Source organism: Hydrogenophaga sp. (genome assembly GCF_011390835.1).
GTDB lineage: Bacteria > Pseudomonadota > Gammaproteobacteria > Burkholderiales > Burkholderiaceae_C > Hydrogenophaga.
The window spans coordinates 1-52788 of record NZ_JAABRQ010000026.1; the positions used below are offsets into that span (position 1 = coordinate 1).

Here is a 52788-nt window from a genome sequence, read left to right on the forward strand (position 1 = left end):
ATGGCGCTGCGCAGCACGTTGCGCCCAATGCGGCCAAAGCCGTTGATGCCGATCTTGATGGTCATGGTCTCTTCTCCTTCAGGTCGATAAAAATGGGGGTTGCAGATTCACTTGCCGAGCACAGCGCGCACCGTATCGGCCACGTTCTCGGGCGTGAATCCAAAGTGTTCGAACAAGACCGGCGCGGGCGCCGACTCGCCATACGTGTCGAGGCCGACCACCGCGGCCACGCCGTATTTCCACCAGCCGTCGGTGGAGCCCATTTCCACCGCAATGCGCGGCAGGCCAGCGGGCAACACGCTCGCCTTGTAGGCAGCGGTCTGGTGGTCAAACGTGGTGGTGCTGGGCATGGACACCACGCGAACCGCGATCTTGAATTCTTTGGCCAGCAACTCCTGGGCCTTGAGCGCGAGCTGCACTTCGGAGCCGGTGGCGACGATCACCGCCTGCGCCTTCTTCTTCAGGCCCACCTCGGCGGGTTCGGCCAGCACATAAGCGCCTTTGCTGATGTCTTCCAGACCCGCCTTGGGTGCGTAGGGCAGGTTTTGCCGGCTCAGCAGCAGCGCCGTGGGCTTGGCGGCGTTTTGCAGCGCGACCGCCCAGGCCACGGCGGTCTCGGCCGTGTCGCATGGACGCCAGACGTCCAGATTCGGGATCAGGCGCAGGCTGGCGGCGTGCTCCACCGACTGGTGGGTGGGGCCGTCTTCGCCCAGGCCGATGGAGTCGTGGGTGAACACGTGGATCACGCGCCGCTTCATCAGCGCGGCCATGCGGATGGCGTTGCGACTGTAGTCGGAGAAGGTCAGGAATGTGCCACCGTAGGGGATGAAACCGCCATGCAGCGCGATGCCGTTCATGATCGCAGCCATGCCGAATTCGCGCACGCCGTAGTTGATGTGGCGCCCGCCCTGACCGGCGTCGTTCTTCACCACGTTGCCCGCGAGATCGATGCGCAGCGCGGGTGTGCTCTTGGTGTTGGTTAGGTTGGAGCCGGTGAGGTCGGCGCTGCCGCCGAGCATCTCGGGCAAGGCGGCGGTGAAGGCTTCCAGCGCGATCTGGCTGGCCTTGCGGCTGGCCACGGTCTCGGCCTTGGTGTGGGCCGCTACCGCGGCGTCCGCCGCGACCTGAGCGAAACCCTTGGGCAGCTCGCCCTGCATGCGGCGGACGAACTCTTTGGCTTCGGCGGGGAAGGCGGACTTGTACGCGGCGAACTGGGCATTCCACTCAGCTTCCATCGCCTTGCCTGCGGCTTTCGCGTCCCACGCGGCGTACACGTCTCTGGGAATCACAAAAGGCGGGTGGCTCCAGCCCAAGGCTTCGCGCGTGAGCTTGATTTCTTCCGCACCGAGCGGCTCACCATGGGCCTTGGCGGTATTGGCCCGGTTTGGACTGCCTTTGCCGATGGCCGTCTTGCAGCAGATCAGGGTGGGCTTGTCGGCGCTGTTCTTCGCCGCGGCGATCGCGTGGTCAACGGCGTTGGCATCGTTGCCATCGACGGCACGGATCACGTTCCAGCCGCAGGCCTCGAAGCGCTTGGGCGTGTCGTCGATGAACCAGGGTGCGACCTGGCCGTCAATTGAAATGCCGTTGTCGTCATACAGAGCGATCAGCTTGTTGAGTTTCCAGGCGCCGGCCAGACCCACCGCCTCGTGGCTGATGCCTTCCATCAGGCAACCATCGCCCAGGAAGACATAGGTGTGGTGGTCCACGATGGAGTGGCCATTGCGGTTGAATTCGCTGGCTAGCAGCTTCTCGGCGAGCGCCATCCCCACGGCGTTCGTGATGCCCTGGCCCAAGGGGCCGGTGGTGGTTTCCACGCCGGGCGTGTGACCGACCTCGGGGTGGCCGGCGGTCTTGCTGCCGAGCTGGCGGAAGTGCTTCAGCTCCTCGATCGGCAGCTTGTAGCCCGTGAGGTGCAACACAGCGTAGATCAACATCGAGGCGTGACCGTTGGACAGCACGAATCGGTCGCGGTTGGCCCAGGCTGGGTTTACCGGGTTGTGGCGCAGGTGGCGGCCCCAAAGCGCCACTGCCATGTCGGCCATGCCCATCGGCGCACCCGGGTGGCCCGAATTTGCGGCCTGTACCGCATCCATCGCCAGCGCGCGAATGGCGTTGGCCTGGGTCTGGAGCGAAACAGGGGGCTTTGTCGCGGTGCGGGCGTCGTCGGGCATGGCAGTGGGGGGGTGAGGGTAATGAAGAGAAGAAGGCGCGAACGCACCAAACCCCCGATTTTACGGGGCCGTCGTTCACGCCCTGGCGGGCGCTGAGTCAATAATGCGGCGTGCGCTTGTCCACCCCCGATCATCCCGTCGCCGCCATGCTGCTGGCCGCAGGCCGTGGCATGCGCATGCGCCCCCTCACCGACACCTGCCCCAAACCGCTGCTGCCGGTGCAAGGCAAGCCGCTAATGCAGTGGACGATGGAGGCGCTTGCGCGGGGCGGGTTCAAACGCCTGGTGATCAACACCGCCTGGCTGGGTGACCAGATCGAGGCCCACTTTGCCGGCTGGTCCCAGCATCACCCGGGCGCCGAGTTGCGCTTCTCGCACGAAGATCAGGACTTTGGTTATGCGCTGGAGACTGCAGGAGGCGTCTCGCGCGCGCTTCCCCTGCTGGGCGAGGTGTTCTGGGTGCTGGCGGGCGATGTCTACACGCCCGACTTCATATTCAGCCAGGCCAGCGTGGAGCGCTTTGTGACCAGTGGCCGGCTGGCCCACATCTGGCTGGTGCCCAATCCGCCGCACAACCCGCGCGGCGACTTTGCTCTAAGCGCCGACGGGCTCGCGCTCAGCGAGGGACCCGAACGCCACACCTACAGCACCATCGGTCTGTACCGGCGTGCGCTGTTCGAGCCACCCTGGTGCGATACCTTGGTGGGCAACCCGCAGGGCACGGCCGCGCCTCTGGCGCCGCTGCTGCGCGCCGCGATGGCCGCTGGCGAGGTGAGCGCCGAGCTGTTCACCGGGCACTGGACCGATGTCGGTACACCGGAGCGGCTGAAGGAATTGAACGTACTCCCCGCGCCGCCTGCCGCGTCACACCCCTGAAGGGGGACGCAGACCCGTCGCGCAATAGGTGCGCGCCAAAACATAGAGAATGGTGCCCATGGACGCACACACCTCATTCGCCCTTTACGCCGAGCGCCGTGCGCGCCTGGCCGCTCAGCTGGGCCCTGGTGGCATCGCCATTGTGCCCACCGCCCCTGAGCGCACCCGCAACCGCGACAGCGAATACCTGTTTCGCTTCGACAGCTATTTCTACTACCTCACCGGCTTCACCGAGCCCAATGCCTGGCTGGTGATCACCGCCGAGGGAGAGAGCACGCTGTTCTGCAACCCCAAGGACCTGGAACGCGAGATCTGGGACGGCTACCGGCTCGGCCCGGGAGCAGCGCCCGGCGCGCTGGGCGTGCAGCAGGCCCACCCGACGCCAGCGCTGGACGTCGAGCTGCCCAAGTTGCTGGAGAACCGGCGCACGGTGTGGTTTCCGTTCGCCATCCACGCCGGGCTGGAAGGCCGTGTTGATGGCTGGCTGCAAAAAGTGCGCACGCGCGTCCGATACGGCGCGCTCTGCCCTGATGCCCAGCGCGACCTGTGCGGCCTGCTAGATGAGATGCGACTGCTGAAAGACGCGCACGAGATCGCCATCATGAAGCGCGCCGGGCAGATCAGTGCCCAGGCCCACATCCGCGCCATGCAGCGCAGCGCCGCCATGATCCGCGCCGGCGAAGACGTGCGCGAGTACCACCTGGACGCTGAGCTGTTGCACGAGTTCCGCCAGCACGGCTCACAGTACCCGGCCTACGGCAGCATCGTCGCCGCCGGCGCCAACGCCTGTGTCTTGCACTACCGTGCCGACAACGCACCGGTGCGCGACGGCGATCTGGTGCTGATCGACGCCGGTTGTGAGCTCGACGGCTACGCCTCGGACATCACGCGCACCTTCCCGGCCAACGGCAAGTTCACCGGGCCACAGCGCGACCTTTACAACCTAGTGTTGGCCAGCCAGGAGGCCGCCGTGGCCGCCACCCGGCCGGGTGCGCGTTTTGTCGATCCGCACGACGCCACGGTTCGCGTGCTGGCGCAGGGCATGCTCGACCTGGGCCTGCTCAACAAGAACGATGTCGGCCATCTGGACGACGTGATCGCGCAGCGCCACTACTTCCGCCACTACATGCACCGAACCGGCCACTGGCTGGGGCTTGACGTGCACGATTGCGGCAGCTACGTGGAGCCGGGTGAGGTGGGTACGACGAGCGAGCGAAAGGATCCGCTTTCAGGTGAGATCATCAAGGACCGGCCCAGCCGCATACTGCGCCCCGGCATGGTGTTGACCATCGAGCCCGGGCTGTATGTGAGCCCCGCTGCCGATGTGCCCAAGCACTTCTGGAACATGGGCATCCGCATCGAGGACGACGCGGTGGTCACCGAGACGGGCTGCGAGCTGATGAGCCGTGGCGTCCCGGTGGTCGCCGATGAGATCGAGGCCTTGATGCGCGCCTGAGCAAGCGGCTATGCGGGTCGTCAGCGTCAACGTGGGTCAATTGCGGCCGCTTCGTGTGGGTCAGCGGGACTTGCTAAGCGGCATCGGCAAGACCCCGGCGCATGGGCCGGTGGCGGTGCAAGCGCTGGGCCTGGCGGGGGATGAACAGGCAGACCTGAGCGTGCACGGCGGCCTCGCCAAGGCGGTGTACGCCTACCCCGTTGAGCACCTGCTGTTCTGGACCGAGCAGCGCCGCGCGCACGATGTGAGCCTGTTTGACGAACCGCTGCCGCCCGGCTTTCTGGGCGAGAACCTGAGTATCGAAGGCCTGCTGGAAGACCGGGTGTGGATCGGCGATGAGCTTCACTTTCCCAACTGCGTGTTGCGCGTGACCGCACCGCGCGAACCTTGCGGGAAATTCAACGCGGTGATGGGCCTGAACACCGCGGGCAGACTCATGATGCAGCAGGGTTGCCCGGGCTTTTACCTAGCCGTGGCCCAGGGCGGCACGATCGAAGCGGGACAGGCGTTTTCGGTGGTGGCCGGCTCCCAGGGCCTGAGCGTGCGCGATGCGTTCAGCGCCCGGCGTCTCAAGCACCTGCGCTGATGGCGGGTCGACTTGGGGTACAAACCAGCATGCCCTCCACCGCCACACCGCTTCGGGTCCTGTGCCTGACCATGAACCCGTCGGTGGATCTGGCCACACGCACCCTGCAAGTCGTTCCCACGCACAAGCTTCGTTGCGACGCCACGCAGCATGACGCAGGTGGCGGCGGCGTCAATGTGGCGCGCGTGCTCACTCGCCTGGGTGGCACCTGCCAGGCCCTCTGTCCCGCCGGTGGCCCCAGCGGCGAATGGCTCAAGCAACGGATGGCAGACGAAGGCCTGTTGACCACTTACCTGCCGCTTGAGGGTGAGACGCGTGTCAGCTTCACGGTACATGAAGCGGCTACGGGGTCCGAGTTTCGGTTTGTCATGCCCGGCCCTGCATTGAGCGATGCGGAGTGGAGAGGCTGCCTGCAGCATCTTTCGGACCTGGACGATTTTCCTGACCTGCTCGTCGCCAGCGGTAGCCTGCCGCCGGGCGTGCCGGTCGACTTTTATGCCCAGGTGGCCCAACTGTGCCAGGCACGCGGTGGACGGCTCGTACTCGACGGCTCCGGCCCCGCGCTGGCCGCTGCGCTGGCCGAGGGGGTGTACTTGGTCAAGCCCAATCTGCGCGAGCTCGTCGAGCTGGCGGGCCAGCCGCTGGAATCAACTGAGCAATGGCAGGCTGCTGCCCGTGGGCTGGTGGAGACCGGTTCGGCCGAAGTGGTGGCGCTCACGCTGGGCCACCTGGGCGCGGTGCTGGTCACCCGCGAAGGTGTGTGGACCGCAAATGCCTTGCCGGTTAAGGTGGTCAGCGCTGTGGGCGCGGGCGACAGTTTTGTGGGCGGGCTGGTGTGGGCATTGCAGCAGGGCCAGACCATGCTAGACGCATTTGCCTGGGGCATGTCCGCCGGGACGGGGGCACTGCTCAGCGCCAGCACCGGACTTTGCTGCGCCGAGGATGCGGTGCAGTTGCGCGGTCAGGTACACCTCCACCGGCTGACGATCTAGACCCTCGCGGCGCGCTGCCCGGGGGTGACGCCACCCAATGATTGTGAGGGGGCGCTCAGGATCGGAGCCTGTTTGGTGTGGGGTGAAACTCGGTATACGCGCGGCCCGTTCGGCTGCCTCCGCCATCTGCCTGGAGCAAGTTGTATTCCTCGTTGCTCTCAGGGTCGATGGTTGGTGTCACGGCGCGCCTTTCATACAAACTCGATGCAGTTTATGAGAACGATTCGCATTTGATTGGATGTCATGTCGAGCGAAGGGTCTGAAGCCCATGGAGGCTGGGCGGATCGCAATGGCGCCCAGGTTGCCTGCCGCCGCCAAGCCTGCCCGACCATGGGTTCGGCGACGGTCAGTGTCCAAACCGTCCCGAGATGGCGCATTCCCCCGCAAAATGTCAGGACCGTTGCGCCTACAGCACGCGTCGCGCACTGCACACAGATCAGGACCTCACATTTAGAATGTGCGACTAACTTTCACAATGCAGAAAATGCACCCGGCAGGAGACATGGCCATGAGCCCCGAACAGCAGGACCAGGACAACAAACGCGCCGAGCTTCGACAGGCCGCCCTCGAATACCACGAGTGGCCAACGCCAGGCAAGATCGCCATCGCAGCCACCAAGCAGCTGACCAACCAGCGCGACTTGGCGCTGGCCTATTCGCCCGGGGTGGCAGCGCCTTGCGAAGAAATCGTCAAGGACCCGAACAACGCCTACAGGTACACCAGCCGCGGCAATCTGGTGGCCGTCATCACCAACGGCACCGCGGTGCTGGGCCTGGGCGACATCGGTCCGCTAGCGGCGAAGCCGGTAATGGAAGGCAAGGGCGTGCTGTTCAAGAAGTTCGCCGGCGTAGACGTGTTCGACATCGAGATCAACGAAAAAGACCCGGCCAAGCTGGTCGATATCATCGCGTCGCTGGAGCCTACGTTTGGCGCCGTGAACTTAGAAGACATCAAGGCACCTGACTGCTTCTACGTCGAGCGCGAGTTGCGCAAGCGCATGAAGATCCCGGTGTTCCACGACGACCAGCACGGCACCGCCATCACGGTGGCCGCCGCCATGGTCAACGGCCTGAAAGTGGCTGGCAAAGACATCGCGCGAGTGAAACTGGTGACATCGGGCGCGGGCGCGGCAGCCCTGGCCTGCCTGAACCTGCTGCTCAAGGTGGGCTTGAAGCGCGAGAACGTGTTCGTGACCGATCTCGCCGGCGTGGTCTATGAAGGTCGCGTCGAGCTGATGGACGAAGACAAGATTTACTACGCGCAGAAAACCGAGGCGCGCACCCTGAAAGAAGTGATCGCCGGTGCTGACGTATTCCTGGGCCTGTCGGCTGGCGGCGTGCTCAAGCCCGAGATGGTGGCCAGCATGGCCGAACGCCCGGTGATTTTTGCGCTGGCGAACCCCAATCCCGAAATCGCACCGGAAGACGCGCACGCCGTGCGCAACGACATCATCATGGCCACCGGGCGTAGCGACTACCCCAACCAGGTCAACAACGTCCTGTGTTTCCCCTACATCTTCCGCGGCGCGCTTGATGCGGGCGCCTCCACCATCACAGACGAGATGGAAATCGCCGCGGTGTACGCTATCGCCGAGCTGGCACAGGCCGAGCAGAGCGAGGTGGTGGCCGCCGCCTACGCAGGCGAGAAGCTGGCCTTTGGGCCCGAGTACCTGATTCCCAAGCCGTTCGACCCGCGCCTGATGATGAAGATCGCGCCGGCCGTGGCCCAGGCCGCCGCCGACAGCGGCGTGGCCCTGCGACCGATTGCCGACATGGCGGCCTACCGCGAGCGCCTGCAGAGCTTTGTGCTGGCCTCGGGCACGATCATGAAACCGATCTACGCCGCAGCCAAGACCGCAGCTAAGAAGCGCGTGGCCTACGCCGAGGGCGAAGAAGAGCGCGTGCTGCGCGCCTGCCAGATCGTGGTCGATGAAGGTCTGGCACGACCCACCCTGATCGGCCGCCCGGCCATCATCGCGCAGCGCATCGAGAAGTTCGGCCTGCGCCTGCAGGAAGAGCTGGACTACGACGTGGTCAACGTCGAACAGGACCACCGCTACCGTGACTTCTGGCAGACCTACCATCGCATGACAGAGCGCAAGGGCGTGACGGCACAGCTGGCCAAGATCGAGATGCGCCGCCGCCTGACCCTGATCGGCACCATGCTCATCCACAAAGACATGGTCGACGGCATGATTTGTGGCACCTGGGGCAGCACTCATTCGCACCTCGAATACATCGACCAGGTGATCGGCAAGCGCGAAGGCGGCAGCCCGAGCACTGAGCAGGACGTGCGCGTTTATGCCTGCATGAACGGGCTGATGCTGCCGGGTCGCCAAGTGTTCCTGGTCGACACCCACATCAACCACGACCCGACCGCCGAAGAGCTTTGCGAGATCACGGTGATGGCGGCGGAAGAAATGCTGCGCTTCGGCCTGCGACCCAAGGCCGCGCTGTTGTCGCATTCCAACTTCGGCTCCAGCAACCAGCCCTCGGCCGTGAAGATGCGGCGCACGCTGGAGTTGCTGCGCCAGCAAGCCCCGTGGTTGGAGGTGGACGGCGAGATGCACGGCGACGTGGCCCTGGACGCCGACGCGCGCACCGCCTTGATGCCCCATTCCACGCTACAAGGCAACGCCAACCTGCTGGTGTTGCCCAACATCGACGCTGCCAACATCGCCTACAACCTGCTCAAAACAGCGGCTGGCGGCAACATCGCGATCGGCCCGGTGTTGCTCGGCGCCGCCAAACCCGTGCAGATCCTCACGGCCAGCGCCACCGTGCGCCGCATCGTGAACATGACGGCCTTGACCGTGGCCGAGGCAAACGCCAGCCGCTGATATTTCCACAAAAAGCAAGTACTAACTTTTTTTCACAAGTTCGTTCGCTGAACCTGCTCATTTATTCAGCAAATGCTTGCTTTTTTGCAACGGTTCGGGCACACTCATTCCTTGGAATTTCAGGGTTAACCCGCCCATCCAGAGGTGTACCGGAATCCGCTCCGGCGGCCAGTAAGGGCGGGTTGATTCGTATCAGGAACAGGGATTTTCATGGGTCTGCAACAGATCCGGGGTGGCAAAGGGAGCAGGTTGAAAGTCGGCGCATGGGTGCTGGCAACGGCTTTGGCGATGGGTCTGGGCACCACGTTGGTGCAAAACCGGACTCCTGCCAGTCCCGACGGCTTTTCCGGATCGAGCGCCAACTCGGTAGCGCTAGCCGCGCTCCCGCCGCAAGGTCGTGATGTGATGGCGCAGATCCGCGAAGGTGGCCCCTTCCGCTACGAGAAGGATGGCACGGTGTTCGGCAATCGCGAACGCCTGTTGCCTGGTCAGACACGGGGCTACTACCGCGAATACACGGTGCCAACGCCAGGCCTGAGTCATCGGGGCGCTCGAAGGATCGTGTGTGGCGGGCAGCAACCGCGGGAACCTGAGATGTGTTTTTACACCGAGGACCACTACAGCAGCTTTCGGCTGATCGTGCAGTGAGCCTGGGTGGTGAGTTTGAATTTTTAACCTTGACTGTAGAAAGAGACGCGGAGATGGACACGCCACTTCGTAACGTACGCCCTAACATCGTTCAGTCGATTCGCGCCTATGGCGTGAAGGAACTGCAGGCTGCTGCCGAGCATCTCGGCCACCACTTCCTTTACGCCAATCTGGCCAAGGCCCAAAGCAAACAGGACGTGCTGGAGCTGATTGCGGCCCAGTACACGCTGCCTTCGCACTTCGGCAAGAACTTCGACGCGCTGTACGACTGCATGACCGACATGGTGCACAAGTCGGGTCCACAGACTGGCTTCATCGTCGTGCTGGAGCACATCCCGGCACACGCCAAGTTCGACAAGGAAGCGCGCGAGCAACTGCTAGACATCTTCCGCGACGCAGCCGACTACTGGAGCGATCGGCGCATCCCGTTCCGCTGCTTCTACTCGTTCTCGGTGGCGCGCACACCCAAAGGCGAAGAGCCGATCGAGGTCGAAAGCGAGCCCATGCCCACCGACAAGCTGCTTGACGTAAGTCCAATGGCGCTGCGCATGAGCAGCCCGTTCAACGCTGGGTACTGGCTGGCGGCAGCCTGACTCCCCCCGCGCCGCGCCTGCGGCCTGGCAAAGCCAGTTCCGCGGCATTCTTGAACAACATCCCCTCAGGCGAAAAGCCGCTGCAAACACAGCGGCTTTTTGCCCATGCGGGCTGATCAAGGCTGAATGGACTGTGCGAGTGACACGTACTCGCTCACCGGCACCTCTTCCGCTCGGCGCTGCAAATCAAACTCGCTGGCGAAGCCGCGCGTCTCCAGCCACTTGCCCAGCGTGTTGCGCAAGATTTTTCGACGCTGGCTGAAGGCCACCTGGACCAGTTCGCCGTACAGCTTCAAATCGATGTCAGGTGGCTCGGCCAGCGGCACCATGCGCACCACAGCGCTGTCCACCCGCGGCGGCGGATCGAAGCTTTCTGGCGGTACGAACAGCACGTTGTCCATCGAGTAGCGCCACTGCAGCATGACGCTCAGGCGGCTGTAATCGCTGGTGGCGGGTTTTGCCACCATGCGATCGATCACCTCCTTCTGCAGCATGAAAAGCTGGTCGCGCACCACCGCCACGTGATCGAGCAGGTGAAACAGGATGGGCGTGGAGATGTTGTAGGGCAGGTTACCCACCACCCTGAGCCCTGCCGCGGGTGCACCACCCCTCCCAACCTGCTGGGCCAAAGCACTGAAATCCACCTTCAGCACATCGGACTCAACCACCCGAAGCAGTGGGTGCTCGCGCAACCGAGCCGCCAGGTCGCGGTCCAGCTCGACCACCGTTAGGGAACCCAGGCGCTCGACCAGCGGTTGAGTGAGTGCGGCCAAGCCCGGGCCGATCTCGACCATGTCGTCACCCGGCTGGGGTGCGATCGCAGCCACGATGGCATCGATGACCCTGCCATCGGTCAGGAAGTGTTGGCCGAAGCGCTTGCGCGCCACGTGTTTCATGCGCTACCTCGATCGCCGCGGAGCATCAGACAGACGGCGCTTCGCGGTACTCGACGAAAGCGCGGCCGCGCACTTCCTGCAGCCAGGTCGACAAAGCCTCGTCGCTCTTCTTCTCGCGCAACAGGCCACGCACGATCTCGCGCTGCTCGCGCTGGCTTAGCTGCTGGTCTCGGCGCTCGGTGACTTGGATCAGGTGCACGCCAAAGCGCGACACCAACGGCTGCGAGATTTCGCCTGGCTTGAGGCTGTTCATCACCTCTTCAAACTCGGGCACGAACTGCCCCGGGCTGGCCCAGCCCAAATCGCCGCCCTCGCGCGCCGAGCCGTCCTGGCTGTGTTCCCGGGCCAGGTTGGGAAAGCTCGCCGCGCCCGACACGATTTGCTGACGGTACTGGCCCAGCCGCTCGGCAGCGACCTGTGCCGTGAGTGACGGCGACACACGCAACAGGATGTGGCGCGCTCGGGTCTGAGTGACGATCACATCGGGCAGACCCGCCTGGCGCTTTTCCAGCAACTTGAGCACATGAAAGCCCGCTGGGCTACGCACCGGCCCAGCGATTTCGCCAGGACGCAGTGCGCGGGTGGCCTCGACAAACAGGCCCGGCAATCGATCCGCGGGACGCAGCCCAAATTCACCACCATTGACCTTCTCGGGCGCGTCTGAGAACTCCCTGGCCAGGGCCGCAAAATCGCCGCCTGCGCGGGCGCGGTCCGCCACCTGTTGGGCGCGCGCCTGCAGCTCGGTCACGCGGGCCGTGTCGGCACCTTCGGGCACCAGCACCAGCACATGGGCCATGTTGAGCTGCAAATCGCTGATGGCGGTGCTGCTGCGCTGCTCACGGATGTAGTCGTCGATGTCGCTCTCGGTCACCTGCACCCGGGCCTGGACTTCGCGCTCGCGCACCCGCTGCAACAAAATCTGGTTGCTCAACTCATTGCGCAGCCGGTTGCTGTCCATGCCCTCGGCCGCCAGGCGCCGCCGGAAATCTTCCAGGGAGAGCTGGTTTTGCGTGGCGATAGCCTGCTCGGCCTGCAACAGCGTGGCCTCGTCGACCCGGATGCCGAGTTCCTTGGCCTGCTGGATCTGGGCCCGCTCGCTCACCAGTTGCTCCAGCACCTGGCGCGCCAGCTCGTCGCGCGGCGGCAGCGCCGCGCCCTGCTGGGTCAGCTGCTGCTCGACGCGCACCAAGCGCTGGCGCACCTCGTTGTTGGTCACTGGCTCGGAATTGACCAGCGCCACGATGTAGTCCACCGTGCGCGGCCCGGGCGTGGCCGGTTGCGCGCGCAGCAGGTTGAGCTGGCCGGATGGGCGCAGCGACTGGGCATGCAGCGCACCGCTGCACAGCAAGCCAGCCGCCAGCACGCTGGTGGCCAGACGCAGGCCGCGCAATCGAAAGGGAAAATGGTCAGTCATATTGTTGGAACCGGCTCGGCGGATTGATCTGTTCACGCAGGTACTGGTAGCGGGGCACGTTGTCTTTGAGCGACTGCAAAGGGTTGGAGCCGATGCGGGAGAAGCCACTGAATTCGAGCTGGAACAGCACGCGTTGGTTCGCGCTGGCGGTGCCCACCGCCAAGCGCTCCAGCACCACACGCCCGATCCAGCAACCGGCATCGTACTCAAAGCCCGCCACCAGGTCGACGACCTTGCCGTCGGGCACGCTGTAATTGACGCGACCCACGCTGTACCACTGACCCGCGCCCAGCCCACGGCCAGGCACACCGGCGCGCGGTGCGGGCCTGCCCATCAGATCGCCCAGTGGCCATTGCCAGCCCACATCCACCTGCTCGCTCACCCCGCGCTGCAGGCGGTAGGCGGCGCTGAGCACGCGGAAGTTGCTCGGCGTGTAGCGTGCGCCCAGGGTGGTGCGCACCGATTCGCGGTCTTTGGGGTTGAACTGCACGTTGGCGTCCACCTGCCAGCGCGGATCCCATTGCACGCGCGCACCGAGCAACACGTCGCTCAGCCGCTCCCGCACCGGGTCGCCTCCCGGCAAGCCAACGGCGTTAGGCAGCACCACCTCCTGGTCGCTCAGCCGGAAGCGCTGGGCCAGGCCCAAACGCACCACCTCGGCGCCGGTGCGCGGGTCAAGCAGGCGCGAGGTGGCGCCCAGCGTGAGGGCGCGGGTGTCCGAGATGCGATCCTGGCCACCAAACGCGTTCTCGGTGTAGATCGACGCAAAGTTGAAATCGTTGGCCGCTGAATCGTAGTTGGGCAGGCGTGACTGGTCGCGAAACGGGGTGGAGGTAAAGAAGGCACGCGGCTCCAGCGTCTGGGTGAAACCGCGTCCAAAGTAGCTGGCCTCGCGCTCGAATACCATGCCACTGTCCACGCTGAAGGTGGGCACGACACGCGACGCACTGAGCGCCCCATTTACCAGCGGCGTGTCGAAACGGTATTGCGTGGTGTGCAGCTGGAAGCGAGGCTTCACATAGCCGCCTGGCCTCTCCCAGCGGCGGCTGATCTCGGCCACGGCCAGGGCGCGCGCGCCATTGGGCTGACCGGTGAGGTCGGCGTCAGCGCGAAAGCGGGTGTACTCCACCAGCACCGTGGTATCCCACCCGCGCACCCCGGCAATCGAGAAATCGTTCTGCACATAGCGCGCGGCCAGGGAAGGCAGGCGGTCGTAGGGCGGCGTGATGGGCGCGTCCACGTCTTGCAGCGTCTGCCACCGGTACGCGCCGGCGCTGAACGACCAGGGTCCGTGCCCCCAGCTCAGCACGCCTTCGCTGGCCAGCAGGCGACTGGTGAGGGAGGTACTGGTGCGCGGGAAGTCGCGCCAGTAGTTATCGTCGCTCACCCGGTTGAGGTTCAGGCGGGCGCTCACCGCGCCATCAAGTCCCAGCCAGCGCAGCCCGGGAGCGCCAGCAAAGCGCTGGTTGTGCTGGGCGGAATAGCCCCACCGGTTGTCGCCGCGCAACTGGTCCGAGGGCATGTAGGCCGCGCGCAACTGGCCGTTCCAGCTCGGCTGCAGGTAGCGCAGCTCACCCGCCAGATCGACGCCGCGCTTGCTCATGAGCGTGGGGTAGAGGGTAGCGTCCAGGTTGGGTGCGAGGTTGAGGTAGTACGGCAGCGTGACTTCGAGGCCGCTGACGTTGTCCAGGTTGATGGAGGGCGGCAGCACGCCGCTCTTGCGCGCATCGGACAGTGGAAAACTCAGGTACGGCGCGCCCAGGATGGGCAAGCCTTTGAACTCCAGCACACCACCGACCGCGGTACCCTGCTGCGCCGCGTTGTCGAGATCGATGCGCGAAGCGCGGATCAGCCAGTCGGGCATCCATTTCGCGCCAGGCGTGCGCGGGCAGGTGGAGTAGCGGGCGTCGTAAGCGGTGAGTTTGTCTTCGCCCAGCAGGTCAACCCGACTCGCGTCGCCATGGCCTTCGCTCTGCAGCAGCGAGAAGGCCGGCTGCTCGAAGCGGCCCTGGTTAGTCTGGACGTTGAGCTGCAGCGACGGGCCTTCGAAGCGGTTGCCGTTGCGGTTGATCAGCACATTGCCCGTCGCGCTGGCTTCGCTGGTGCGTTGGTCGAATTCCAGCCGGTCGGCGCGGATCACCGTGTCGTGGCGCCGCAGCTCAGCGCCGCCCTCGATGGTCACCACTCCATCGGTCTGCCCAGTGATCCGTTCACCAAACACAAAGGTCGGCATCCGGTTGCGCGCATCGAGTGGCAATGTCTCCCGCAACACGCCGCTGGGTTTGAGGACCACGGCAGCATCAGGCGCTGCCTCACCGGGCACCACCTGGGCGGCCACTGGCGTCGGCGTGAACACGATCGACCAGCTCCATCCGGCCAGCAGCAGGTGCACCGCCACCACCACCGGCGCACGCTCGAAGCGAGGCCGCGGCTGGCGCCGGGATGCCGACGGGAGAAAGGAACGCATCAAGGCAGGCAGTGGGGGAGGGCGTGGCAGGAGAACAGCGCAACAGCGGTCAACCCACAACGGGTTGATGCCATCTACGGCCATTATCCTATGGGGACCGCCGCGTGCCGGCCCTCTGTCCCTCGAACGCCATGACCCTGCCCCCCCAAGCCGTGACCTGGGACGACCCGACCCGCCAGACCGCGTTTGAACACTGGCTGCAGAGTCTGAGCGTTGCCCAGGGTTTGCTGCCCGCCACGCTGCGTCCGGCATCGGCCGATGCCAGTTTCCGGCGCTACCTGCGCGTGGGCACCACCGATGGCGGCAGCCGCATCATCATGGACGCTCCCCCCGCGCGCGAGAACTGCCAGCCGTTTGTGCACGTGGCCGGGCTGTTGCAAGACGCCGGCCTCCTGGTGCCCACCATCCTGGCCTGGGATGAGCCGCAGGGCTTCATGCTGCTCAGCGACCTGGGCCACCAGACCATGATGGAGCAGATCGACCCGCAGCGCCCCGCGGCCAACCACGCTCGGTACCTGCAGGCAGTCGACACGCTGCTGGCCTGGCAGTTCGCCTCCAAGCCCGGCGTGCTGCCGCCCTACGACGAGCCGCTGCTGCGCCGCGAGCTGCAGCTGTTTCCCGACTGGTACCTGGCGCAACACAAGGGCGTGACCCTGCAAGGCCAGAATGCCGACACGCTGAGCAAGGCCTTCGACACCATCGTGCGCCACAACCTTGCCGGCCCCACCGTCTACGTGCATCGGGACTTCATGCCGCGGAATCTGATGATCCCTGCCGCTCCTGGCGCCACACCAGCGCAGCAGCTCGGTGTGCTCGACTTTCAAGACGCGGTGCATGGACCGATCAGCTACGACATCGCCAGCCTGATGCGCGACGCCTTTCTGAGCTGGGAAGAAGACTTCGTCATCGACATCACCGTTCGCTATTGGGAGAAGGCGCGCAAAGTCGGGCTGATGGACTTTGAAGACTGGCACAGCGACTTCGGCGCCTTTTACCGCGCAGTGGAGTGGATGGGCCTGCAACGGCATCTGAAGGTCGCCGGTATCTTCGCGCGCCTCACGCTGCGAGACGGCAAACCAAAATACCTGGCCGACACCCCGCGCTTCATCCACTACATCCGCAACACCGCGCACCGTTATCGCGAGCTCGGCCCTTTTCTGCAGCTCATCGACCAGATCGAAGGCTTCGAGGCCGCGTCCGGTTTTGCGTTCGGACGCGTCTGACTCGAGCCGCCTCATGCCCCGCTTCTACTGCCCTGTCTCGCTCGCCATCGGTACCGAGATGGAGCTGCCAGCCACCGCTGCGCGCCACGTGCAAGTGTTGCGGTTGCAGCCCGGCGCACAAATTACCTTGTTCAATGGCGAGGGCGGCGAACACACCGCTACCATCTTGCGCATGGGCCGTTCCGATGTGGCGGTGCGCATCGACACACACCACGCGATCGAACGCGAGCCCACTCGCGCGGTGCACCTAGCGGTTGGCATGCCGGCCAACGACCGAATGGACTGGCTGGTTGAGAAGGCCACCGAGCTCGGCGTTGCCAGCATCCAGCCGCTGCACACAGCCCACAGCGTGTTGCGCCTGAGCGGCGAGCGCGCCACCAAAAAACAGGCGCACTGGCAATCGGTGGCCATTGCTGCGTGTGAACAGTGTGGCGGCAATCGGGTGCCGCTGGTGCACCCGGTGCAAGACCTGGGTCACTGGCTAAAGGCATCGACGACAGCGACAGGCGCGACGCTTGCCTTGCGCTGCGTGCTGTCGCTCGCTGATGAATCACAGCCGCTGACGCAGGCGCTGGCAAGCTCCACCGATCAGACCCTCTGGTTGCTCAGCGGGCCCGAGGGCGGTCTGTCCGCTATCGAAGACGCACAGGCGCGTGCCGCAGGCTGGCAACCCACTTCTCTGGGGCCGAGGGTACTGAGAGCTGAAACCGCCGCGCTGGCAGCGTTGGTCAGCTCGCAAGCTTTTTGAATTTCGGGTCGCGGACCACATCCGAGATCAGCTTTTGCACCGCCGGCCCAAACGCTTGAGCCACTTCCTGGCAGGCTTTGTCGGCGACGAAACTGCCAGAGAAACCGAAGACGGAACTGGTGGTGAAGCTCTCGTTGCGACCGTTCGAGATGGTCAGCTTGAAAATCCACCTGCCGTCGGTGATGCCAGAACTGAAATCGATCTCCTCCAGCTTACCCACCAGAACCAACTTGGCGTTGGGGTCGTAAACGCCGGCCAATTTGAGTTCATCAATGAATGCCTTCTCGATATAGGTTTCAAAGCTGGGGCTCACGGTGACAGGACCGGCGGCTCGACAGGTGATGGATGCCACCCCTGGCTTGGTCGCCTCAAAACGGCCCACGGCAACCGGTGGAATGCTGATAGAACGGATGGATTCCACGTTGGCCACCGAGGCCCCGTAGGGTGAAGCGTTGTAAGCGCAACCCGTCAGCAATGCAGCTCCCAAGATAACAGCGAAGGACATGAGCTTCATGATCGAATTCCCTTGATTGATTGAAGAGGCACAACTGGCTTCCCAACGCGCCGCAACGCAATGTAGTTGAAAAAGCGGCGCGGTACATGCTGTCCAGGCTTTGGTGCTTCAGGGGGAAATGCTAGCCACGGGCGACATGAGGGTCGCAGCGGCAAGAGGTATTGCCTGCGCTCAGTTCATGAGCCGGTCACGCAGACGCGGCTGTTGCTGAACCGCTTGGGTATCCTGCGCCCAGGTTGCCGGCGACACGACGCCCAATGCCGCCATCAGCCAGGAGACGGCCCAAAGCGCGCGCTGCATGCAATACCGACTTGATAGGGAGAACGCGCTTGGTAGCAATGTGGGCCGCGCGGTTTCACTGGCTCACGTTATTTGTGCGCAATGGGCTTGTCGGTGAACAGAAAGTCTTTCAGCTCGTGGGAAAACTTGGGGTCCTGGCGGCGGATCCATTCCAGCACCATGGCGGCGTGTTCTTTTTCTTCATCCCGGTTGTGCTCTAGGATCGCCTTGAGCTCCGGGTCCTGGCAGGCGTCGGCGCGCTGGTTGTACCAGTCCACGGCCTCAAGCTCTTCCATCAGTGAGACGATGGCGCGGTGCATGTCACGCGTTTGGGGGCTCAGTTCTTCAATGGGTTCGTGGTAACCGACGCTGGACATAGATGCTCCTGATTGGTGGGAAAAGCGAGGCCCTTACTGTAGGCCACTCGGCCAGTCAGTCAATGGGCGCTGATCACGCCAGCGCCAACCCTCGGCACATGCCAACAGGCCACGGAGAGCGCCTCGCGAGGTATAAACAGCCACTTATATGAACAAAAACCTCTGGCTGCTGGCGGCGTTGCAAGGCCTGTTTCTCACCAACAACGTGGTCTTCATCGCCATCAATGGGCTGGTGGGGTTGTCGCTCGCGCCGCTGGGCTGGATGGCCACGCTGCCGGTGATGGGCTATGTGGTGGGCGGGGCGTTGTCCACGCCCCTGGTGGCACGCACCCAGAGCGCCTGGGGTCGCAAGGTCTCGTTCCAGATCGGGCTGCTGGTGGCGCTTCTCTCGGCCTTGTTGTGCGCCTGGGCGGCGTTCGACAAAAATTTCTGGCTGCTGGTGGCCGCCACCGTGTTCGCCGGCTACTACAGCGCCAATGGTCAGCTCTACCGCTTCGCCGCTGCCGAGTTGAGTGCGGTCGACTACCGCGAAAAGGCGGTGTCGCTGGTGCTGGCGGGTGGCCTGGCTGGCGCGGTGCTCGGCCCCAATCTGGCCAGCCGCACGCGCACCTGGTTCGAGGTGCCGTTCGCGGGCGCCTACCTCGCGCTGGCGGTGGTGGCGCTGGTGGCCATGGCAGTGATGACCTTCATCCGCTTCCCGCCGCTGCCACCCAAGGTGGACAAGGCCGACGCGGGCCGGCCGCTGTCGGTGATCATGCGCCAGCCGATTTTCATCGTCGCGACCGCCGCCGCGGCGCTGAGCTACGGTGTGATGAACCTGCTGATGGCGGCCACACCACTGGCCATGCAGGTCTGCGGCTTCCCGTTTGACGATGCGGCGCTGGTGCTGGAGTGGCATGTCATCGGCATGTTCGCCCCTGGCTTTTTCACCGGCCACCTGATCAAGCGTTTTGGGGTCCTGACCATCATGGGTGTGGGCGTGGTGCTCAACATCGTCTGCATCACGATCGCGCTCTCGGGTGTGGATCTTCACCAGTTCCTGATCGCGCTGTTCCTCCTCGGCGTGGGCTGGAATTTCCTGTTCACCGGCAGCACGACACTGTCGCTTCAAGCCTACAGACCTGAGGAAAAAGACCGCGCACAGGGCGCTATCAATTTTTTCGTTTTCGCCACCATGGCGGTCACTTCGTTCGCCTCTGGCGCACTGGTCACCACCCAGGGCTGGCAGTGGTTGAACATCGGTTCCTTGTTCCCCGTGGCCCTCACTGGGCTGGCCCTGCTCTGGCTTGCCTGGGCTCGTCGTACCGCCCACAATGAACGCTGACCCGGGGCAGGTGTCCTGATGTCAGTGGGCGACTCGCCGTTTCTCGGTGCGCGCCCCAACCAACTTCGAAAGGACAACACCCATGGGACTTCTGGACTCTTTGATCGGCGCCGCCACCAGCGGCCAACAGCCTGCCAACGCCACAGGTGCTGCCGGCGGCCTGGACCCTCAGATGCTGATGGGCATCGTTGGCGCCCTGATGAACAACGCCGGCGGCCTCTCGGGGCTGATGGCCAAGCTGCAGCAAGGCGGTCTGGCTGATGCAGCGCAATCCTGGGTCAGCTCCGGCGCCAACCAGCCGGTGTCGCCCGACGCCCTGGGTGGTGCGCTCGGCCCAGACCTCATGGGCATGATCGCCAAACAAATGGGTGGCAGCCAGCAGCAAGCGGCCGGCACCATGGCGGACCTGCTGCCCGGCCTGATCGACCAACTCACGCCGCAAGGTCAGCTGCCCGCCGATAACGGCATGGGTGGCCTAGGTGCTTTGCTCGGCGGCGGTGCCAGTGGCAACGCCGGTGACCTCATGGGCATGCTCGGTGGCCTGCTGAGGAAGTAAACACCCTCAGGGCGTGCAGCGCCCGGCGTGACAACGGCCTCCTGAGAGGCCGTTGTCGTTTCAGGAGTGGCGCTCAGGCCGGCTTGGGCGCGACCTGGTCCAGCCAGCGGCGCAGGGTGGCATACACCTCGGACGGGTCTTCTTCGTTGAAGATCTCGTGGTACAGGCCATCAAAACACTGGGTAGTGACCACTGCGCGCGGCGCGGCCTTGGCGAAGGCCTCGCTGCCTTCGGGCTTCACCAGTTTGTCTTCACCGGCGTACATCAGCAAGGTGGGCACCTTCCAGCCTGGCGCAGCGGCGAGCACCGCGGGTCCGTTGTCGTCAATGAAGCTCGCCAGACGCGCCGAGATGCGGTCGTGCACCAGCCGATCTTTCTCGTAAGCCTGCACCACCGCCGCGTCGTGCGAGATCTTGCTGGCGTCCAGACCGTTGGACAACGCCAGGTTGGGCGAAAACCGGTGCAGCATGTCGATCAGCTTGCGCTGCACCACCCCAATGCCGGCGCGCAGGGCGGGGGAGGACAGCACCAGTCCGTCCACCGGGGCCATCTGGCGCTGCACAAAACTGGAGGCGACGAGGCCGCCCATGCTGTGACCGAGCAGGATCAGCGGGCAGGACCATGGCTGGGCCACATGGCGGCGCGTGTCATCCACCACCTCGGCCAAGTCGTCGAGCAGCGCGTCTTCGTGCGGGATCGTGCCGCGCGCGCCGCCCGATTCACCGTGACCGCGCTGGTCGTAGGCGCGCGCGTAAAAGCCCCACTCGTTGAGACGCTGGGCCAGCGGGTCATAGCGCCACGCGTGCTCACCCAGCCCGTGCACGATGAGCACCACGCCACGGGGACGCCAGCGCAGCGGCAGTGGCCAGTCGTACAACGCGAGATTGAGGCCGTCGGCAAGGGTGAAAGGCGCCTGGGTGGTATCGGACATCGTGCGACCCGGGCTCAGGGCATGCGTGCGATGACCTGCGCCACCGAGGCGGTCAGGCGGCGCGCGTAGTCCAGATGCAGGAACTCATTGGGGCCATGCGCGTTGCTCTTGGGGCCGAGCACGCCGCAAACCATCATCTGGGCCTTCGGGAAACCCTGGCCGAGCATGTTCATGAGCGGGATGGTGCCGCCCTGGCCTATGGTGCCGCAGCCGGCGCCGAAATGCGCCTGCGAAGCGTCCTGCAAGGCCTGCTCGAACCACGGCGTGGTGCTCGGTGCGTTCCAGCCGGTGGCGCCGCCCCCGCCTTCAAAGGTCACTTTGGCCTGGTAAGGCGCGTTGTCTTCCAACAGGGTCTTGAGCTCCTGCACCGCAGCGGCGGCGTCCACCAGTGGCGGCAGGCGCAGGCTGAGCTTGAACGCGGTGTAAGGCCGCAGCACGTTGCCCGCGTTGCGCAGCTCGGGAAACCCGTCGACTCCGGTCACCGACAGCGTGGGCCGCCAGGTGCGGTTGAGCAGGGCCTCCACCGGGTCGGTGGTGGTGGGCAGGGCAAACGCGGTGGAGCCACCGCAGTCGTAATGCGCCCAGGGAAAACGTTTGTAGATTTCTTCGCCAAGGATGGCCGCCGTCGCCTGAGCCTGGGTCACGCGCTCGGACGGCACTTCGCAGTGGAAACTGGCTGGCAGCAGGCGGCCGGTGGCGCTGTCTTCCAGCCGATCGAGCACATGACGCAGGATGCGGAAACTCGACGGCACCAGGCCCGAGGCGTCGCCCGAGTGGATGCCTTCGGTCAGCACTTCCACTTTCAGCACGCCACTGACCATGCCACGCAGGCTGGTGGTGAGCCAGAGCTGGTCGTAGTTGCCAGCGCCGCTGTCCAGACAGATCACCAGCCCCACATCACCCAGGCGCTCGCGCAGCGCATCCACATAGGGCAGCAGGTCGCCTGATCCACTTTCCTCGCAGGTCTCGACCAGGCCCACGATGCGGGGATGGGCCACGCCTTGCGCCTGGATGGCCCGGATGGCGGCGATGCTGGCGTAGACCGCGTAGCCATCATCGGCACCGCCTCGCCCGTAGAGCTTGCCGTCGTCGATCTTGGGGGTCCAGGGGCCGAGGTCGCTGCGCCAACCCGTGAATTCGGGTTGCTTGTCGAGATGTCCGTACATCAGCACGGTCTGGCCGGAAGCGGGTGCCGGGGTGCCGTCTCGGCCTGCGCTGGCGGGCACTTCAAAAAACAGCACCGGCGTGCGGGCGTTGCCATGCGCATCTTTGAGGCGGATCACCTCCAGCGTCAGGCCCGGCACCTGCTGGGCCTTCACCCAGTCGGCGGCACTTTGCACCACCCGATCGAGCAGGCCGTGGCCGGACCAGTCGGGATCAAACGCAGGCGACTTGGCGGGCACCTCGATGTAACGCAGCAGCTCGGGCACGATGCGCTCAGTCCAGGCGTGATCCACGTCTGCTTGCAAGGCGTTGGGATCGAGCGGGAGAGCGGCTGAAGGCAGGCGGGCGTTCATGGTACGAAGTGGCGGCGCACACCTGTGCACGCCTGTTCAGCGCAGTATAGGGACGCCGGGGGCACCGTGAGCGCGTGACAACACGCGCACCGCAGCTGTCTGTGCATCTTTCCACGCCCATCCCGTGCGCGTACCCTGAGCCGCGGTTGCCCATACCCTCAAGGCGGGGGTGCAGACGCGACAGCGGGGCATCGATGCCCCGCTGTTCTGCTGGCTTTGCGGCGCCAGCCGCTGAACCCCCCGGCGAACCGGGCCAGCTCAGGCCACGTCGCTCAAACGCCCTTGGCTTCCCGGCGCAAGTCGACCGCGTTGGTTTCTGCAACCGATCGGTCGCTGGCGCGCAAGCGGAACAGGTTGAGCGCGTCCTTCACGCTGGTGACCTGACCCGTGAGTGAGTGCGCGGTGGCCGCCAGTTCTTCCACCATGGCGGCGTTCTGCTGGGTGATGCCGTCCATGTCGGCCACCGCGCTGTTGACCTGAGACAACCCCACCTGCTGCTCATGTGCCGCGCTGCTGACCTCTCCCAGCAACGCACTGACCTGGCCCACCGAGTCCAGCACCTGCTGCATGCGCTCCTGTGCCCGCTCAGTTTGCGCGCCGCCACTGGCCACGCGATCGGCCGACTCGGCGATCAACTGCCGGATCTCCTTGGCCGCTCCGGTGGTGCGCTGCGCCAGCGCCCGCACCTCCGAGGCCACCACCGCAAAGCCTCTTCCCTGTTCTCCGGCACGGGCCGCTTCCACCGCCGCGTTAAGCGCGAGGATGTTGGTCTGGAAGGCCACACCCTCGATCACGTGAATGATCTCGCCGATGCGTTTGGACGACTCGGCGATACCGCCCATGGCTTGCACCACCCCCTGAACCGCTTCATGGCTGTGCTTGGCCACACCGGAAGCCTGGTCAGCCAAACGAACGCCTTGCTGGGCCGAGTCGGCGGTCTGCTTCACGGTGCCATTGATCTGCTCCATTGAGGCCGCCGTCTGCTCCAGGTTGCTGGCCTGTGCCTCGGTGCGGTTCGACAGATCCTGGTTGCCGTTGGCAATCTCGGTCACGGCCACGCGCAGCTGCTCCGTTTCGGCACGGATATCGCCGATCACGGTGCGCAGGTTGACCGAGAGCTGGCGCATGACGTGCTGCAATTCACCCGTCATACCTTCAGCACCAGTGCGAACATCGTGGGTAAGGTCGCCAGCGGCCATCAACATGGCATCTTCCAGCACTGGCGCGATCAGCTTGTCGGCATGGCGGCGAATCATCCATTGGCCAGCCAGCCCCAGCACCAGCGCAGCGCCCATCCACACCGTCTCAGGCACCAGCGTGGCCAGCTCGGCCACCAGACCGATCGCCAGGGCCAGGCCGAGACTACCCCAGCCCGTGCGGGCCCAGAAGTGCTTGAGCCCACCAACGACCCTGCCGGAAAGGCTGCGGTTCACCACCTGCCCGTGGCGCAGGCCCAGCGTGGCCCGGCCAGACTCGGCCTGCTCACGCATGCGGGCATACACCGGTTCTATCCGAGCGATGCCCTCACGATCGGGCGCCATCCGCACGGAAAGGAAACCCACGGCCTTGCCTTCGCGCTCGATGGGCGTCGCGTTCGCCATCACCCAGTAGTGATCGCCATTCTTGCGCCGGTTCTTCACCAGGCCTGACCAGGGTTTGCCAGTCGCCAGCGTGTCCCACATGTCGCGGAACGCCTCGGCTGGCATGTCAGGGTGGCGCACCAGGTTGTGCGGCTGCCCCATAAGCTCTTCGCGGGTGAACCCGCTCACTGCGATAAACGATGGGTTGCAGTAGACAATGCGGCCCTTGAGATCGGTCACAGACACCAGCGTCTGCTCGGGCGGAAAGGGAAACTCGCGCTGAGAGACGGGTTGATTGTTGCGCATCGCAAACCTTTAGGTTGAGCTGTGTATCGATGGGGGGCGGGCTGAAATGCGCTGTGTCAGAAGCTTTCCCAGTCGCCGTCGTCACCGCCCGCAGCAGCGGTGGTGGTGGACTTGGCTGCTGGCGATCGAAGGGGTTCGGGCGCCTTCTTGGGCGGCGCAGGACGCGGCAGGGCTGGCGCCTTCTGGGTTGCGGCGACCGCGGTCGAGCGGGCGGGCGTTATGGCTGACGCGATGGCCCTGGCCGGCAGCGCACGCTGCGCTGGTGTGGCCGATGCGGGGGCTGGCAAGGCCGCTGCCATCGCGCCATCGAGGCGGAACACCTGCACCACCTGGGCCAGTCGCGTGGCCTGATCCTTCAGGCTCTCGGCCGCCGCCGCACTCTCCTCCACCAGCGCAGCGTTTTGCTGCGTCATCTGGTCGAGCTGGTTCACCGCCGTGTTCACCTGGCTGATGCCATCGCTCTGCTCCCCCGAGGCCGCCGTGATCTCGCCAATGATGTCGGAGACGCGCTGCACCGAGCCCACGATCTCGTTCATCGTCTGGCCCGCCTCAGCCACCAGGCGCGAGCCGTTCTCCACCCGGTCCACGCTGTTGCCGATCAGGGTCTTGATCTCTTTGGCCGCCTCGGCGCTGCGCTGGGCCAGGTTTCTCACCTCCCCAGCGACCACCGCAAAGCCCCGGCCCTGCTCACCAGCACGGGCGGCTTCCACCGCTGCGTTCAGGGCCAGGATGTTGGTCTGGAAGGCGATGCCGTCAATCACGCTGATGATGTCGCTGATCTTCTTGCTGCTTTGGTTGATCTCGTCCATGGTCGTGACCACCTGGCCCACCACCTGACCGCCTCGCACGGCAATCTCCGAAGCAGAGGAGGCGAGCTGGTTGGCCTGGCGTGCCGAGTCCGCGCTCTGGCGCACGGTGGCGGTGAGCTGCTCCATGCTCGCAGCAGTCTCCTCCAGGTTGCTCGCGGCCTGCTCGGTGCGCGAACTCAGGTCCTGGTTGCCCGAGGCAATCTCAGCCGAGGCGGTGTTGATGCCGTCCGTCGCGCTGCGCACCTGGGTCACTGTGCTCACCAGCGAGGACTTCATCTCGGCCAGCGCACGAATCAGATCACCGATCTCGTCCTTCCGGTGGGTGGTCACCACCACGCTGAGGTTGCCACCGGCCACCTCATGGGCAATGCGGGAAGCGTCGGTCAGCGCATCGGCCACCTTGCGCATCATCCGCCAGACCAGGCTCACCACCACCACCGCAACCGTCAAAGAAATCAATGCGAGCAGCCAGTGCATTTGTCTGGCCTTGGATTCGGCCTCAAGCGAGAGCCGATCGGCCTGCTCAGTGGACTTTTCGGTGGCGCTGCGCAGCGCGAGCGCCAGGCCTTTGAAGGCCTCGTCAGCACCTTGCATCGCTGCAACGCCCGTGTTGGGATCCACCGACGCGAGATCGAGCGCCGAGTCGGTTTTCTTAGCGAAATCGGCCAGGTTCTGTTGCGCCTGCTTAACCTCGGTGCGCAAGGTGACATCCACCTCCGGATTTGCGGCAAGGCTGGTCAGTGCGCTCTGAATCTTTTCGGTTCGCTCACCAAATTGCTTGCGCATTTCGGTGAGCTGGCCGTCGTCTACCGACCCGATGATGGTCATCAACCTGTAGACCTCAATGTTGAGATCGCCGACCTGCTCGCGGGCACCGGTCAGAGTGCGCTGCCGCTCAGCGTCTGCCTCGGCACGCACCACCATTTGTTCTCGGGCCTGGGTCAACAGCAAGGCATCGAGCTGACCAGCAGCCAGGGCCAGGGTGGCGATGAGAACGGGTGCGAGAATGAGCTTGTGGCTCAGTTTCATGGTGATTCCTTGCGAGCAGGGCTGGAGCGTCCAGCGCTGGTTGATTACTTGTAGATGCCGCCGCAGACTACGGCGTCATCCAGTTTTTCGCAGTACATGGATTTAGGTTCGATCTTCTTGGTCACCGGGTTGGTGAACTTGTAGTCCTGCCAGAACGTGCCCTTGGCTTTAGCCAGCTCGACGCGCTCTTTCACGAAGGGCTTTCCGTCGATGTCCTTGAGCTCAATCAGGTTCTTGCCAACCATTTTTTGGTTGGCACCGTGAGCGCGCACCGTGCCGTCCAGGCCGTAGACAACCAGGTACAGATCGTCTTTGCGGAACTGGCCTTCCTTGTTGCTGATTTCGGCATGACCCTTCTCGCCACCATTGGCTTTGATAAAGGACACGCCCTTCTTGACCATGTCGGTGGCGTCGTCTGCAGTGGCCGCAGCCATGGCATGGGCGCTGACAACAGAGACGAGGGAAGCCAGCAGCAGACGGCTGAGGAAATGAGATTTCATGACAGACTCCTTGGAGTTGGGTGGGGGTACAAGAGCCTCGACCACTCCCTGCAAGCGCAGGTTGGATGCAGGGAATGTCGGGCGGAGAACACGGACGGAGATGTCCGATTACTGAAGCGGGGTGCCGGAATCCATGAGGCCCATGTCTTCGCTGCTCATGAGGGCTTCGATGTCCATCAGGATGAGCATGCGTTCGCCCACGCTGGCGATGCCGGTGATGAAGCTGGCGTCCACCGAGCCGTTCATCTCGGGTGCGGGCTTGATCAGGCCCTGGCTAAGCGCGAGCACGTCAGACACTGAGTCCACCACCGCACCGACCACGCGGTCGTGCACGTTGAGCACGATCACCACCGTGAAGCCGTTGTATTCGACCGTGGCGCAGTTGAGCTTGATGCGCAGGTCCACCACTGGCACGATCACACCGCGCAGGTTGACCACGCCCTTGATAAAGCTGGGTGCGTTGGCGATGCGGGTGGGCTCTTCGTAGGAACGGATTTCCTGCACGCGCAGGATGTCGATGCCGTATTCTTCTGCGCCCAGACGAAAAGTGAGGAACTCGGCGTTGGCGCCTTGCGCAGCGGCTGCGCTGCGCGCACTGTCTTGGCGGGCCTGCTGCTGACCCGGGTTGAACGTGTTCATGGGGTGAAGTCCTTGCAAAATGTCGGGGGTGCAAGGACTATCGACCGGGATGGGCCCACCTGAAGGCATAAAAAGGTCACCAAATACCCGTCATTCCTGGCAAGCGCTGGTGCTGGCATGCCAAGGTATTCATTCGGCGCTGGCCGACGCAGCAGCTGTGAACTTCTGCGCGCTGGCGCCGGGCGCAACAGCCGCTGCGCCTGAGTGGCTCAAATTCGATCCGGATGGAACAGGGCAGGCGCGCGGCCATGCCACTTGAGTCAGCCGCTCAGGGCTGCCACCAAGTGGTTGCCGTCGGAAAAGGCGCTGGACGCTGAATGCAGCTTCGCCGCCTTCACGCTGGAGGCATCCCCAGCAAGGGTGGCGCGCAGCGTCCCTAGTTGCTGAACTTGAACACCGCGGTGCTGGCGCGCAGATTGGGCCAGGCACGGATGAGCCGGCCTTCGTGCAGTCCAAAACTGTCTTCGATGTGCAAGCCACAGCTGCGCGCCAGCACCTTGAAGTCGGCGTGTGTCCCCACGCGGATGTTGGGCGTGTCGTACCACTGGTAAGGCAGGCGCTTGGTGACCGGCATGCGGCCCAGCATCACATCGAGTCGGTTGGGCCAGTGCGCGAAGTTGGGAAAAGCGACCACGCCAGTGCGGCCCACACGCGCGGTTTCGCGCAACATAGTCTCGGCGTTCCGCAGGTGTTGAAGCGTGTCGATCTGCAGCACGACGTCGAACGATTCGTCTTCGAACACCGCCAACCCGTCTTCCAGGTTGAGTTGCAACACACTCACGCCCCGCTTCAGGCAAGCCAGCACCTTGGCGTCGTCGATCTCGACCCCGTATCCTGTGCAGCCGCGGGCGGACTGCAGGTGGGCCATGAGCGCACCGTCACCGCACCCGAGATCGAGCACGCGTGAGCCCGGCGGCACCAGCCGCGCGATCGATTCCAGCGCCTGCGATTCAGCCATGAGTGACCTCCAGACTGAGCGACGCGGCCACCGTGTGCTCGAAATAGGCGCGCACCGCCTGGTGGTAGCGCGGGTCGTCGAGCAAGAAGGCGTCGTGCCCGTGCGGTGCATCGATCTCGGCGTAGCTGACCTGGCGCCGGTTTTCCAGCAGGGCCTTGACAATCTCGCGGCTGCGCGCGGGGGAAAAGCGCCAGTCGGTGGTGAAGCTGAGGAGCAAGAACTTGGCAGTGGCGCGCGCCAGGGCAGCGCTCAGGCTGCCGCCGTGCTCTCGTGCGGGGTCGAAGTAGTCGAGCGCGCGAGTGATCAGCAGGTAGGTGTTGGCGTCGAAGTACTCGCTGAACTTGTCACCCTGGTAACGCAGGTAGCTCTCGATCTGGAATTCGACATCCTGGGTGGTGTAACGGTACCCCTCACGCGGCGCCGCTGCGGGGATAGCGGCTCGATCGGGATCGGCGAGTTTGGCTGGGGAAGACCCGGCAGCGGTGCCGGCCTCAGCTTGGCTGGCTGCGGACATCAGGTCGGCTGGCCTGAGCTGGCGCCCAAACTTCTCGTTCATCACGTCGTCGCTCAGGTAGGTGATGTGACCGATCATGCGGGCGATGCGCAGGCCGCGGCGGGGCAGGGTGCCTTCGCGCAGGTAGTGCCCACCGTGAAAATCAGGGTCGGTCACGATGGCGCGTCTCGCCACTTCGTTGAAAGCGATGTTTTCAGCCGTGAGGTTGGGTGCGCTGGCCACCACGACGGCGTGGCGCACGCGCTCGGGGTATTGCAGGGTCCAGCTCAGGGTCTGCATGCCGCCGAGGCTGCCGCCAATCACGGCCGCCAGGGTGGTGATGCCCATGGTGTCCAGCAGTCGGGCCTGGGCATTGACCCAGTCCTCCACCGTCACCACCGGAAAGTCGGCACCCCAGGGCTGGCCGGTGGCAGGGTTGATGTGGGTCGGTCCTGTGGAGCCGAAGCAGGAGCCCAGGTTGTTGACGGAGATGACAAAGAAGCGGCGGGTGTCCAGGGGCTTGCCGGGTCCGATCAGGTTGTCCCACCAGCCCTCGCTGCGCGGCACCGGCTGGCCCGACGCGTCGGCGTGAAGACCGGCCACGTGGTGTGAGGCGTTCAAGGCGTGGCAGACCAGCACCGCGTTGGAACGCTCTAAGTTGAGCGTGCCGTAGGTCTCGACCACCAGCTCGTAAGCAGGCAGCACCGCCCCGCTCTGCAGCAGCAGCGGCTCGGAGAAGCGGTGCGTTTGGGGCGCGACGATCAAGGGCATTCACTTCGGGCCAGACAGGCCACGCTAAAAAAACAAAATCCCGGTGCCGCAAGGTGCGAGACCGGGAGTCCCCCCTTTAGCGGTACTTGTAGAGCGCCCGCAATCCGGACAAATCGGCGCTGGTTAACAGTATATGTTCAGCCTGCCGCCCAGAGAAACCGCATCTCCAGACGCCTAAACCGCCCCGATTGACCGCAGGACCCCGCTGTTTCCGTGGCGCATCGGCCCGACGGGCGGGCTCGAGTCGCGAAAAATAGTTACTGTCCACGCGGCATTGCGCGCATAATGACTCCGCGAGCGTCTGAAAACCTCGCATGACAAGTGATCGGCTGGTTTCGCGTGCTACAGGTTTGTTTGCTAACGGGGCTCCATCGCTATTTTTCTCAGTGTTATTAGGAGTCCCAACCATGGGCAACAAACTGTACGTGGGCAACCTGCCCTACACCGTGCGCGACGAAGATCTGCAGCAGTCTTTCAGCGAATATGGCTCTGTCAGCAGCGCCAAAGTCATGATGGAGCGCGACACAGGCCGTTCCAAAGGTTTCGGTTTCGTCGAAATGGGCAGCGATGCTGAAGCCCAGGCAGCCATCGAAGGCATGAACGGCCAGTCTCTGGGCGGTCGCAGCCTGGTGGTCAACGAAGCGCGTCCGATGGAAGCGCGTCCTCCCCGCACTGGCGGCGGCGGCTTCGGCGGCCCACGTGGCGGCGGCGGCGGCTTTGGTGGCGGCGGTGGCGGCGACGGTGGTTTCCGCAGCCCCTACGGTGGTGGCGGCGGTGGCGGTGGCCGTCGTGAAGGTGGCGGCGGCGGCGGTGGCCGCGGCGGCTACTGATCCTTCAGCCGATCAGCGTGGTCCTGGTTTCAAACCCGGGTCGCGCGACAAAAAGCCCCGTGGCATCGCCAAGGGGCTTTTTTCTTGGGCGGTCGGCTTGCAGTCCCGCTTTCACTTATCCACAGGTCAGGGGTTCGGCCGTCCTTCAGCCCAGCGTGTCGTTGAGGATATTGGTGGCCCAGGCCATCGCATACAGTCCCTCCATGACATTTGGCTCGGACGAAAGCCCTCCTGCCCCGGGTGCAGCTACCATGATTTTTTTGGCAGCGTCGTAGCGGTAAACCGCAGCCACATGGATCACCTCGCTCTGCGAAACAAAGCTGTAGCAGGTATTGGCAATGATGGGGTCTGCGGGCACGGCCATTCCCAGGGACTCGGCCGCAATGGCTCCGGCACAGACCTTGGCCTCCTGGTTCGCCATGTGTCCGGACTTCGGCATGCCCGGTGCACCTGCAATGGAGTCGCCCAGCACATACACGCCCTTGGCAACGGTCGACTCATAGCTCAGGAAATCCACACCGCACCAGCGACCACCCACATTGGCCAACCCACTGGCTCGCGCGATCGAGCCGGCACGCTGCGGCGGAATGACGTTGAGCACATTGGCCTTGACCTTGCCCTGTATATCGAAATCCAGCGTTCCCGTTGAAACATCCACGGCCTTGAGATCGGCATTGGGGACGTATTCGATGCGATCACGGTAGCGGTTTTTCCAGACAGCCTCGAAGAGTCCCTTCTTGGCCTGGATTTCCGGGTTGGCATCAAACACCAGGAGCTTGGCCTTGGGCTTGCGTGTCTCCAGATAGTGGCCAATGAGGCTTGCGCGCTCGTAGGGACCTGGGGGGCAGCGGTATGGCACCTTGGGCACGGTCATCGCCACCACACCATTTTCGGGCAGGGCCTGCAACATGTTGCGCAGCTGTTGCGTCTGTTCGCCGGCCTTCCAGGCGTGCGGTGCACGGGCTTGCTGGTCGGCGGTCTGCAGGCCATCGATGCCGTCGTACACGTAGTCCACACCGGGGGCGACGATCAGGCGGTCGTATGGAATACGATCGCCCGCAGCGCGCACTTCACGCGCTGCCAGATCGATACCGTCCGCACGCGCGCGCACCCAGCGAAGTCCCTGGCTGGCGACAAAACGGCTGTATGGGCGTGTGATGTCACGCAGTTGCAGGCCGCCATGGATGACACGATTGCTCATGGGGCACATCACGAAATCACTCGCGGGCTCCACCAGGGTTATCTGGAACGATGGATTGAAGCGCCGCAGGTAGCGGGCTGCAGTCGCACCGCCAAAACCGCCACCGACGATGACCACCCGTTCACCAGTCTGCGCGCCCAGATGAGGAGCTGCCACCACCGACACGGCCGACAGGCCAGCCTTGAGGAAATCACGTCTCTGGATCATGGTGTGCTCACTTCAATGATGCGAAGTACTCGGCGATGCGACCCAGTTCCTGATCGCTGTAGCCCTTGACATGCTGGTGCATGATGGTTGCCTTCAGCTTGCCGCTCTTGTAGCCCAGCAGCTTGCCCAGCAAGTCCTGCGCCGGCCGGCCGCCAATCGTCAGTCCTGTGCCCTCGGCACGCCCTTCCGGTCCGTGACAGGCCATGCAGCTCGCAGACCAGACCTGTACCTGCAAGGAAGCTGTATCTCTTGCCAGCGTTTGTGAGCCTGCATCCAGGGGCACTAGCATAAGCAGACCCGCCAGCCATGAAGCGCACAAAGTGCCGAATTCACATCGTGAAAAATTTCTCAGCTGTGCTGCTTTCATCAAGACTGCTCCAGGAACAGGGTGAATAACGTTGCGAATCTTGCAACACACCGCAACGATGTCAAGTGGGCAACGCGTGACGCACAGCACGGAATGCGGCAAAGGTGGGGCGGATGGTGGCCGGCGTGCGGTGGATGGTTTGCGGATGCCGCGAGAAAGCAGCATCCGCACTGCCCTTTTCAGTATTTGCCGGGCCGCAGCACCTCGACATCAGAAAAAAAGACAGTCAGGCTGTGGTGAGGGGCGTATTGGGTCATCACGTGACGGGCGATGTCGTCAGCTACTTCCGCGGTACAGATCACCTTGACTTCGATGCTGCGGTCGGCCTCCCAAAGGGCTTCGCGCGTGCCGAGCCGGCTGCCTCCTCGCACGTCATGCACCGTGTAGCCCTGTGCGCCCAGACGCAAACTGTCGGCGACGAGCCGTTTCTCCAGCAGCGCTTCGGTGATGATGACCAGCATCTTGCGTGCGTGTTTGTCCATGGGTCAACCTCAGGAAAAAACTTGCTGCAGCCAGCGTGCGATGCCCAGATACAGCGGCACACCCAGCACGATATTGAACGGGAAAGTCAGCCCCAGCGCGGCGGTGATCGAAAGAGCCGCGTTAGCTTCGGGCACCGCCATGCGCATCGCGGTGGGCGCGGCGATGTAGCTGGCGCTGGCCGCCAGGGTTGCCAAGAGGGCAATGCCACCAGTGGACAAGCCCAGCGCCAGCCCGGTGAGCGCGCCGCCCAGCGCCAGCACCGGCGGGATCAGCAACGCGAAGCCAATCAAGCGCACGCCATAGCGCTTGAGCTCACCCAGGCGCCCTCCGGCCACAAGGCCCAACTCCAGTAGAAACAGCGCCAGCACACCCTTGAACGGGACGGTGAACACCGGCGCAATCGGCGCAGTGCCAGCCTCTCCCATGACGGCGCCGATCAGCAGGCCACCGGCCAGCAGCAGGACAGACTTGCCGAGAAACACGTCGTGGGCCAATTCACCCCAGGCCACACGCGGCGCGGGCCGCCCCTCGGTGCCCGAAACACCCAACCTGGCAAGCAGAATACCGGCGATGATGCCGGGCGCTTCCATGATGGCCACCCAGAGCGCAGCGTGCAACTCGGCCGGTTCGCCCTGCGCCACCAAGTACGCGCTGGCCACGGCGAAGGTCACCACGCTGACTGAACCGTAGTGCGCCGCGAGCGAGGCGGCGTCCACCCGCGAGAGGCCGAGCAGCCGCAACAAAGGCGTGAGCGCAAACGGAATGGCAAAGCCCAGGGCCATGCAGGCCAGCATCTGCGGCAACAAGTCCATCATGGGCTGCTTGCTGAGCTCAATGCCGCCCTTCAGACCGATGGCCAGCAGCAGATAAATGGACAGCGTCTCGTACAAGGCCTCGGGCAGCCGCAGGTCGCTCTTGACCAGGCGGGCAAACAGGCCAAGCAGGAAAAACAGGACAACAACGTCGAGCATGGGCAGTCAGGCCAAACGCTACGAGGACTGGCGCGGCTTGCGGGCACGGCCCACCAGCAGGCGGTCGAACAGGGCGTTGGGCAACAGGCGCAACAGCTTGACGACCACCCCCATCTGCCAGGGAATCACACGGTAGCTGGTCTGGGCACGGATGGCGTCAAAGGCGCGCGCGGCAAACACCTCGGCACTCAGCAGAAACGGCATGCTGTAGCGGTTCTTGCGGGTGAGCGGCGTGTCCACATAGCCCGGCAGCAGCGTCACCACCGCCACGCCAGAGCCACGCAGCTCACCGCGCAGGCTCTCGCAATAGGCCACCACCGCCGCCTTGCTGGCGCAGTAGGCTCCGTGGCCCGGCAGGCCGCGGATCGCCGCCACGCTGGCGATACCCACCAGCGTGCCGCTGCAGCGCTCGCGCATGGCTGATACAAAGGGGTGGAAGGTGGCGGCCAAGCCGGTGTTGTTGAGCGCCAAGGTGCGCGCCATCACCTCCAGATCCTCGCGCTCGCTGGTGTCCATGCCAATGCTCACGCCAGCGTTGGCAATCACCACATCCGGCAGACCCTGGGCGGCGATGCATGCCTGGCCAGCGGCGACGATGCTGTCGATATCTGCCACGTCGGCGCCATACACCGCGCAGCGGTCAGCGCCCAGGCCCTGCGCGTCCGCCCAGGCCTGCATCTCGGCCGTGCGCCGCGCCACCAGAGCGAGGCGATAGCCCGCCTGGGCGTAATGGGCGGCCAGCGCCTGGCCGATGCCGCTAGAGGCACCGGTGATGAAGGCCAAGGGAGTCTGGGAAGAAGGCATGTGGGGTGAGCTCATGGGATGGCATCTCAGCGCGCCGAGAGTTGCACCTTCACGCGGCCACGCAGTAGAGCCAGACTGTCGTCGGCGCGGTAGTCGAGTGTGTCGCCCTGCAACCGGTCGTTGCCCCGCAGTAGCGTGACGGGACGCTCGGACACCAGGCGCTGCGGGTCGGTGTAGACGCGCAGCAGCTCGCCGCGAAACTCCAGCCGCGGCATGGCGCTGCCATCGGCGGCACGGCCGGCCTCCCGCACCACGACCGCGTCACCTTCGAGCAAAAACTCGGTCTGCGCGGCGTTGCTGAACACACGCTGAGCGGTGGCGGTGGTGAGCAGGCCGTCATCGCCGATCGAGCGGATGCGCGCGTCATCGATTTCCAAGGTTTCGCTGTCGGGGCGGTGCCGGGCCTCGCTGCCGAACACTTCATTTTTCAAGGTGCCGCTGGGGTCAAACACCTTGACCGAAAAACGGCGCATGAAGTAGTCGGGCTCGCTCGTCACGGTCACCGGGGCCGCCGCTTCGGGCACACCGGGCGTTGCACGCAGCAACCAGTAGGAAGCCAGGGCCAGCAAGCCCATGAGCAGCACCGGCAGGTAAATGCTGAGCTGGTCCACTAGACGTTCGGGTCGCCAGCGGCTGCGGCGGTTGCCCGCTGGCAGGCTCGGGGGTGCGGGCAGTGCGGTGCTCACTTCGCTGCCGCCTCCAGCTCGGTCACGTAGCGGCCACATGCCACCAGCAACAGGTCGCACAGATCGCGCACCGCACCGGCGCCCGCCAGGCGCGGCGTCACCCAGTGCGCCAGCGCCAGCACCTCGGCGTGGGCGCCGGGCGGTGCGCAGAGCAAAGCGGCGCGGCGCAGCATGGGCAGATCGGGCCAGTCGTCGCCCATGGCCGCGGCGGCCGACCAGTCCAGGCCCAGCTCGGCCAGGATGGATTCGGCGGCAGGGCGCTTGTCTTCGGTGCCGAGGCGGATCTGAGTCACACCAAGCGCGCTCAGACGGGCGCGCAGCGCAGCCGAGTCGCGGCCGCTGACCACCGCGGGCGTGATGCCCGCGCGCTGCAGCAGCTTCAAACCATGGCCATCCAGCGTGTGGAAGCGCTTCGTGGTTTCACCCGACTCGGTGAAATAAAGGCCGCCATCGGTCAACACTCCGTCCACATCGAAGAACACCACCCGCACCGGCTGCGCCCGCAGCAACAGCTCTGGCGGAAAGTTCAGCACTGGGCGCAAGGCGGGAAGGTCAGACGACATCCCGCGATGCTAACCGGAAGGGTGCGCAGATCAGCGAAGGGATGCTGGCTCAGGGCGCCGCGGAACAGGCTCTGCCGGCCGCCAGCACCGCCCCTTTGGGGGGGTGACGCGAAGCGGCGTGGGGAACTCAAATGACTTTCGCCCGCATCAAATCGTTGCTGTTGAGCGCTCCGCTCAAGCGCCCGGTCTCATCGACCACCAGCACGCTGGTGATGCGGTTGGCTTCCATCAAGTCAGCCGCTTCGACCGCCAGCGCCTCGGCGCGCACGGTGCGCGGATTGGCGTGCATCACGTCGCGCGCACGCAGGGTGCGCAGGTCGGCGCTGCTGCCAGTCTTCTCGATCAGGCGGCGCAGATCGCCGTCGGTGAAGATGCCGAGCACCTGATCGTCGGCGTCAACCACCGCGCTCATACCGAGCCCCTTGGCACTGATCTCGCGCATCAGGCTCATCAGGTCGGCGTCCTGGGGCACACGCGGCACGGCGCCACCGCTGCGCATCACGTCGGCCACGTGGGTCAGCAATTTGCGCCCGAGCGCGCCGCCGGGGTGCGAACGAGCGAAGTCGTCGGCGCGAAAACCGCGTGCGTCGAGCAAGGCCACTGCCAATGCGTCGCCCATGGCAAGCTGCGCTGTGGTGCTGGCGGTGGGGGCGAGGTTGTGCGGGCAGGCCTCCTTGGCCACCGAGGCGTCGAGCACCACGTCGGCGTGGCGACCCAGCGTGGAGTCGGCGCGGCCGGTGAGCGCGATCAGCGACACGCCCATGCGCTTGATCAGCGGCAGCAAGGTGGTGAGCTCCTCGCTCTCGCCGCTGTTGCTGATGCCCAGCACTACGTCGGCCGGCGTGATCATTCCGAGGTCCCCGTGGCTGGCCTCGGCCGGATGAACAAACATCGCCGGGCTGCCGGTGGAAGCCAGTGTGGCCGCGATCTTGCGGCCCACGTGCCCACTCTTGCCCATGCCCATGACCACCACGCGCCCGGTGCTGGCCAGTACCAGGGCCACGGCGCGGGCGAAGCGGTCGTCGAGGCGACTGGCCATCTGGCTGAGTGCCTCGGCCTCGATGTGCAGGGTTTCGACGGCCAGGGCCAGCGCACGCGTGGTGTCGAAAGTGGGTGGTGTGCTCATGGACCGATTATCAACGTCACACCCTGGGCCAGCACGGCAGGCGCTGGCCGCCGGGCACGAAACATGCAGCTACCATCAGGATCATGACCTCGCTTGACATCACTTTGCTCTACCTGCTCGCCGCGGTGGTGGGTGTTGTGGCGTGCCGGCAGTTCAAGCTGCCGCCGATGCTGGGCTACCTGGTGGTGGGCGTGGTGATCGGACCCAATGCGCTGGCGCTGGCGCAAAACTCCAGCGGCGTGCGTTACCTGGCCGAATTCGGCGTGGTGTTCCTGATGTTCGTGATCGGGCTGGAGTTCAGCCTGCCCAAGCTGCGCACCATGAAGCGCCATGTGTTCGGCCTAGGCCTGTCTCAGGTGGTGCTCACCGTGTTGATCACCACCGCGGCCTCGCTTTTGATGGCGCTGGTGCTGCCCACTTGGTGGAACGTTTCGTGGCAGATCGCGCTAGCGCTAGGCGGTGTGATGGCCATGAGCAGCACCGCCATCGTGATCAAGCTGCTGGCTGAGCGGCTGGAGCTGGAGAGTGAACACGGCAAGCGGGTGGTCGGCATTCTGCTGTTCCAGGATCTGGCCGTGGTGCCGCTGTTGGTGCTGATTCCGGCCCTGGCCGCAGCCCCTGAGGATCTCTTCCCGGCGCTGGGTCTGGCCTTGCTCAAGGCGGTGGTGCTGCTGGGCGTGTTGCTGACCGGCGGCCAGAAGGTGATGCGCTGGTGGCTGACGCTGGTGGCGCGGCGCAAGAGCGACGAGCTGTTCATGCTCAACCTGCTGCTCATCACACTGGGCCTTGCCTGGATGACCGAACACGCCGGCCTGTCGCTGGCACTGGGCTCGTTCGTCGCCGGCATGCTGATCTCCGAGACCGAATACAAGCACCAGGTGGAGACCGACATCCGACCGTTCCACGACGTGCTGCTTGGCCTGTTCTTCATCACCATCGGCATGATGCTGGACTGGCGGTTGGTGATCGAACGCTGGCCGCTGGTATTACTGCTGCTCTCGCTCTCGCTGACCTTCAAGCTGGCCCTCATCACCGGGCTCACTCGCGGATTCGGCGCGCCCATGGGGGTGTCGCTGCGGGTGGGCTTGTATCTGGCGCAGGCGGGCGAATTTGGTCTGGTGCTGCTGACGCTGGCCGGGCAGAACAACCTAGTGCCACCGGCACTGTTCAACCCCATCCTGGCCTCGATGGTGGTATCGATGCTCGCCACGCCCTTCATCATCCTGTACGCCAACACCATCGTCAGCCGCCTGGTGGGCAGCGACTGGCTAATGCAATCGGTGCAAATGACGAGCATCGCGCGCAAGGCGATGAATGCCGACCACCACGTCATCATCTGCGGCTACGGTCGCTGCGGCCAGAACCTGGCGCGGCTGCTGGAAACCGAAGGCATTCCCTACATGGCGCTCGACCTCGACCCGGATCGGGTGCGCCAGGCCGCCGCCGCCGGGCATTCGGTGGTGTTTGGCGACGCGGCCCGGGTGCAGGCTCTGATGGCCGCCGGCCTGCACCGCGCCAGCGCGGTCGTGATCACCTACCTCGACACGGCCAGCGCGCTGAAGGTGCTGCACCACACCCAGGAACAAGCCGTCAACGTGCCAGTGGTGGTGCGCACCGTGGACGATGTGGATCTCGACAAGCTGCGCGCAGCAGGCGCTACTGAGGTCGTGCCCGAGGCCATCGAAGCCAGCCTGATGCTGGCCAGCCACGCGCTGGCCCTGGTGGGCGTGCCCATGCGGCGCGTGATCCGGGTCGTGCAGGAACAGCGCGACGCGCGCTACAGCCTGCTCAAGGGGTATTTCCACGGCGCCGACGACGATAGCGTGGACGAGCTCGACAACGAGCGCCTGGCCACCGTCACGCTGCCGCCTGCCAGCCGCACCGTGGGCAAGACGCTGGAGAGCCTGGCGCTGGAGGCGGTGGGTGTTCGGCTGGTCAGCCTGCGCCGGGCCAACGGCAAACCGACCGCGTTTGACGACGACACAGTGTGCGCCGGTGGCGACACCCTGGTGCTCAGCGGCAAAGCGCCCGCTCTGTCGTTGGCCGAAGCCAAGTTGCTCGGCGGCTGAGTCGCCAGCGGGCCGGCGCCTGCCCTTGTCCGTGGAAATCCCAGGGTTTTTCAGATCGTCGAGTATGACTTGTGACCGTGCGGTATTTAATCCGACTTCCCACTAACTTCTGGAAATCCATGATGCTGCAACGCCGCCACTTTCTCGCCACCGGCATGGCCGGTGCCGCTGCCCTCACCTTCAGCTCGGTGTGGTCGCAGAGCACGCCCAGCCTGGGCGCCCCCTCGATGCCTGCCACCGGTTTCAAGCGCATGAAGCTCGGCGCCATGGAAGTGATCGCGCTGCACGACGGCGCCCTGCGCCGCCCGCTGGGTGAAGAGTTCGTGCGCAACGCGCCGCTCGAACAGGTGAAGTCCCTGCTGTCTTCGCAAAACCTGCCCACGGAGTACGTAGACATCCCCTTCACCGCCTTTCTGGTGGTCAGCGGTGGCACCAAATTCCTGATCGACACCGGCTTTGCCGACAACGGCCCGCCCACCACCGGCCGGCTGCGCGAGAACCTGGCTGCCGCCGGTTATAAGCCAGAAGACATCAACCACGTCATCCTGAGCCACTACCACGGTGATCACATCAACGGCGTGCGCGCCAAAGACGGCTCGCTGGTCTACCCCAACGCGACCATCCATGTGCCGGCACCCGAGCACGCGTTCTGGATGGACGACGCCCGCATGGAAGCCGCTCCTCCCGCCATGAAAGGCGCGTTCCAGAACGTGCGCCGCGTGCTGGGAGGTCTGCCGGCGGACAAGCTGGTGCAGTTCCAGCCTGGGGCCGAGCTGGCACCGGGCATCGTGTCCTCCGCCGCATTCGGTCACACGCCGGGCATGGCGGTGTTCACCGTCACCTCCGAGGGGCAGAGCTTCATGTACGTGGCCGACGTGACCAATATTCCCTCACTTTTCGCACGCAGCCCCGAGTGGGCCGTGCAGTTCGACATGGACGCCGAAATGGCCCGCCAGACGCGCCGCCGCATCTTCGACCAGGTGGTCAAGGACAACATGGTCGCTGGCGGCTTCCACTTCCCCTTCCCGGCCTTCGGAAAACTCGAAGCGGCCGGCAAGGGTTACCAGTTCGTACCCGTCGCCTGAGTAGAGCCCGGCCCAGGATGCGGTGGAACCGGCTCCGCCGGTCCACTCGCATCGCCCCCTTGATGGGGTAACGCCGAAGGCGGCGCAGGGGTGTATTCATAATGCACGCCATGGACACCTCTGCCTACCTCAAGCAACACATCCGCACCGTACCGGACTGGCCCGCGCCAGGTGTGCAGTTTCGCGACATCACGCCGCTGCTGCAAAACCCGCAGGTATTCCGGGTCCTGATCGACGCATTCGTGCACCGCTACATGGACCCAGCACTGCGGCCCACGGTGGTGGCTGGCCTAGACGCACGGGGCTTCATCATTGGCTCGGTGCTGGCATATGAGCTCGCGGTCGGGTTCGTGCCGATCCGCAAGAAGGGCAAACTGCCCTTCACCACGGTGGCCGAAACCTACGAGCTGGAATATGGGAGCGCCACGGTCGAATTGCACACCGACGCGGTCAAGTCAGGAGACAGGGTGGTGTTGATCGACGACCTGATAGCCACTGGTGGCACCATGATGGCCGGTCGCAAATTGCTGGAAAAATTGGGCGCAGAGGTGATCGAAGGTGCCGCCATTGTCGACCTGCCCGAGCTCGGCGGCTCGGCCAAGCTGCGCGCCTCGGGCCTGAAGCTGCACACCCTGGTGGACTTCGCCGGTCACTGAAGCGATCGAGCAGGAGTTGGGGCAACGGTCAGGCGCCGGGCCACTCCAGGCCGGATCATCCCCGGGACATGGAAGGCACCGGGTCCCTCCCCAGTGCTGGTGCAGCGACCCGCGTAGCAGTGGAGGGGGCTATCGCCTACAACTTGCCGTACTGTGTCTCGCTAAGCGCCGAAAAGTCGCTGTGCGATTCGGGCGTGGGGCCCATCAGGTCTTCAGCGCTGGGTGGGCCGCGCCGCAGTGGCGTGGCGCCGGCAGCCAGCGCTTCACGGAACGCCTCCACTTCGTTCTCATCCACCGCTTGCACCCGGCCAGTGGCTGACGACATCGGCGGCGCAGGAATGGATGTCAGGCTTTCTGCCGGAGTGACGCGCTGGGTCTGGGCCGTGACCGCGGCACGCAGCGCCAAGCCGCGCTGGTCGTGCACCGCCTTGCGGCGCCAGTAAACCGACGGAATGCTCATGCCATGGCGAGACTGGGCGCTGTTTTGCACCCAGCGCTCGATCTCCAGCAAGTACTCATCGGGCATCACGTCGGTCGGCAACGCGAGGTCGATCAGCACCAGAAAGCTATCGCCGTTCGCATCCAGCGTCAGCACCTTGAATTCGTAGCTGGTCGACAGCACACCGCCGCGGATCATGGACTCGCGCACCACCGAGAACAGCTGCTCGCGGCGCAGGATGCGGCGGCCACGGCGAGGAGAGATCAGGGGCAGAGTGGTCTGACCGAAGGACTTGCGCACACGGGGCTTGCCGTTGCGCGAAGGCTGGGACTTCTTGGCCTGGAGCCAGTTCATCAATGACATGGGAACAGTGTGCGTGGGCAAAACGCCGAGGATGGCGGGGAAAAGGCGAAGAAAACCATGGCTGATCGGCGATACGCCGGCGCTGATCAGGTCTCAGGTGACGGCGATACGTTTGGGCTTGTTGTACATGCGACGAGCCAGCACGGCAGACATTGAAACGGTAAGCTCCAGCGCAACGTCGGCGTGACGGCTGGAGAGCTCGCGAAAGCGCAGTGGCGTGAGGCACCACAGGCGACAGTCGCTGCCCGCGTTGACGGTGGCGCTGCGCGGCAGGTGGCTGAAGAAGGCGCCTTCGCCGAGCAGCGAGCCGGCGCCGACCATGGCGATTCGGATGCGCTCGCGGTCGTCTTCAAAATGCACTGTGAGACTGCCGCTTTCCACAAAGTACACGGTGCGGTCTTTCACCCCCTGCTCGATCAGCACCTGGCCCTGCTGCAGGCTGACCGGCTGCAGGAAGTCGGCCAACGAGCGCCACTGGGTGTCGCTGAGGTTCATGGGTACGGCATCGAGCGCGCTGCTCATGCGCATGGCTTGCGCCAGATTCAGGATGTCAAAGCGCACATGGGTGGGCATTGGAGCGTTCATCTGATCGAGTTGAACCCGGCTGACGCGCCCGCGCAAGCCGCTTTTACGGCTGCTTACAGTTGCGCTCCCGGCGGTGCTTGACCGTTCACCAGCGGTGGCTCTTAGCTCACTTGCCGATGCAAAAACGCGAAAAAATCTCGCCCAGCAGGTCGTCGGCGCTGAATTCGCCGGTGATGTCACAGAGCGCCTGCTGGGCCAGGCGCAGTTCTTCGGCCAGCAAGTCGAGGTGTTCAGCCTTGGCCGCCAGCAGCTCGGCCGCGCTCGCCAGGTGGCCCTCGACCCGGCTCAGCGCCTGCAAATGGCGCTCACGGGCCATGAACAGACCATCGCCCGCTTGCTGCCAGCCCGCCACGGCGAGCAGGCGCTCGCGCAGGCTCTGCAAACCTTCGCCCAGCTTGGCGGAAACAGCCAACTCACCGTCCTGCATCCGTTGCACCAGCGCCGCGCGCGCTGGCGCTGCACACTGGTCCAGCTTGTTCCAGACCTGCACCACCGTCACACCAGGCGGTAGGCTGGCGGCAATGACCGCGTCTCCCGCCCGGTAGGCCGGCTCATCGCAGCGGGTCAGATCGTGCAGAAACAGCACAGCGTCGGCCTGGTCGATCTGACCCCAGGCGCGCTCGATGCCGATGCGCTCGACTTCGTCGACATCGGCGCCATCGCGCAGGCCGGCGGTGTCGATCACGTGCAAGGGCACGCCCTCGATCTGTATGGTCTGCTGCACCACGTCGCGCGTGGTGCCGGCGATCGGTGTCACGATCGCCAGTTCGGCGCCGGCCAGGGCATTGAGCAGCGAGCTCTTGCCCGCATTGGGCTGACCGGCGATCACAACCTTCACCCCGTCGCGCAACAAGGCGCCCTGCCGCGCCTGCGCACGCACCTCGGCCAGAGAGGTCTGCAGGCGTTGCAGCTGACCGTCGGCATCGGCCTTTTGCAGAAAATCGATTTCTTCTTCGGGGAAATCGAGTGTGGCCTCGACCAGCATGCGCAATCGGATCAGTGCCTCGCGCAAGGCCCGCACCCGCTCGGAAAATACCCCTGCGAGCGAGCGGCTGGCACTGCGGGCTGCCGCTTCGGTGCTGGCATCGATCAGGTCGGCCACCGCCTCGGCCTGGGCCAGATCGAGCTTGTCGTTCAGAAAAGCGCGCTCGGTGAATTCGCCAGCGCGCGCCAGACGCAAGCCGGGCAGCAGCGGCTGGCCATCGGCGCCCAACGTTTGCGCCAGCGACAGGCAGCGAGCCAGCAGCAGCTGCAACACCACCGGGCCGCCATGGCCCTGCAGCTCCAGCACGTCTTCACCAGTGTACGAATGGGGCCCGGGAAACCACAGCGCCAGGCCATGGTCGATGGCCTCGCCATCGGTATCGCGCAAGGGCAGGTAAGTGGCTTCGCGAGGCCGCAAGTCGCGTCCGACCAGCGCAGACACCAGCGGCACGAGCCCCTTGCCCGAGACCCGCACAATGCCCACCGCGCCGCGTCCTGGGGCGGTAGCGACCGCCAGAATCGGGTCGTGATGCTGCGAAAGAGAGGACAAGAAAGCTCCGAAAAACCAGCCGGAGCGAGTGCCCCCAACCCAGGGCGCCGCGGAACCGGCTTAGCCGGGCCGCCTGCGCCGCCCCCTGGGGGGTGACGCCGCAGGCGGCGCGGTGGATCTACTTCGCCGCTGACTTCTTGTTGAAAAAGTCCGGCATGCTGAACTTCAGCGGCACACCCATCTTGTTATTGATGTAGGCCTGCTGCACGATGGTCAGGATGTTGTTCGTGATCCAGTACAGCACCAGGCCGGCCGGGAAGAAGAAGAACATCACCGAGAACACCAGCGGCATCATCCACATCAGCTTGGCCTGCAGCGGGTCGGGCGGCAGCGGGTTGAGCGCGGTCTGGATCAGTGTGGTCACGGCCATCACCAGCGGCAGGATGAAGAACGGGTCGGGCGAGGACAGGTCGTGGATCCAGGCCATCCAAGGCGCATTGCGCATCTCGACGCTGGACAGCAGCACCCAGTAAAGCGCGATGAATACCGGAATCTGAATCATGATGGGCAGGCAGCCACCCAGCGGGTTGACCTTCTCTTCCCGGTAGATCTTCATCATCTCCTGCTGCATCTGCTGTGGATTGCTCTTCAGGCGCTCGCGCATTTCCATGATGCGCGGGTTGATCGCCTTCATCTTGGCCATGCTTCTGTAGGCGGTGGCGTTGAGCCAGTAGAACGCGGCCTTGATCAGCACCACAAGCAACACGATGGACCAACCCCAGTTGTTCACAAAGCCGTGAATCTTCTCCAGCAGCCAGTACAGCGGCTTGGCCAGGATGGTGAGCCAGCCGTAATCTTTCACCAGCTCAAGCCCCGGTGCAACGGTCTCCAACACCTTTTCTTCCTGCGGACCGAGGAACAGCCGCGCGTCGACGCGTTGGGTCTGGCCGGCGTCGATGGCTGGCATGGCCGTGATCGCACCGACCGCAAACAGGTTGTTGTCGACCTTGCGCGCAAAGTTCTCCCGCGCCACGCCGTCGGCCAGTAACCAGGCGCTCGCAAAGTAATGCTGCACCATCGACACATAACCTTCGGAGGCTGACTTCACGAATTCAGCTTTGCCCTTTTCGATGTCGGCGAACTGCACTTTCTGGTATTTCTTCTCCGCCGTGTAGATCGCGGGACCGGTGAAGGTGGAATAAAACGGCGTCTCGCTGCTGAGCTTGGTGCCATCGCGAACCAGCTGCACATACAGTTGCGGGCTCACCGCTTGGCCACTGTTGTTGGTCACTTCATGGGCGACATCGATCACATAGCTGCCGCGCTTGAAGGTGTAGGTCTTGGTGAGCTTGACGCCACCGACCTCTGCGGATTGAAAACGCACCACCAGCGTGTCCTGGCCATCGGCCAGCGCAGTGTCACTCGACACCAGGGTCATGGGTGTCTTGTGGGTGGGAAAGCTGCCGCCGATCAGGCCGGTCTGGGCCACATAGATACGCTCACTGTCCTGCTCGAGCAGGGTGAAGGGCTGCGCCGCCTGGTCTTTGCTCGAGCCGGTGGCCTGGGCGTGCTTGAGCAGCTGGGCGCCAATTAGCGAACCGCCCTCGCTGTTGAAGGTCAGGCGCATCACGTCGGTGGTCACGGTATGGCGCACCTGGGCTGCGGTGGGGGCGCCATCAGGCGCATTGCCAGGTGCGACCACGCCGGCGGCACCAGGCAGAGCCGCGGGCAGACTGCCACCGGCCGTCGGAGTCGCAGTTGTGGTGCCCGCGGGCGCGGGAGCGGTAACAGCTGCCGATGGGAAAAAGGTCGGCGCATTGCCGTTGTGGATCTGCCATTTGTCCCAGATCAACACCATGGAGAAACCAAAAACCACCCACAGGATGGACCGACGGATGTCATTCATGACGGGTGCTTCTTTTCTGAGGAAGGAGAAATCAGGCGGGAAAACAAGGCGGGGGGCTGGACGGGCACGGGATCGTGACCGCCTTCGCACCACGGTCCGCAGCGGCCTAGCCGTTTGACGGTGAGGTAACTGCCCGCCAGCGCACCGTGGCGCTCCAGCGCGCCCACTGCATAGACCGAGCAGGTGGGCTCAAACCGGCAACTGTTGCCCAGCCAGGGGCTGAGCAGCAAGCGGTACGCCTTCACCAGCCCGATCAGGCCAAGACGGGGCCAGTCAGACAACATGAACGGACTCCGGGCGGGTCGCCACCGGGGTCAGCACCCGACCCAGCAACTGCTCGAGTTCGGCGCGCACCGCGCGTTTAAGGGGATCGGAAGACGCACTCACAAACTGCTTTCGACTGAACTCGCTGCGCAACCGCACCACCCAAGCCGCTTGCGGAAGACGATCGGACTGCGCCCGAGTCAACTCGTAGATCTGGCGCCGGATGGCGTTGCGCGTTACGGCTCGGCGCGCCCAGCGTTTGGGCAGCAACACGCCCAGCCAGGCATCCGCCACCGGAAACAGCGAAGCACCTGCCGGCGCTGCGTCGAGCGCGGCACGGTGCAAGGCGAAATGGGGTGTCTTGGCCACAGGGGCGCCCGACATCACGGCCTGGAACTGCTGTCGGGACTTCAGGCGCTGAACCACGACTGCCTTGCCTGCGGCATTCATCATGACGCCGGCAAGGACCGTCGGCGGTCAGCCATGCGCTGCAGTCGGTTCAGACAGCCAGGCGCTTGCGGCCCTTGGCTCGGCGGGCGTTGATCACAGCGCGGCCACCGCGGGTCTTCATGCGAACGAGAAAGCCGTGGGTGCGGGCGCGTTTGATCTTGGAAGGCTGGTAAGTGCGTTTCATGGTGCTTGAGGGGGAATCGGGAAAACCCGCCATTATCGCAAACAAACGCCTGACGCGGCAAGCACTTGGCCAGATGAGCTGCGAGGTCACTTCAGGCCGCCGCTCGCCCAATGGGTCCGCAAGCGGGTCAACCCGGGTTGTGGATAAGTGGCCGGGGGGCCTACAATTGCCGGCTCGCTTCGCGCCCTTTATCCACAACAACAGCCTTGCCGCCGCCTCCCGCATGATCGAGGGCTCCCTTCCCATTTCGCCGTCCGCCGACCCCTCGTCGCTGTGGTCGACCTGCGTCGATCAACTGGCACAGGAGATCCCTGAACAGCAGTTCAACACCTGGATCCGACCGTTGTCGGCGGTGGTCGCTCCCGACCAGTCCAAGGTGGTGCTGGCCGTGGCCAACCGCTTCAAACTTGACTGGATCCGCACCCAGTACGCCGCCCGGATCGCCGCCCTGCTGGAAGCCAACCAGGGCAGCCCGGTCACGTTGGAGTTGGTGCTCGCTCCGCGTGAAGGTCCCAGCCGGACCTCACCTGCGCCCCGATCGGTTCAAGATCAGGTGCTGTCGGAGCTGCCCGATCTGGCGCCAGTGGAGCCCCTGGCGCACACCGGCCCGCGCACGCGCCTGAACCCGGCGCTGACCTTCACCACTCTGGTCGAGGGCTCGGCCAACCGCATGGCGCGCGCCGCCGCGATCCACGTCGCGGGCAGCCTGGGCCAGCTCTACAACCCACTCTTCATCTACGGCGGCGTGGGTCTGGGCAAGACCCACCTGGTGCACGCCATCGGCAACCACCTGCTGGCCGACCGCCCACAGGCCAAGGTTCTCTACATCCACGCCGAGCAGTTTGTGTCGGATGTGGTCAAGGCGTATCAGCGCAAGACCTTCGACGAGTTCAAGGAGCGCTACCACTCGCTCGACCTGCTACTGATCGACGATGTACAGTTCTTCGCCAACAAGGAGCGCACGCAAGAGGAGTTTTTCAACGCCTTCGAGGCCCTGCTGGCGCGCAAGAGCCACATCGTGCTGACCAGCGACACCTATCCCAAGGGCCTGGCCGACATCCACGAGCGCCTGGTTTCGCGCTTTGATTCCGGCCTCACGGTGGCGATCGAGCCGCCGGAGCTGGAGATGCGGGTCGCGATTCTGATCAACAAGGCTGCGGTGGAAAACGCCGTGATGCCGGAAGAAGTGGCCTTCTTCGTGGCGAAAAACGTGCGCTCCAACGTGCGTGAGCTCGAAGGCGCGCTGCGCAAGATCCTCGCCTATTCGCGCTTCAACCAGAAAGAGATTTCGATCCAGCTGGCCCGCGATGCGCTCAAAGATCTGCTGTCGATCCAGAACCGGCAGATTGGTGTGGAGAACATCCAGAAAACGGTGGCGGACTATTACAAGATCAAAGTCGCCGACATGTATTCCAAGAAGCGCCCGGCCAGCATCGCCCGCCCGCGCCAGATCGCCATGTTTCTCGCCAAGGAGCTGACCCAGAAAAGCCTGCCCGAGATCGGCGAGCTGTTTGGCGGGCGCGACCACACCACGGTGCTGCACGCGGTGCGCAAGATCGGCGCCGAGCGCCAGCAGAACAATGAGCTGAACCAGCAACTGCACGTGCTGGAGCAGACCCTGAAGGGATGACGACCGGCGTGGCCAGGTCGCCCTCAGGGTGGCTCGGCAGCGTTTTAAAGGAATCCTCTGTAAAAAGGGGAAAATAGGGGGGTTTGGCCAAGCCAGCCACCCAGAATAATTGACGCGCGCCCGGCGCGCCCGAAGCTCACCAGAGAGGCGAAAGAGTCCCACATGATCGTTTTGAAATCTACCCAGGACAAGGTACTGGCCGCACTGCAATCGGTGGCCGGCATTGTCGAGCGCCGCCACACGCTGCCGATCCTGGCCAATGTGCTGCTGCGCAAAACCGGCTCGCAAGTGCAGCTCACCACCAGCGACCTCGAAATCCAGATCCGGACCACGGCCGAGCTCGACGGCGATAGCAGCAACTTCGCCACCACACTGGGCGCGCGCAAGCTGATCGACATCCTGCGCACCATGCCGGCAGACCAGACGGTCAGCCTGGAGTCCACCGGCGGCAAACTCATCCTCAAGGGTGGCAAGAGCCGCTTCACGCTGCAAAGCATGCCAGCCGAAGACTTCCCGCTGGTGCAGGAATCGGCCAGCTTCGGCCCCGCTTTCAGCGTGCCGCAGAAAACGCTCAAGAGCCTGCTGAGCCAGGTGTCGTTCTCGATGGCGGTGCACGACATCCGCTATTACCTGAACGGCATCTTGTTCGTGGCCGAGGGCAAGCAGCTCAGCCTGGTCGCCACTGACGGCCACCGCCTGGCGTTTGCCAGCGCCACGCTGGATGTGGAAGTGCCCAAGCAGGAAGTGATCCTGCCGCGCAAGACCGTGATCGAGCTGCAGCGCCTGCTGTCGGACAAAGAAGGCGCGATCGAGATGCAGTTCGCGGCCAACCAGGCCAAGTTCAGCTTCGACGGCATGGAGTTCGTCACCAAGCTGGTCGAGGGCAAGTTCCCCGACTACAACCGCGTGATTCCTAAGAACCACAAGAATATCGTGACGCTTGGCCGCCAACCGCTGCTGGCCTCGCTGCAGCGCACCGCCATCATGACGAGCGAGAAGTTCAAGGGAGTGCGCCTGAACATCGAGCCGGGCTCGCTGCGCGTGGCCTCCAGCAACGCCGAGCAGGAAGAGGCGGTGGACGAACTCGATGTGGACTACACCGGCGACACGATCGAAATCGGCTTCAACGTCACCTACCTGATCGACGCGCTGCAAAACATGAGCCAGGAGATGGTGCGCGTCGAACTGTCCGACGGCAACAGCTCCGCGCTGGTGACCAACCCCGACGACAACGCCTTCAAGTACGTGGTCATGCCGATGCGGATCTGACCGCACCTGCCAGCTGTGACTCCCCTAGCCCGACCCGCTCACCAGCGGGTTTGGCGTTTCTAGCGAATCTGAAAAGCCTCTTATGTCCGACGAAAACAAGCCCGCCGAATCCGTCAACACCGGCGAGGCGAGCAGTCAAAGCTCCAATTTTCAGCCCACCATCGACAGCAACCAGGTCGGTGCGAGCGAGGGCTACGGCGAGGGCGCGATCCAGATCCTGGAAGGTCTGGAGGCGGTGCGCAAACGCCCGGGCATGTACATCGGCGACACGTCGGACGGCACCGGCCTGCACCACCTGGTGTTCGAGGTGGTCGACAACTCGATCGACGAGGCCCTGGCCGGCCATTGCGACGACATCGTGGTGACCATCCACAGCGACAACTCGATTAGCGTCACCGACAACGGCCGCGGCATCCCCACCGGCGTGAAAATGGACGACAAGCACGAGCCCAAACGCTCGGCGGCCGAGATCGCACTCACCGAGCTGCACGCCGGCGGCAAGTTCAACCAGAACAGCTACAAAGTCTCGGGTGGTCTGCACGGCGTGGGCGTCAGCTGCGTGAACGCACTCTCGATCTGGCTGCGCCTCACGGTGCGCCGCGAAGGCCAGATGCACCAGATCGAATTCGCGCGCGGCTTCGTGCAAAACCGCATCCTGGCGATGAAAGACGGCGTGGAGATTTCGCCGATGAAGATCGCCGGGCCGACCGAGAAGCGTGGTACCGAGGTGCACTTCCTGCCCGACACCGACATCTTCAAAGAGAACAACGATTTCCACTACGAAATTCTGTCCAAGCGCCTGCGCGAACTCTCGTTCCTTAACAACGGCGTGCGCATCCGCCTGAAAGACGAGCGCACCGGCAAGGAAGACGACTTCTCCGGCGCCGGTGGCGTCAAGGGCTTTGTGGACTTCATCAACAAGGGCAAGACCACGCTGCACCCCAATGTGTTCCACGCCATGGGCGACCGCGCCAGCGACCAGGGCACCAACATTGGCGTGGAAGTGGCTATGCAGTGGAACAGCGGCTACAACGAGCAAGTGCTCTGCTTCACCAACAACATCCCGCAGCGCGACGGCGGCACCCACCTGACCGGCCTGCGCGCGGCCATGACGCGCGTCATCAACAAGTACATCGAAGAGAACGAGTTCGCCAAGAAGGCCAAGGTCGAGGTCACCGGTGACGACATGCGCGAAGGTCTGTGCTGCGTGCTGAGCGTGAAGGTGCCCGAGCCCAAGTTCAGCAGCCAGACCAAGGACAAGCTGGTCTCCAGCGAAGTGCGCGGCCCAGTGGAAGACATCGTCTCGCGCCTGCTCACCGACTACCTGCAGGAGCGGCCGAACGACGCCAAGATCATCTGCGGCAAGATCGTGGAAGCTGCCCGCGCCCGCGAAGCCGCGCGCAAAGCGCGCGAAATGACGCGCCGCAAAGGCGTGCTCGACGGCATGGGCCTGCCCGGCAAACTGGCCGACTGCCAGGAAAAAGACCCGGCGCTGTGCGAGATCTACATCGTGGAGGGCGACTCCGCAGGCGGCTCGGCCAAGCAAGGCCGCGACCGCAAATTCCAGGCCATCCTGCCGCTGCGTGGCAAGATCCTGAACGTGGAAAAAGCGCGCTACGAGAAGCTGCTGACCAGCAACGAAATCTTGACGCTCATCACCGCCCTGGGCACAGGCATCGGCAAGGCCGGCGGCGAAGGTGCCAACAGCGATGGCAAGGACGATTTCGATGTGGCCAAGCTGCGCTACCACCGCATCATCATCATGACCGACGCCGACGTGGACGGCGCCCACATCCGCACCCTGCTGCTCACCTTCTTCTACCGCCAGATGACCGAGCTAGTCGAGCGCGGCCACATCTACATCGCGCAGCCACCGCTCTACAAGGTGAAGGCCGGCAAGGAAGAGCTGTACCTGAAAGACGGCGCGGCGCTTGACGGCTTCCTGCTGCGCATCGCGCTGAAAGATGCCAAAGTGTCCACCGGCGGCGCAACCAATACCGTGCTCGAGGGCGACACGCTCGACGCGCTGGCGCGCAAACACCAGGTGGCGGAGAACGTGATCGCCCGGCTCTCCAACTTCATGGACGCCGAGGCGCTGCGCGCCATGGCCGACGGCGTGAGCATCATGCTCGACACGGTGGAAGAGGCCGAAGCCAGCGCCATCGCGCTGCAGGCCAAACTGCGCGAGCTCAGCACCACCGGCGTGCCCGCCGAGGTGGCGGGCGAATTTGACGCGCGCACCGACAAACCCATTCTGCGCATCAGCCGCCGCCACCACGGCAACATCAAGAGCAGCATCATCACGCAGGACTTCGTGCACGGTGCCGACTACAGCGCGCTCGCCACGGCAGCGGAAACCTTCCGCGGCCTGCTCGGCGAAGGCGCCAAGGTCATGCGCGGCGAGGGCGACAAGCAGAAGGAAGAAAAGGTAAGCGACTTCCGCGTGGCCATGCAATGGCTGATCTCGGAGGCTGAGCGCACCACCAGCCGCCAGCGCTACAAAGGCCTGGGCGAAATGAACCCGGCCCAGCTCTGGGAAACCACCATGGACCCCACCGTGCGCCGCCTGCTGCGCGTGCAGATCGATGACGCGATCGAAGCCGACCGCGTGTTCACGATGTTGATGGGCGACGAGGTTGAGCCGCGGCGAGATTTCATTGAGAGCAATGCGCTGCGGGCGGGAAATATTGACGTTTGATTTTTTTGTAGGCAATCCCATAACCTGAGAAATTGAGACCCATAAGTTGAGAAACTTATGGGTCTTTCTCCATGAATTGCCCCTGACTATTGGCTCCAGACCTGCCCCAGGAGTCGAGATGTTGAGCCGCTTGGCCCACCTGCGAAGTCGATGCTGCGTGCTGCCGTGCGGCAGATGAGTTATTTCGTTGTAAGGTTGATGCGCTTAAACCGCTGCTCGCCGAGGAACTCAAATTTTCGCTGGAAGAGAGCGGCAAGACGCGCATCTGCTGTTGCGAAGAAAACCTGTTTTCGGCTTCCAACAACCACATCGCGCAGGTAGTCGAGGAATGACAGAGCGTTGAGGTCGTCGATATGCGCGACAGGGTCGTCGATGAGAATTACGGGTGGAGCGGTCGTTGCGCTTTCGTTGAGTGCGAGAAAAATTGACAGCGCAAGCGCTGCACGTTGGCCCGTGCTGACCTGGTTGACGTCATGCTGCCGCGCATCATCTCGACGAATGATGAGTTGGCCATCACTGAAGCTGCCGAGCGTGTACTCGGGAGGTGAATGAATTTGGGCGAAGACATCACTGACCTTGCCCCTGATGGCGACGAAAGAGTCTGCAGTCGCCTTATCCAGCGAGTGGTTCTCCACGATGTTGGCAAGCGACGTCGTTGCGCGACTCAGGTTTCCTCTAGCAGCCATCGTCTTGGACAGGCGACTGGTCGCCGCTTGCAATTCGCCTTCCTTCCCCTTCATAAGAGACCCGGCACCCGCTTCCAGCTCGCAAGCCTGCATAGCCTTATCAAAATCGAGTAAACAAGCCTGAAGTGCATTTTGAAGCGTCTCGACGGACGCGTTTGACGGTAGGCGTACGGCGGCCTCAATCTCTTTCATAGCGGTTGAGGTGCAATAGGCCTGAAGACACAGGCGCCCAGAGGGTCGCTCCTTGGTCGATGTCCAGTGACGTGGCCCAGTGAAACGGCGACGTTGTTCGGCCGTC

General features: G+C 64.4%; 47 protein-coding genes and 1 pseudogene. 18 read left to right on the forward strand and 30 right to left on the reverse strand.

Features of this window, described 5'->3' with window-relative positions; genetic code table 11:
• Positions 1-107: 107 nt before the first annotated feature.
• Entirely contained in the window at positions 108-2174 is a 2067-nt protein-coding gene (tkt, locus tag GPT34_RS14385) for a transketolase (protein ID WP_291013804.1), read from the reverse strand.
• A gap of 146 nt (positions 2175-2320) precedes the next feature.
• Here tkt and GPT34_RS14390 point away from each other — a divergent pair, with 146 nt between their 5' ends.
• The 7 genes and pseudogenes from GPT34_RS14390 to GPT34_RS14420 all read left to right on the forward strand — a co-directional run.
• Positions 2321-3049, forward strand: coding sequence for a nucleotidyltransferase family protein (locus tag GPT34_RS14390; protein ID WP_291013917.1), 729 nt, complete (start codon positions 2321-2323; stop codon positions 3047-3049).
• Between the two features lie 58 nt (positions 3050-3107).
• Complete coding sequence (locus tag GPT34_RS14395; RefSeq protein WP_291013807.1) at positions 3108-4505, forward strand: aminopeptidase P N-terminal domain-containing protein; 1398 nt, start codon at positions 3108-3110, stop codon at positions 4503-4505.
• A 10-nt stretch (positions 4506-4515) separates the two neighbouring features.
• On the forward strand, positions 4516-5091 hold the full coding sequence (locus GPT34_RS14400; RefSeq protein WP_291013810.1) for an MOSC domain-containing protein: 576 nt from the start codon (positions 4516-4518) through the stop codon (positions 5089-5091).
• 29 nt (positions 5092-5120) lie between these two features.
• Positions 5121-6083, forward strand: coding sequence for a 1-phosphofructokinase family hexose kinase (locus GPT34_RS14405; RefSeq protein ID WP_291013813.1), 963 nt, complete (start codon positions 5121-5123; stop codon positions 6081-6083).
• 502 nt (positions 6084-6585) lie between these two features.
• A complete protein-coding gene (locus GPT34_RS14410) occupies positions 6586-8922 on the forward strand; it encodes an NADP-dependent malic enzyme (protein ID WP_363356966.1) in 2337 nt (778 codons plus the stop codon).
• A gap of 210 nt (positions 8923-9132) precedes the next feature.
• Complete coding sequence (locus GPT34_RS14415; protein WP_291013817.1) at positions 9133-9570, forward strand: ribonuclease; 438 nt, start codon at positions 9133-9135, stop codon at positions 9568-9570.
• Between the two features lie 53 nt (positions 9571-9623).
• A pseudogene (locus GPT34_RS14420) lies at positions 9624-10019 on the forward strand (barstar family protein); the annotation flags it as partial.
• 260 nt (positions 10020-10279) lie between these two features.
• On the opposite strand, the gene rsmA reads toward GPT34_RS14420, so the two are convergent.
• From rsmA to GPT34_RS14435, 3 genes are read right to left on the reverse strand one after another with little or no spacing between them, the layout of a single operon-like run.
• Positions 10280-11059 (reverse strand): 16S rRNA (adenine(1518)-N(6)/adenine(1519)-N(6))-dimethyltransferase RsmA, encoded by a 780-nt coding sequence (gene rsmA / locus GPT34_RS14425; protein ID WP_291013819.1) that lies wholly within the window; start codon positions 11057-11059, stop codon positions 10280-10282.
• A 25-nt stretch (positions 11060-11084) separates the two neighbouring features.
• Positions 11085-12473 carry a peptidylprolyl isomerase gene (locus tag GPT34_RS14430; protein WP_291013822.1) on the reverse strand — a complete coding sequence of 463 codons (1389 nt, stop codon included), beginning with the start codon at positions 12471-12473 and terminating at the stop codon, positions 11085-11087.
• Entirely contained in the window at positions 12466-14940 is a 2475-nt protein-coding gene (locus GPT34_RS14435; protein WP_291013825.1) for an LPS-assembly protein LptD, read from the reverse strand. The genes GPT34_RS14430 and GPT34_RS14435 overlap by 8 nt, the downstream gene beginning before the upstream one ends.
• Positions 14941-15071: 131 nt before the next feature.
• Between GPT34_RS14435 and GPT34_RS14440 the strand changes: the two genes are divergently transcribed.
• Both GPT34_RS14440 and GPT34_RS14445 read left to right on the forward strand, forming a co-directional pair.
• Entirely contained in the window at positions 15072-16163 is a 1092-nt protein-coding gene (locus GPT34_RS14440; RefSeq protein ID WP_291013827.1) for a phosphotransferase, read from the forward strand.
• 13 nt (positions 16164-16176) lie between these two features.
• Complete coding sequence (locus GPT34_RS14445) at positions 16177-16911, forward strand: 16S rRNA (uracil(1498)-N(3))-methyltransferase (protein ID WP_291013830.1); 735 nt, start codon at positions 16177-16179, stop codon at positions 16909-16911.
• On the opposite strand, the gene GPT34_RS14450 is transcribed toward GPT34_RS14445, so the two are convergent.
• Both GPT34_RS14450 and GPT34_RS14455 read right to left on the reverse strand, forming a co-directional pair.
• The gene (locus tag GPT34_RS14450) at positions 16892-17425 is read right to left on the reverse strand and encodes a hypothetical protein (RefSeq protein ID WP_291013832.1); all 534 of its coding nucleotides are present in this window, start codon (positions 17423-17425) and stop codon (positions 16892-16894) included. The two genes, GPT34_RS14445 and GPT34_RS14450, sit on opposite strands and share 20 nt — an antisense overlap.
• 368 nt (positions 17426-17793) lie before the next feature.
• The gene (locus GPT34_RS14455; RefSeq protein WP_291013834.1) at positions 17794-18081 is read right to left on the reverse strand and encodes a ferritin-like domain-containing protein; all 288 of its coding nucleotides are present in this window, start codon (positions 18079-18081) and stop codon (positions 17794-17796) included.
• A gap of 148 nt (positions 18082-18229) precedes the next feature.
• On the opposite strand from GPT34_RS14455, the gene GPT34_RS14460 reads away from it, so the two are divergent.
• Positions 18230-19405, forward strand: a complete 1176-nt coding sequence (locus GPT34_RS14460) for an MFS transporter (protein WP_291013836.1) — start codon at positions 18230-18232, stop codon at positions 19403-19405.
• A gap of 82 nt (positions 19406-19487) precedes the next feature.
• Positions 19488-19961 (forward strand): YidB family protein, encoded by a 474-nt coding sequence (locus GPT34_RS14465; RefSeq protein WP_291013839.1) that lies wholly within the window; start codon positions 19488-19490, stop codon positions 19959-19961.
• A 73-nt stretch (positions 19962-20034) separates the two neighbouring features.
• On the opposite strand, the gene GPT34_RS14470 is transcribed toward GPT34_RS14465, so the two are convergent.
• The 8 genes from GPT34_RS14470 to GPT34_RS14505 form a co-directional block, all read right to left on the reverse strand.
• Positions 20035-20892, reverse strand: a complete 858-nt coding sequence (locus GPT34_RS14470) for a lysophospholipase (protein ID WP_291013841.1) — start codon at positions 20890-20892, stop codon at positions 20035-20037.
• Positions 20893-20906: 14 nt separating this feature from the next.
• The gene (locus GPT34_RS14475) at positions 20907-22409 is read right to left on the reverse strand and encodes a M20 family metallopeptidase (RefSeq protein ID WP_291013843.1); all 1503 of its coding nucleotides are present in this window, start codon (positions 22407-22409) and stop codon (positions 20907-20909) included.
• Positions 22410-22681: 272 nt separating this feature from the next.
• Complete coding sequence (locus GPT34_RS14480) at positions 22682-24295, reverse strand: PAS domain-containing methyl-accepting chemotaxis protein (RefSeq protein WP_291013845.1); 1614 nt, start codon at positions 24293-24295, stop codon at positions 22682-22684.
• A gap of 56 nt (positions 24296-24351) precedes the next feature.
• Positions 24352-26133 (reverse strand): methyl-accepting chemotaxis protein, encoded by a 1782-nt coding sequence (locus GPT34_RS14485; protein WP_291013849.1) that lies wholly within the window; start codon positions 26131-26133, stop codon positions 24352-24354.
• 44 nt (positions 26134-26177) lie between these two features.
• Positions 26178-26633, reverse strand: a complete 456-nt coding sequence (locus GPT34_RS14490; RefSeq protein ID WP_291013851.1) for a cache domain-containing protein — start codon at positions 26631-26633, stop codon at positions 26178-26180.
• A 108-nt stretch (positions 26634-26741) separates the two neighbouring features.
• Positions 26742-27272, reverse strand: coding sequence for a chemotaxis protein CheW (locus tag GPT34_RS14495; protein ID WP_291013853.1), 531 nt, complete (start codon positions 27270-27272; stop codon positions 26742-26744).
• Between the two features lie 376 nt (positions 27273-27648).
• On the reverse strand, positions 27649-28230 hold the full coding sequence (metW, locus tag GPT34_RS14500; protein WP_291013856.1) for a methionine biosynthesis protein MetW: 582 nt from the start codon (positions 28228-28230) through the stop codon (positions 27649-27651).
• Positions 28223-29494 (reverse strand): homoserine O-acetyltransferase, encoded by a 1272-nt coding sequence (locus GPT34_RS14505; protein WP_291013858.1) that lies wholly within the window; start codon positions 29492-29494, stop codon positions 28223-28225. The genes metW and GPT34_RS14505 overlap by 8 nt, the downstream gene beginning before the upstream one ends.
• A 407-nt stretch (positions 29495-29901) precedes the next feature.
• On the opposite strand from GPT34_RS14505, the gene GPT34_RS14510 reads away from it, so the two are divergent.
• Entirely contained in the window at positions 29902-30324 is a 423-nt protein-coding gene (locus tag GPT34_RS14510; RefSeq protein WP_291013860.1) for an RNA-binding protein, read from the forward strand.
• A gap of 145 nt (positions 30325-30469) precedes the next feature.
• Here GPT34_RS14510 and GPT34_RS14515 read toward each other — a convergent pair whose 3' ends face one another.
• The 8 genes from GPT34_RS14515 to GPT34_RS14550 form a co-directional block, all read right to left on the reverse strand.
• Complete coding sequence (locus GPT34_RS14515; protein WP_291013862.1) at positions 30470-31732, reverse strand: NAD(P)/FAD-dependent oxidoreductase; 1263 nt, start codon at positions 31730-31732, stop codon at positions 30470-30472.
• A 7-nt stretch (positions 31733-31739) separates the two neighbouring features.
• Complete coding sequence (locus GPT34_RS14520) at positions 31740-31937, reverse strand: hypothetical protein (RefSeq protein WP_291013865.1); 198 nt, start codon at positions 31935-31937, stop codon at positions 31740-31742.
• Between the two features lie 341 nt (positions 31938-32278).
• Positions 32279-32581: a transcriptional regulator gene (locus GPT34_RS14525; protein WP_291013867.1), complete on the reverse strand. Its 303-nt coding sequence runs from the start codon at positions 32579-32581 to the stop codon at positions 32279-32281.
• A gap of 9 nt (positions 32582-32590) precedes the next feature.
• Complete coding sequence (locus tag GPT34_RS14530; protein ID WP_291013868.1) at positions 32591-33553, reverse strand: sodium-dependent bicarbonate transport family permease; 963 nt, start codon at positions 33551-33553, stop codon at positions 32591-32593.
• Positions 33554-33571: 18 nt separating this feature from the next.
• Positions 33572-34357, reverse strand: a complete 786-nt coding sequence (locus GPT34_RS14535; RefSeq protein ID WP_291013870.1) for an SDR family oxidoreductase — start codon at positions 34355-34357, stop codon at positions 33572-33574.
• A gap of 26 nt (positions 34358-34383) precedes the next feature.
• Positions 34384-35043 (reverse strand): LPS export ABC transporter periplasmic protein LptC, encoded by a 660-nt coding sequence (lptC, locus tag GPT34_RS14540; protein ID WP_291013873.1) that lies wholly within the window; start codon positions 35041-35043, stop codon positions 34384-34386.
• On the reverse strand, positions 35040-35606 hold the full coding sequence (locus tag GPT34_RS14545) for an HAD family hydrolase (protein WP_291013875.1): 567 nt from the start codon (positions 35604-35606) through the stop codon (positions 35040-35042). The genes lptC and GPT34_RS14545 overlap by 4 nt, the downstream gene beginning before the upstream one ends.
• Positions 35607-35733: 127 nt before the next feature.
• A complete protein-coding gene (locus GPT34_RS14550; RefSeq protein WP_291013877.1) occupies positions 35734-36732 on the reverse strand; it encodes a KpsF/GutQ family sugar-phosphate isomerase in 999 nt (332 codons plus the stop codon).
• Between the two features lie 83 nt (positions 36733-36815).
• On the opposite strand from GPT34_RS14550, the gene GPT34_RS14555 reads away from it, so the two are divergent.
• The 3 genes from GPT34_RS14555 (at position 36816) to GPT34_RS14565 (ending at position 40542) form a co-directional block, all read left to right on the forward strand.
• A complete protein-coding gene (locus GPT34_RS14555) occupies positions 36816-38801 on the forward strand; it encodes a cation:proton antiporter (RefSeq protein ID WP_291013881.1) in 1986 nt (661 codons plus the stop codon).
• A 119-nt stretch (positions 38802-38920) separates the two neighbouring features.
• The gene (locus GPT34_RS14560) at positions 38921-39886 is read left to right on the forward strand and encodes an MBL fold metallo-hydrolase (RefSeq protein WP_363356974.1); all 966 of its coding nucleotides are present in this window, start codon (positions 38921-38923) and stop codon (positions 39884-39886) included.
• Positions 39887-39987: 101 nt separating this feature from the next.
• Positions 39988-40542, forward strand: coding sequence for an adenine phosphoribosyltransferase (locus tag GPT34_RS14565; protein ID WP_291013883.1), 555 nt, complete (start codon positions 39988-39990; stop codon positions 40540-40542).
• A gap of 136 nt (positions 40543-40678) precedes the next feature.
• Here GPT34_RS14565 and GPT34_RS14570 read toward each other — a convergent pair whose 3' ends face one another.
• The 7 genes from GPT34_RS14570 to rpmH all read right to left on the reverse strand — a co-directional run bounded on the left by GPT34_RS14570 (position 40679) and on the right by rpmH (position 46207).
• Positions 40679-41344, reverse strand: a complete 666-nt coding sequence (locus GPT34_RS14570) for a hypothetical protein (protein ID WP_291013885.1) — start codon at positions 41342-41344, stop codon at positions 40679-40681.
• Between the two features lie 93 nt (positions 41345-41437).
• A complete protein-coding gene (locus GPT34_RS14575; RefSeq protein WP_291013887.1) occupies positions 41438-41929 on the reverse strand; it encodes a cyclic nucleotide-binding domain-containing protein in 492 nt (163 codons plus the stop codon).
• 106 nt (positions 41930-42035) lie between these two features.
• Positions 42036-43463: a tRNA uridine-5-carboxymethylaminomethyl(34) synthesis GTPase MnmE gene (gene mnmE, locus GPT34_RS14580; protein WP_291013889.1), complete on the reverse strand. Its 1428-nt coding sequence runs from the start codon at positions 43461-43463 to the stop codon at positions 42036-42038.
• 118 nt (positions 43464-43581) lie between these two features.
• Entirely contained in the window at positions 43582-45309 is a 1728-nt protein-coding gene (yidC, locus tag GPT34_RS14585) for a membrane protein insertase YidC (RefSeq protein ID WP_291013891.1), read from the reverse strand.
• Complete coding sequence (yidD, locus tag GPT34_RS14590) at positions 45306-45593, reverse strand: membrane protein insertion efficiency factor YidD (protein WP_291013894.1); 288 nt, start codon at positions 45591-45593, stop codon at positions 45306-45308. The genes yidC and yidD overlap by 4 nt, the downstream gene beginning before the upstream one ends.
• Positions 45583-46026: a ribonuclease P protein component gene (locus GPT34_RS14595; RefSeq protein ID WP_291013896.1), complete on the reverse strand. Its 444-nt coding sequence runs from the start codon at positions 46024-46026 to the stop codon at positions 45583-45585. Before GPT34_RS14595 ends, yidD begins: the two co-directional genes overlap by 11 nt.
• A 46-nt stretch (positions 46027-46072) precedes the next feature.
• A complete protein-coding gene (gene rpmH, locus GPT34_RS14600; RefSeq protein ID WP_066096666.1) occupies positions 46073-46207 on the reverse strand; it encodes a 50S ribosomal protein L34 in 135 nt (44 codons plus the stop codon).
• A 223-nt stretch (positions 46208-46430) separates the two neighbouring features.
• On the opposite strand from rpmH, the gene dnaA reads away from it, so the two are divergent.
• The 3 genes from dnaA (at position 46431) to gyrB (ending at position 51804) form a co-directional block, all read left to right on the forward strand.
• The gene (dnaA, locus tag GPT34_RS14605) at positions 46431-47837 is read left to right on the forward strand and encodes a chromosomal replication initiator protein DnaA (RefSeq protein WP_291013906.1); all 1407 of its coding nucleotides are present in this window, start codon (positions 46431-46433) and stop codon (positions 47835-47837) included.
• 162 nt (positions 47838-47999) lie between these two features.
• The gene (dnaN, locus tag GPT34_RS14610) at positions 48000-49106 is read left to right on the forward strand and encodes a DNA polymerase III subunit beta (protein ID WP_291013909.1); all 1107 of its coding nucleotides are present in this window, start codon (positions 48000-48002) and stop codon (positions 49104-49106) included.
• A gap of 82 nt (positions 49107-49188) precedes the next feature.
• Positions 49189-51804, forward strand: a complete 2616-nt coding sequence (gene gyrB / locus GPT34_RS14615) for a DNA topoisomerase (ATP-hydrolyzing) subunit B (protein WP_291013912.1) — start codon at positions 49189-49191, stop codon at positions 51802-51804.
• Positions 51805-51983: 179 nt separating this feature from the next.
• On the opposite strand, the gene GPT34_RS14620 is transcribed toward gyrB, so the two are convergent.
• A partial coding sequence (locus GPT34_RS14620) for an ABC transporter ATP-binding protein (RefSeq protein WP_291013914.1) occupies positions 51984-52788 on the reverse strand: 805 nt, incomplete at its 5' end.

Bases quoted from the DNA above. Each gene is read 5' to 3' on its own strand.
- tkt (WP_291013804.1), bottom strand. From the start codon at position 2,174: ATGCCCGACGACGCCCGCACCGCGACAAAGCCCCCTGTTTCGCTCCAG.
- GPT34_RS14390 (WP_291013917.1), top strand. From the start codon at position 2,321: ATGCTGCTGGCCGCAGGCCGTGGCATGCGCATGCGCCCCCTCACCGAC.
- GPT34_RS14395 (WP_291013807.1), top strand. From the start codon at position 3,108: ATGGACGCACACACCTCATTCGCCCTTTACGCCGAGCGCCGTGCGCGC.
- GPT34_RS14400 (WP_291013810.1), top strand. From the start codon at position 4,516: ATGCGGGTCGTCAGCGTCAACGTGGGTCAATTGCGGCCGCTTCGTGTG.
- GPT34_RS14405 (WP_291013813.1), top strand. From the start codon at position 5,121: ATGCCCTCCACCGCCACACCGCTTCGGGTCCTGTGCCTGACCATGAAC.
- GPT34_RS14410 (WP_363356966.1), top strand. From the start codon at position 6,586: ATGGCCATGAGCCCCGAACAGCAGGACCAGGACAACAAACGCGCCGAG.
- GPT34_RS14415 (WP_291013817.1), top strand. From the start codon at position 9,133: ATGGGTCTGCAACAGATCCGGGGTGGCAAAGGGAGCAGGTTGAAAGTC.
- rsmA (WP_291013819.1), bottom strand. From the start codon at position 11,059: ATGAAACACGTGGCGCGCAAGCGCTTCGGCCAACACTTCCTGACCGAT.
- GPT34_RS14430 (WP_291013822.1), bottom strand. From the start codon at position 12,473: ATGACTGACCATTTTCCCTTTCGATTGCGCGGCCTGCGTCTGGCCACC.
- GPT34_RS14435 (WP_291013825.1), bottom strand. From the start codon at position 14,940: ATGCGTTCCTTTCTCCCGTCGGCATCCCGGCGCCAGCCGCGGCCTCGC.
- GPT34_RS14440 (WP_291013827.1), top strand. From the start codon at position 15,072: ATGACCCTGCCCCCCCAAGCCGTGACCTGGGACGACCCGACCCGCCAG.
- GPT34_RS14445 (WP_291013830.1), top strand. From the start codon at position 16,177: ATGCCCCGCTTCTACTGCCCTGTCTCGCTCGCCATCGGTACCGAGATG.
- GPT34_RS14450 (WP_291013832.1), bottom strand. From the start codon at position 17,425: ATGAAGCTCATGTCCTTCGCTGTTATCTTGGGAGCTGCATTGCTGACG.
- GPT34_RS14455 (WP_291013834.1), bottom strand. From the start codon at position 18,081: ATGTCCAGCGTCGGTTACCACGAACCCATTGAAGAACTGAGCCCCCAA.
- GPT34_RS14460 (WP_291013836.1), top strand. From the start codon at position 18,230: ATGAACAAAAACCTCTGGCTGCTGGCGGCGTTGCAAGGCCTGTTTCTC.
- GPT34_RS14465 (WP_291013839.1), top strand. From the start codon at position 19,488: ATGGGACTTCTGGACTCTTTGATCGGCGCCGCCACCAGCGGCCAACAG.
- GPT34_RS14470 (WP_291013841.1), bottom strand. From the start codon at position 20,892: ATGTCCGATACCACCCAGGCGCCTTTCACCCTTGCCGACGGCCTCAAT.
- GPT34_RS14475 (WP_291013843.1), bottom strand. From the start codon at position 22,409: ATGAACGCCCGCCTGCCTTCAGCCGCTCTCCCGCTCGATCCCAACGCC.
- GPT34_RS14480 (WP_291013845.1), bottom strand. From the start codon at position 24,295: ATGCGCAACAATCAACCCGTCTCTCAGCGCGAGTTTCCCTTTCCGCCC.
- GPT34_RS14485 (WP_291013849.1), bottom strand. From the start codon at position 26,133: ATGAAACTGAGCCACAAGCTCATTCTCGCACCCGTTCTCATCGCCACC.
- GPT34_RS14490 (WP_291013851.1), bottom strand. From the start codon at position 26,633: ATGAAATCTCATTTCCTCAGCCGTCTGCTGCTGGCTTCCCTCGTCTCT.
- GPT34_RS14495 (WP_291013853.1), bottom strand. From the start codon at position 27,272: ATGAACACGTTCAACCCGGGTCAGCAGCAGGCCCGCCAAGACAGTGCG.
- metW (WP_291013856.1), bottom strand. From the start codon at position 28,230: ATGGCTGAATCGCAGGCGCTGGAATCGATCGCGCGGCTGGTGCCGCCG.
- GPT34_RS14505 (WP_291013858.1), bottom strand. From the start codon at position 29,494: ATGCCCTTGATCGTCGCGCCCCAAACGCACCGCTTCTCCGAGCCGCTG.
- GPT34_RS14510 (WP_291013860.1), top strand. From the start codon at position 29,902: ATGGGCAACAAACTGTACGTGGGCAACCTGCCCTACACCGTGCGCGAC.
- GPT34_RS14515 (WP_291013862.1), bottom strand. From the start codon at position 31,732: ATGATCCAGAGACGTGATTTCCTCAAGGCTGGCCTGTCGGCCGTGTCG.
- GPT34_RS14520 (WP_291013865.1), bottom strand. From the start codon at position 31,937: ATGGCCTGTCACGGACCGGAAGGGCGTGCCGAGGGCACAGGACTGACG.
- GPT34_RS14525 (WP_291013867.1), bottom strand. From the start codon at position 32,581: ATGGACAAACACGCACGCAAGATGCTGGTCATCATCACCGAAGCGCTG.
- GPT34_RS14530 (WP_291013868.1), bottom strand. From the start codon at position 33,553: ATGCTCGACGTTGTTGTCCTGTTTTTCCTGCTTGGCCTGTTTGCCCGC.
- GPT34_RS14535 (WP_291013870.1), bottom strand. From the start codon at position 34,357: ATGCCTTCTTCCCAGACTCCCTTGGCCTTCATCACCGGTGCCTCTAGC.
- GPT34_RS14545 (WP_291013875.1), bottom strand. From the start codon at position 35,606: ATGTCGTCTGACCTTCCCGCCTTGCGCCCAGTGCTGAACTTTCCGCCA.
- GPT34_RS14550 (WP_291013877.1), bottom strand. From the start codon at position 36,732: ATGAGCACACCACCCACTTTCGACACCACGCGTGCGCTGGCCCTGGCC.
- GPT34_RS14555 (WP_291013881.1), top strand. From the start codon at position 36,816: ATGACCTCGCTTGACATCACTTTGCTCTACCTGCTCGCCGCGGTGGTG.
- GPT34_RS14560 (WP_363356974.1), top strand. From the start codon at position 38,921: ATGATGCTGCAACGCCGCCACTTTCTCGCCACCGGCATGGCCGGTGCC.
- GPT34_RS14565 (WP_291013883.1), top strand. From the start codon at position 39,988: ATGCACGCCATGGACACCTCTGCCTACCTCAAGCAACACATCCGCACC.
- GPT34_RS14570 (WP_291013885.1), bottom strand. From the start codon at position 41,344: ATGTCATTGATGAACTGGCTCCAGGCCAAGAAGTCCCAGCCTTCGCGC.
- GPT34_RS14575 (WP_291013887.1), bottom strand. From the start codon at position 41,929: ATGAACGCTCCAATGCCCACCCATGTGCGCTTTGACATCCTGAATCTG.
- yidC (WP_291013891.1), bottom strand. From the start codon at position 45,309: ATGAATGACATCCGTCGGTCCATCCTGTGGGTGGTTTTTGGTTTCTCC.
- yidD (WP_291013894.1), bottom strand. From the start codon at position 45,593: ATGTTGTCTGACTGGCCCCGTCTTGGCCTGATCGGGCTGGTGAAGGCG.
- GPT34_RS14595 (WP_291013896.1), bottom strand. From the start codon at position 46,026: ATGATGAATGCCGCAGGCAAGGCAGTCGTGGTTCAGCGCCTGAAGTCC.
- rpmH (WP_066096666.1), bottom strand. From the start codon at position 46,207: ATGAAACGCACTTACCAGCCTTCCAAGATCAAACGCGCCCGCACCCAC.
- dnaA (WP_291013906.1), top strand. From the start codon at position 46,431: ATGATCGAGGGCTCCCTTCCCATTTCGCCGTCCGCCGACCCCTCGTCG.
- dnaN (WP_291013909.1), top strand. From the start codon at position 48,000: ATGATCGTTTTGAAATCTACCCAGGACAAGGTACTGGCCGCACTGCAA.
- gyrB (WP_291013912.1), top strand. From the start codon at position 49,189: ATGTCCGACGAAAACAAGCCCGCCGAATCCGTCAACACCGGCGAGGCG.